The following is a 57,671-nucleotide window of genomic DNA, read 5'->3' on the forward strand; positions in this document are numbered from 1 at the left end:
CGAACCGGAGGCGATGGGCCGCCCGCCGCGCAGGGACGACCACGGTGGCGAGGTCTACGTGTACCGCAGGGCTGGCCTGCCCTGCCACGTCTGCGGCGGCGAGATCCGTACCGCCGGTCTCGCCGCCCGCAACCTCTTCTGGTGCCCTACCTGCCAGCAGGCATAGCGCCGCCGGGGTGGCTCAAGGGCCACCCCGGCGGCTCAACCACCTCAGGACCGGCTCAGTCGAACGGGTCGAGCGAGATCGTCGCGTCCTTCGGGGCGCCGTCGTGCACCAGCGACTCGTGGTTGCCGACGTCGTCGAACGCGAAGGCGTACGCCTGCCCGTCCTGCATCTGCTCGTGGACCAGCCGGGCGTAGTGGTTGGTGACGCCGTCCCGGTAGAAGCCGGACGCGTCGGCGTCGGGCTGCTGGGGGTTGCTGAGCAGGGTCGACCGGTTGTACGCGGCGCACAGGGTGCGCGAGATGGGGCCGCGGACCTGGTCGTTGGGGGCGTCCAGCTTGTTGTAGCAGCCGAAGACGGAGTCGGAGTCGGGCTTGTCGAAGGACGTCACGACGGCACCGGTGCCGTCGGTGAACTCCATCCTGCCGCCGTTGACCCGGCCCTCGAACTTCTTGTCGGGCTGGTCCTTGAACGGGGTCACCGTCAGGGTCTCGGTGGCGTACTTCGCCCAGACCCGGTCGATGTAGTCGTCCATCACCCCGGCCGGGATCGCGCCCGCGGAGATGCCGTGCCCGGGGGCCAGTACGCGCAGCGGCGTTCCGTCGCCGCGGGACTCGACCAGTCCTTCCCAGCCGCCGCCCTGCTCCTTGAGGCCGTTGACGACGGCCTGGTAGCCGCCCGGCTTCAGCTTGCCGGTCTCCTTGACGGAGCCGTCACCGGCGGTGAGGCCCACGGAGTAGGGCGCGGAGAACATGTCCACCTGGGTGGAGTTCAGCCACAGACCGGAGTCGTTGAGGGTGTACTCGGTCCAGTTGAACAGGGTGTCGTGGTTGGGGTCGGAGGCGTTCTGCACGGCGGGCTGCACGAGCCCGCCGTCGGCGAGCCGGAAGTCCAGCTTCTCGCCGTACGAGAAGTAGACGCGGCCGGAGAACTTCGGCAGCCGGACGGTCTTGGACGCGCCGTCGGCGGGACCGGCGAACGAGGCGTCGGGGGCCGGGACCGGCGGGGCACCACCGGCCGGCCAGGCGTGGAAGACGCCGTTCTCGTCGGCGTACCCCTGCTTGCCGGAGGCGAGTTCGGTGCCGATGACGTACACGTACACCTGCTCGCCGCTGCCCGAGGCGTTCTTCAGGGTGAGCGGGATGGTGTCCGCCACGGCCGTGGCCCGTTCGGCGGGCCCGACGACGACGGCGGCGGCGCCCAGCGCGGCCGCGACGGCCAGGGACACCGTCAGCTTGCGTGGGGAGAGCATGGTTCTCCTTGGTGCGTGGGGGGAGAAAGGGAGAGAGGCAGGGGGGCGGGGCCTGGAAGAGGCGCGGGGCGGACGCCGCCCGGGGGCCGGGCTCAGCAGCCGAGGTTGCCGCCGGGTTCGACGCCGAGCAGCCGGGTGAAGCGCTGGTAGTTGTCGATCCGGCTCTGGACCTGGCCCGGGTTGCCGCCGTCGCACTCCAGGCTGCCGTTGATGGAGCGGATGGTCTCGCCGAAGCCGGCGCCGTTCACCATGGCGTCGTGCGGCGTCATGGTGCCGGGCCCGCTCTGGGTGTTCCAGTACCACAGGCCCGTCTTCCAGGCCACGGCCGCGTCGTTCTGCACGAGGTCGGGGTTGTTGAGCAGGTCGATGCCGAGCGCGTCGCCCGCGGCCTTGTAGTTGAAGTTCCAGCTGAGCTGGACCGGGCCGCGGCCGTAGTACTTGTCGTTGCCGGCCGGGCAGCCGTAGGGCTGCGTGGTGTCGCAGTAGTGCGGGTAGTTGGCGGTGTTCTGCTCCACCACGTGCTGCAGGCCGCCGGTCTCGTGGCTCACGTTGGCGAGGAAGGCGGCGGCCTCCTGCTTCTTCACCGTGTCGCCGCCGGTGTCGCCGAAGCCGGGGTAGGCGTCGAGCGCGGCGGTGAGACCGCTGTAGGTGTAGAACGGGTTCCGGCTCGGGAACATCTCGTCGAACTGGCTCTCGCTGACGACGAACGCCGCCGCGGCGGTGTCCTCGCCGGCCTTCTGGGCGGAGGCCGTCGGGGCGAGCGTGAGCGTGCAGAGGGCGGCGGCCGCGCCGGTGGCGGTCAGCAGCCCGAGTATGCGGCGGTGCACGATGTCGACTCCTGTGGGGGGTGGGGTGTGGGGGACGGCGCGAGGGGGCGGCGGGAGAAGGTGGGGGGCTCACGCCGTAGGTACGCGCCGGGCCGGCGCGAGTACGCGCCGGGTCGAGCCGGGACCGGACCGGGCCGGCCCGGTCCCGGCCGGAATGTTCACCCGGCCGGGACGGCCCGTCAGCCGCCGACGTTGACGTCGATGCAGGCGTAGAAGGCGTTGTCGGTGTCGGCCACGTTCCAGACGGCCAGGACCTTCTGCTGGCCGCTGAGACCGCCGAAGTCGACCTGGTGGTTCACCACCGCGCCCGGCTTGGCGCCGCCGTCGTCGAACACGGCGATCTGCCGGCCGCCGGCGTAGTACTCCCACGTGCTGGTGGAGTGCTGCGCGGTGAGCTTCCACGAGAACGTCGTGTTCTTCGCCACCGGCGTGACGGTCCAGCCCCTGCTGTCGTCGTCCAGTTCGGAGAAGCGGCTGTTGCCACCGCTGCAGCTGGTCAGGCCCTTGGAGCCTTCGACGCTCTGGGGTTCGTAGGCGATGTCCCCGCAGGACACCGTGCCCGCGGCGCACTGCGCCTGACGGCTGGGCGGGTCGGAGACGTAGCCGTGGGCGCTCGCCGAACCGGCGGGGAGGCTCACGGCGACGACGGGGGCGAGCACGGCGCCGACGAGGGCAGCCGTCTTCCTGCTGGCGTGCATGGGAACTCCTTCACATCAGGCCTTCCCTGGAGCGTGCGGCGGTGTGGGGGGCCGCACGCGACGGGACCGGCCTCTCGTGGGTGGGGCCAAGAGGCGCGAAGGTGACGCGCTCCGGCCGTCCGTGCACGGGGGGTTGCTCCCGCGAAGGGCCAACTCACCGGACGGAACGGCGCGTTCTGTTGGCCTAGACCTTACAAGTGGCTCTTCGCGATCTGTCAAGAGCATGACCCGGCGGCGTACGGAGGCGTCCGGTCGTCCGCACCCGGTCGTGCGCGCACCCCGGCGACGGCGTGGCGCGCGGGTGCGGCGGGTGCGCGGCGGGACCGACGGATGAAGGTTTCCGCAGCTGGCGCGCGGTGCCGGTGCCCCGGTATTCCCCTGGCCGCCGGGGCGTACGTCCTGTGCGGCATGAGCCCGGCCCGGCGGGGTACACGGGATCCCACCGGACCGCAGGAGGTCGTACGAAGCCGTGCGAAGCCGCAGGGGGCGCCGTGGGAGACCGCCGCGCGGGAGGTTCACGCCGGCAACAGGGAGGACCGGCTCAGAAGCCGTGCGGCAGCCAGGGGGCCACCACGGAGGCGAAACCGACCGAGGCATCCGCGAGGGCGCCCCGGCGCAGTTCCCGTACCCGTCCCGCCGCGGCGAGGGAGGAGAGGGACACACCGCCGAGACAGGCCGCCCCCAGATCCCGTACGGACAGGGCGATGTCGGCCGCGTCACCGGTCCGCGCGCAGGACGCGCCCTTCGCGTCGCCGGTGAGCCGCCACCGCCCCTCGTTCCAGGGGCAGAAGGCGTCCGCCACCTCGAACACCACGTCCACCGGCGCCTGGTACGTCCGTGCCTCCAGCGCCGCGCCCACGTCCACGAGCCGCACGTGCAGCGAGTCCCGCGGCGCCATGTCGCACCGCCGGTTGTCGGACACGAGGTGCTGCCAGGCGTCGTCGACGGGCCTGTTGTACATCCTCACCCGCGACGTCAGGTCGATGTCGAACAGGTGGCGCCACAGCGCCGCGTAGGCGGCCGGGTCGAGCGCCTCCAGGTCGCGCAGCTCGATCGTGCCCTTCGGCCCGGCCGCGTCCCAGTCCGGTTTGTTGAAGTAGCGCGCGTATCCCACGACCTCGCCGTCCCGCCGCGCCAGCACGCACTGCAGCGGTGAGGTGCCCTTGCGGTCGTCCTCCGCGTCGAGCAGCGGCAGCCGCTCCCAGCCGGGCCGCCGCTCCAGCATCCCGGGCCGCGTCGGCACCAGGCGCGCGTACACCGCCTCGCAGGCGTCGCGCACCTCGGGCGCGTCCGCCTTCACGAGCCGCAGCCGTACGTCGTCCGTGCCCTCCGGCACCGTGAGGCGCACCCGGCTGGTGTCGATCGTGGCACGCAGCTGCTGGGTGGCTATGCCGTAGCCGAACCGGCCGTAGATGGCCGGTTCCGATGCCGTCAGCACCGCGAGCGGCTCGCCCCAGGACCGTATGTCGTCCAGTTGACGCCGCATCATCGCGGTCAGCACCCCGCGCCTGCGGTGGGTCGGGGCGACGCTCACCATCGTGACGCCCGCGGCCTGCACGGCGGCCCCGCCCGGGACCGTGACCCGGAAGGTGAAGGCCCCGGCCGTGCCCACGCACTCGTCGCCGTCCCAGGCTCCGAGGGAACGGTCGTGCTCCGTGAGGTCCCTCCACAGGGCCCGTTCCTCCGGGGACTCCGGGACCCCGCCGAACGCCAGCTCCAGTCTCCCGTACCACTCGTCCCAGTCGGCCGGACGCAGCACGCGCAAGTCTGTCGTCATGTCCCCATGCCTACCAGGGCGATCCGCGATCAGCGACCGGATTTCCCCCGGCTCTGCGGTGCCGGGTACCCATCCGGCCTTACGCTCTGCGAGGGCCGGACTTCCCTGTGACTTCCGTCCCCGGACGGGGGACAAGTGGGACCTCCCGTGCCAAGCACCTGGTCCGATGGATAGGGTCCCGAACTAATGGCAGCAGGACGAGAGCGGCGCGCGGCGGCCGATACGTTCACGGCCCGGTTGAAGAAGCAGGTACACCGGGTCCGCACCGGGCTGCGCAGATCCGCCGTGGACTACTTCCGCGGCGACGGATCCGACTGGGTCGCCCTCGCCGGCCTCCTGCTGACCATTCCCGTGATCGCCTGCGTGACACTCGTGAACTCCGTCTGGTGCTCGCCCGCGATGCTCGTCCTGCCCATCGTCGCGGGCGGGCTGCTGCTGCGGCCCTCCAGCCTGCTCGGGCTGTACGCCGCCGCGGCCACCGCGCTGATCGTGGAGTCCGTGAAGCTCGGCCCCTACACCGAGGGCCCCTCCCGGGTGACACCGGGGATCGTGCTGGTCGTCGCCGCGTGCGGGTTCTTCGGGCTGCTGATCGCGCAGTTCCGCAGCCGGGTCGGGGTGCCGTGGCGGCGGGGCGGCACGATGCTGTTCGACCTGCGCGAGCGGATCCGGGTGCAGAGCAAGCTGCCGAAGCTGCCCGCGGGCTGGCACCGGGAGATGGCCCTGCGGCCGGCCGGCGGGCAGTCGTTCTCCGGCGACTTCGTCGTCGCGGCCCGCACGAACGGCGGCCGCACGCTCGAAGTGGTCCTCACCGACGTCTCCGGCAAGGGAATGGACGCGGGCTCGCGGGCCCTGCTCCTGTCCGGCGCGTTCGGGGGCCTGCTCGGGTCCCTGCCGCCGCACGCCTTCCTGCCCGCGGCGAACGGGTACCTGCTGCGCCAGGACTGGGAGGAGGGGTTCGCCACCTCGACCCACCTCGTCCTGGACCTGGACTCGGGGGACTACGAGCTCTTCACCGCGGGGCATCCGCCGGGGCTGCAGCTCAGCGCGGGGAACGGGCGCTGGGAGGAGAAGGCCGCGGAGGGGCCGCTGCTCGGGGTGTACGACGGCGCGCAGTTCGACCCGGTGAAGGGGTCGCTGCGTCCCGGGGACGTGCTGATGCTGTTCACGGACGGGCTGGTGGAGACGGCCGACCGCGACATCGTCGAAGGCATCGACCGGCTGACCGGGGAGGCCGACCGGTATGTGGCGGGCGGGTTCCACGGGGCGGCCTGGCATCTGATCGAGGCGGTGGCGAAGGACGTGAACGACGACCGGGCGCTGCTGCTGATCTGCCGTGAGGGGGCTACGACGGGGCCGGCGACGCTCTGAGCTCGGCTGCGGCTGCGGCTGTGGTCGGGTGCGGACCGGTGGGGGCTGATCGCGCAGTTCCCCGCGCCCCCGGGAAGCAGGGCTGTGCCCCTGCTTCCCGGGTCGCGGGGAGGGGCCTCAGCCGATCCGGGCCGGTTCCCGTGCTTCCGGTTCCGTTCGTTCCTTGCCGCCGGGCAGCAAGCGGGCCAGCCAGTCCGATCGGACCGCGGCCAGCGGCCCCAGAACGGCCAGCAGCAGGACGTATCCCGCGATGAACGGCGACAGCCGCTCGTCGAGCCCCGCGGCCGCGGCCATCGTGGCGAGGATGAGCGCGAACTCGCCCCGGGCGAGCAGGGTGGTCGAGATGTTCGCCGCGGGCCCGGCGCCGAACCCGTAGACGCGCGCCGCTCCGAGGCCCGCCAGCACGTTCATGACGAGCGTCACCGCCACCGCGGCGAGCACCGGCCACAGCACCGTGGGCAGATCACCCGGGTCGATGGACAGTCCGAAGGCGAAGAAGAACATCGCGCCGAAGGCGTCCCGCAGGGGATGGACGAGCTTGAGGATGCGTCCGCCGGACGTCGTGCTGCCGAGCATCAGACCGACCATGAACGCCCCGATCGCGTCCGCGACCCCGAACCACTCCGAGACCCCCGCCATGAAGACGGCCGCGCCGAGGAAGGAGATGACGAGCAACTCGTCGTCCCTGGTGGCGAAGAGGCGCCCCACGACCCGCGTGCCGAAGCGGGCGGCGAGCGCCAGCAGCAGGAGGAAGGCGAATGCCTTGCCGCCGTCGAGGACCGCCGAGCCGAGGGAGTCCGCGCCGGACAGGATCGGCTGGAGGGCCGCCAGGTAGAGCGCGAGGAACACGTCCTCCACGACGATGATGCCGAGGATCGGCTTGGTCTCGGGGTTGCCCAGCCGCCCCGTGTCGACCAGCACCTTCGTGACGATCGCCGACGAGGAGATGCCGAGCACACCGGCGAGCACCAGCGCCTCGGACGTGCCCCAGCCGAGGGCGAAGCCGAAGCCCAGTCCCGCGCCGACGTTCAGGGCGAGGTAGGTCCCTCCGGCGAGGGCCATCCGGCGCCCGCCCGCCTTGAGGTCGTCCATGTGGAACTCGAGGCCGAGATAGAAGAGGAGCAGCACCAGACCGAGCGCGGAGAGCATCTCCATCTCGTGCGGGTCGGAGACGAGCACGAAGCCTGGCGTGTGGGGGCCGAGCAGAATCCCGGCCAGGATGAAGAGGGGGATCGTGGGGAGCCCGATCCGGGCACCCGCGCGGGCGAGGACGGCGGCGGCCAGAAAGGCGCCGCCCATGGCGATCAGAAGCTCTGCGTGTCCGATGGGCCCGTTCCTTCCGAGTGGTCAGTAGGTCAAGGGAGTGTCAAGAAATCGTCAGTAATTAGTTTACCAAACGATCGGGAAGGGGTGATCGGGCAAGGTTGTCCGCTTCTTGGGGAAGTCCTTGAGGAAGCCGGACTCGCCGGGCTTCGGCCCGGGGAGTCCGGCAAGGGGGCACACTCGACCCATGACCGACGACGCACACCGTCCGCTGCTGACCTGCGCGGAGGTCGAGGCCCTGGCGCGCGACGCGCACGCCGCGCAGACGGACAAGGCGGGCCGCCCGTACGCCGAGCACCTGCGGGCGGTGGCCGACGGGGTACGGGCCCGGGGCGGCGACGAGGCGCAGATCGCCGCGGCCTGGCTGCACGACGCGGTGGAGGACGACGCGCTCACGGAGGACTGGCTGCGCGCGGCGGCGCTGTCCCCCCGTACGAAGGCCATCGTGCTGGCGGTCACCAAGCGTCCGGCCGAGCCGCCGGAGGACTACGCCGCACGCGTCCTGGCCACTCCGGGAGCCCTGCTGGTCAAGGAGGCGGACCTGGCCCACAACGCGGACCCGGCCCGCCTGGCGGTCCTGGGCGAGCCGACCAGGACCCGCCTGACCCGCAAGTACGCGAAAATGCGAGCGCTCCTGGGCCTGGACCCGGGTCCGGGCCTGGACCCGCGCCCGGACCGGCCCCGCGGCTGAGCGCCCGCCGGCGGTCCTACGGCCGGTTCAGGACCGGCTCCGCCCGCGGGCGACCTCGGCCGCGTCCCGCTTGAACGCCCACTCCATCCTCGGCTCCATCGCGAACCGGAACATCCGCTGCACGGGCGGAGTGCACAGCGCGGTGATGACGGCCGCGGCGAAGACGGACACGAAGACCTCGCCGACCGGGTGGCTCAGCCAGGTGTACTGGTCGTACCAGCCCCAGAACCGGGACCCCTTGGCGAGGAACCCGTGCAGCAGGTAGCCGTACAGCGTGCCCGCGCCGAGCACCGTGAACCACATCCTGCGGCGCGGCACCCACGCGAGGAAGCACGACGTGAGCACCATCGAGACGCCGAACAGCGCGAGCGTCACGACGACGCCGACCCACCAGGGCGCCCCCAGTTCCTGGGCGCTGTCGCGGTGGTAGAACCAGGCCGAGTTCACGTGCGGCCCGGTCCAGTACGCGAGGGCGAGGGCGGCCGCGAGGACCGGCGCCGACAGGATCCGCACCTCGCGGCGGCGCATCAGCTGGAAGTGCTCGGGCTTCATGAACAGGCCCACGACGAAGAACGGCAGGAACTGCAGGACGCGCTGGAGGTCCAGGTCGTCACCGATGTCCGGGGAGACGGAGGCGAGGACGGCGATGGCGAGGGCGAGCGGCACGGGCCACCGCACGACCTTCCACAGCGGGACGGTCATCCGCCACACGAACAGGGCGATCAGGAACCAGGTGAGGTACCAGGGGTCCAGCAGGCTGATCGGGTGGCCGGGGTCGTCGTCGGCCCACCGCTTGAAGAGGGAGTACGCGACCTCGAAGAGGACGTACGGCACGGCGATGCCGGTGACCAGCCGCCGCAGCCGGTCGGGGCGCATGTCGAAGCTGCGCGAGAAGTAGCCGGAGATGAGGACGAAGGCCGGCATGTGGAAGGTGTAGACGACCATGTAGAGCGCCTCGGCGGCGCGGCTGTGGTCGGTCAGCGGTTCCCAGGCGTGGCCCATCGCGACGAACACGATCGCCAGGTACTTGGCGTTGTCGAAGAACGCGTCGCGCTGCTTGGCGGGCTTCGCGTCCGGCCTGGCTGTGGCGCCGTCCGTCCGGAGTGCTGCGGGCGGACGCGGACCGGGCACCCCCGGCGCCGGGGGCCGGGTCGGCGGGAGGGGGGCCCTCTGTTGGCCGTGCGGACGGAGCGAGTTCGTCACGGACCCTCCCACCAGGAACCGGGGGAGACGGTCCGCGACCTCGCTGCACATACGGGGGACGAGGCAGCGTAGGACATCTGAGGCACCCTAGCGTTGTCCGTGGGATTCCGTGAAACCCCTGAGGCGGTTCCTGATTGTCCTTCTGCGGATACCCGGTATTCAGAAAAGTTGATATGGGGACCACTGTGGCGATCACCACACCGCTTCCGGCCGTTACGTACGGGTTTGTTGCGACTAAACATCGCATAAAGCCCACGGGTGACTCCGGTGATATGTCCGTTCGGGTGGGATTTGGTGATCTGTCGGTGCCCTGCTCCAGGACCCGCCGATGTGCCCGTGCCGACAATTCGAATTACCTGCGAACAGGCTGTGCGTGGGGATGGATGGGCATGGAAAAGATCATTCTGGATTCATGGGCGGGAGATCGCTCGAATTGCCGTACGGCGTCCGGTCGTTCGCTTCCGTGACCTACCGATGCCCCACCCGCCGCATACGGGGGGCCAGTTGGTGGCACGATGGTTCTGGCGGGGGTGTGCGGGGCTGCACCTCCGGGCCGGGAGAGCGGACCGACCGTAAGGTGTGATCAGTTGTGGCCATTTCGCTGTCAGTGGTGCTGCTGTTGGGGATCGTCCTGGTGGTGTTGATACGGGGTGGATCGCTCAAGGGGGGCCCGGCGGTGGTCGCCGTCCTCTTCGGGTTCTTCCTCGCCTCCACCGGCATGGCGGACGACATCCAACGGTTCCTGAACTCCGTGGCGGAGACCATCAACTCGATCCAGTTCTGAGCGGGTTCGCGCATCCGGCGCGGAAGGGCGCCGGTGCCGGTGACAGCCGGCCCCGCCGGCCCGGGGCCCCGGCACGTGGACGCCCCTCATGCGTGCGCCTGCTACGCCCGTCAGCCCTCTGTGCCCGTTGACGGACGATCCGGATCTCTCCGAACCCTTCGCCCTTTCCCCTTCCCCTCTCGTCCCCCCGTCCCCTCCCCGTCCCCTCCCGTCCCGTCTCCCGAAGAAGCCGGCGGCGTGGACCCGGGGATCGTCCGGTGGCCGCGCGAGACCTGTGGACCCGGAGAGCCCGACCGCCGAGGGGTATCGGGCCAATGTCCGGAACATGCCAGACCGCGGCGCCCCGGCCGCGTACGACGTCAGGGCCGTGTCGGCCCGGTGGCCCTCCCGACGGATGAGACCGGACGGGTGGCGTTCCGCCGCCGGATCGCCCGGGCGGGCGGACGCCACCTGGGGAGCGCGTCAACGCATCAGGGCCAGGTCGGAGGAATCGTCCTCCGACCTGGCCCTGAGCCGTCGAGAGCGGGCGACGGGAATCGAACCCGCGTAGCTAGTTTGGAAGACTAGGGCTCTACCATTGAGCTACGCCCGCACAGCGTGCGCCGCAGGTCGGCGACGCGCGGCACTGGAGTATCGTAGCGGGTCGCGGTACCTCGCCGCACACCCGGTGCGCACTCGTCCCGGCGGGCGGGGACGCCATGGGAAATGCGGGCGTCGCGCGGTCCGCGGGCATGTACCCTTCGTGTCGCACCAGACGGGGTGTGGCGCAGCTTGGTAGCGCGTCCGCTTTGGGAGCGGAAGGCCGTGGGTTCAAATCCCGCCACCCCGACCACCCCGCCGGACCACCGGCGAGAGATCACCTTTTGGGGCGTGTACCGGCTGCGGCTAGTATGCAAACTGCGCGCCCGTGTGTCTGCATTGTTACGTCCCTCAAGGGCCGCCGATCCGCTGAGGCTCCGCCGTGTCCGGTGGGGAATGTCAGCAGAACCCCTAAGAAGTCAGCCCCCAAGGAGACCGAACCGTGAAGAGCGCCGTGGAGACCCTGAACCCGACCCGGGTTCGGCTCAGCATCGAGGTGCCCTTCGAGGAGCTCAAGGACAGCCTCGACGCGGCGTACAAGAAGATCAACCAGCAGGTCACGGTGAAGGGGTTCCGGAAGGGCAAGATTCCGGCGCGCGTCATCGACCAGCGGTTCGGCCGCGGTGCGGTTCTGGAGGAAGCGGTCAACGACGCGCTCCCGAAGTTCTACACCGACGCGGTCAACGAGGCCGAGCTGAACGTCCTCGGCCAGCCCGAGGTCGACATCACGGAGCTGAAGGACGGCGAGACGCTGAACTTCACCGCCGAGGTCGACGTCCGCCCGACCATCGAGATCCCGGACTACTCCGGCATCGAGGTCGAGGTCGACGCCGTCGAGGTCGGTGAGGAGGACGTCGACAAGGCCGTCGAGGAGCTGCGCGAGCGCTTCGCGTCGACCGCGCCCGTCGAGCGTGCCGCCGAGGAGGGCGACGTCGTCACCCTCGACCTGGAGGCCAAGGTCGACGGCGAGGTCCTGGAGGACGGTGTCGCGAGCGGCGTCTCCTACACCATCGGCTCCGGCGAGCTGCTGGACGGCATCGACGACGCCGTGAAGGGCCTGGAGGCCGGTGGCGAGGCCACCTTCGCCTCCGAGCTCAAGGGCGGCTCGGCGGCCGGCAAGGAGGCCGAGGTCACCGTCAAGGTCACCCAGGTCGCCAAGCGCGAGCTGCCCGAGCTGGACGACGACTTCGCGCAGCTCGCGTCGGAGTTCGACACCCTCGAGGAGCTCCGCGCCGACAGCCGCAAGCGCCTCGAGAACATGAAGCAGTTCGACCAGGCCACGCAGGCCCAGGAGCGAGTCCTGGAGAAGCTGCTGGAGCTCGTCGAGGTGCCCGTCCCCGAGAAGCTCCTCGAGGAAGAGATCAACACCCGCAAGCACAACCTGGAGCACCACCAGCTCGGCCAGATGGGTCTCGACCTCGAGAAGTACCTGGAGATCCAGGGCAAGACGGCCGAGGAGTTCGACACCGAGACCAAGGAAGCCGCGGTCAAGGGCATCAAGACGCAGTTCGTCCTGGACGAGCTCGTCAACAGGGAGAAGCTGAACGTCAACCAGGAGGAGCTCACCGAGCACCTCATGCGGCGGGCCGCCTCCTCCGGCATGTCCCCCGACCAGTTCGCCCAGGCGGTCGTCGAGGGCGGCCAGGTCCCGATGCTGGTCGGCGAGGTCGCCCGCGGCAAGGCCCTTGCCGCGGTCGTCGAGGCCGCCACCGTCAAGGACACGAACGGCGAGGTCGTGGACCTCGACGACGACGAGGACGAGACCGGGGCCGAGACCTCCACCGAGGCCGCCGCCTCCGAGGAGGAGACCCCCGAGGCCGAGACTCCCAAGGCCGAGGCCGCCGCCTCCGAGGAGAAGAACGAGGCCTGACCGCCTCGCGAGCAGCAGCAGGCCTGCGGGCCCCCGGGACACGTCCCGGGGGCCCGCAGGGCCTTCCAGGGGCGCGGGGAACCGCGCGAGCGACCCACGACGGGCCGCACCCGCCGACGAACAGCGCGCGGCAGACGCGTCCGCGGCCCGCTGGGGGCGGGCCGCGCGGTTCCCCGCGCCCCTTACGGAGCACCCCTTAATCCCTGCTCATCCGGCGGAGCGCATGCGCTCACAGCGAACAGTTCCGTCTCCGGGATTCCCCGGAGGGACCCGCGCGTTAGGGTCCATGAGTACGAGGGCAGGGGAGTCCCCGGAGCCGTCCGACACGGCAAGCACACGGGGTCCCACGCCCCCAGCAGAAGACGTGTAGACGGCCCGGCGCCGTCGTAAGACGAGCAGGTGGATACGTGACGAATCTGATGCCCACAGCCGCCGGCGACCCCATCGGTGGTGGCCTCGGCGACCAGGTCTACAACCGGCTGCTCGGCGAGCGGATCATCTTCCTCGGCCAGGCGGTCGACGACGACATCGCCAACAAGATCACCGCACAGCTGCTGCTCCTTGCCTCCGACCCGGACAAGGACATCTACCTCTACATCAACAGCCCCGGCGGCTCGATCACCGCCGGCATGGCGATCTACGACACCATGCAGTACATCAAGAACGACGTGGTGACGATCGCGATGGGCATGGCGGCCTCCATGGGCCAGTTCCTGCTGAGCGCGGGCACTCCCGGCAAGCGCTTCGCGCTGCCGAACGCCGAGATCCTGATCCACCAGCCCTCGGCCGGCCTCGCCGGCTCCGCGTCGGACATCAAGATCCACGCCGAGCGCCTGCTGCACACCAAGAAGCGGATGGCGGAGCTGACCGCCTTCCACACCGGCCAGACGGTGGAGCAGGTCACCCGCGACTCCGACCGTGACCGCTGGTTCGACCCGGTCGAGGCCAAGGAGTACGGCCTCATCGACGACATCATGCCCACCGCTGCCGGAATGCCGGGCGGCGGCGGCACCGGGGCGGCCTAGGGCGGCCCAGCGCCACCCGGGCGTCGGCACAGGCCGACGCCGGCCCCTCCGAGCCCCCAGCCGACCGCCTCAGCCCTTACCAGGCTCTTCAGGAGACACAGTGAACGACTTCCCCGGCAGCGGACTGTACGCCCGCGCGCAGGCCGAGTACACGGGTCCTCGCGCGGAGTCCCGCTACGTCATCCCGCGCTTCGTCGAGCGCACCTCGCAGGGCGTCCGTGAGTACGACCCGTACGCGAAGCTGTTCGAGGAGCGGGTGATCTTCCTCGGCGTGCAGATCGACGACGCCTCCGCCAACGACGTCATGGCGCAGCTGCTGTGCCTGGAGTCGATGGACCCCGACCGTGACATCTCGGTCTACATCAACAGCCCCGGCGGCTCCTTCACGGCCCTCACCGCGATCTACGACACGATGCAGTTCGTGAAGCCGGACGTTCAGACTGTTTGCATGGGTCAGGCCGCCTCGGCCGCCGCGATCCTCCTGGCGGCCGGCACGCCGGGCAAGCGCATGGCGCTCCCGAACGCCCGCGTGCTGATCCACCAGCCCTACAGCGAGACCGGCCGCGGCCAGGTCTCGGACCTGGAGATCGCCGCCAACGAGATCCTGCGGATGCGCGGTCAGCTGGAAGACATGCTGGCCAAGCACTCGACGACGCCGATCGAGAAGATCCGCGAGGACATCGAGCGCGACAAGATCCTCACGGCCGAGGACGCCCTCTCGTACGGCCTGATCGACCAGATCATCTCGACCCGGAAGATGAACAACGCCGCGGTCGCGTGACGCATCGCTGTATCGTCTGCCGCTCCTTGACGCGGTTCACGACAAAGTGAACCGCGCCAAGGGGGGCCCGAACGAGGGGCCCGGCAAGGTACCGTCGGACATAAGGCAGCACCAGGAGCCGCTGTACCCAGGCGACTCCCAGGCGAAGGGGAAGCACACCGTGGCACGCATCGGTGACGGCGGCGATCTGCTCAAGTGCTCGTTCTGTGGCAAGAGCCAGAAGCAGGTCAAGAAGCTCATCGCAGGCCCTGGTGTGTACATCTGCGACGAGTGCATCGACCTCTGCAACGAGATCATCGAGGAGGAGCTCGCGGAGACGAGCGAGGTGCGCTGGGAGGAACTGCCCAAGCCCCGCGAGATCTACGAGTTCCTCGAGGGGTACGTCGTGGGCCAGGAGTCCGCCAAGAAGGCCCTCTCGGTCGCGGTGTACAACCACTACAAGCGGGTCCAGGCCGGTGAGAACAGCACGGGCCAGAACCGCGAGGACGCCATCGAGCTGGCGAAGTCCAACATCCTCCTGCTCGGTCCCACGGGTTCGGGCAAGACGCTGCTGGCCCAGACCCTGGCCCGCATGCTGAACGTCCCGTTCGCCATCGCCGACGCGACCGCGCTCACGGAGGCGGGGTACGTGGGCGAGGACGTCGAGAACATCCTGCTGAAGCTGATCCAGGCGGCGGACTACGACGTCAAGAAGGCCGAGACCGGCATCATCTACATCGACGAGATCGACAAGGTCGCCCGCAAGAGCGAGAACCCGTCGATCACGCGCGACGTGTCGGGCGAGGGCGTCCAGCAGGCCCTGCTGAAGATCCTGGAGGGCACCACGGCCTCCGTGCCCCCGCAGGGCGGACGCAAGCACCCGCACCAGGAGTTCATCCAGATCGACACGACGAACGTCCTGTTCATCGTGGGCGGTGCCTTCGCGGGCCTGGAGAAGCTCGTCGAGTCCCGCGCGGGTGCCAAGGGCATCGGCTTCGGCGCGACGATCCGCTCCAAGAAGGAGCTGGAGGCGAAGGACCGCTTCGAGGACGTCATGCCCGAGGACCTGGTGAAGTTCGGCATGATCCCCGAGTTCATCGGCCGCCTCCCCGTCATCACGTCGGTCCACAACCTCGACCGCGAGGCCCTCCTCCAGATCCTGGTGGAGCCGCGCAACGCCCTGGTGAAGCAGTACCAGCGCCTCTTCGAACTGGACGGCGTGGAGCTGGACTTCGAGCGCGAGGCCCTGGAGGCCATCGCCGACCAGGCCATCCTCCGCCAGACCGGCGCGCGGGGTCTGCGCGCCATCATGGAGGAGGTCCTCCAGGCGGTGATGTACGAGGTCCCGTCCCGCAAGGACGTGGCCCGCGTGGTCATCACCTCCGAGGTGGTCCGCTCGAACGTGAACCCGACACTGATCCCGCGCGACGCGCGGGGCCGGGGCCCGGGGGAGCAGAAGACCGCGTAGGCGGCAGACCGTGCAGGCGGCGCGTGCGCAGGTGGTGCACGCGAATCCGCCCACACCCGGAAGCGAGTACGGCGAAGGGCCCCGGTCGACCGACCGGGGCCCTTCGCCGTCGTGCGCGTTCGCCGTCGCGCGCGACGGTCAGAGCTTGACGCGGACCTCCTTGCGGACCTTGGCCGTCAGGTCCGCCGCCGCCGTCAGGTCGGCGCCCTTGCCCGCCATGGCGTCGGCCATGTCGATGTTGATGATGACGCCGAGCGTGCTGTGGTCGCCCCAGATGCACACCGGCATGCTGATCGAGGACGGGCCCGCGGCCGTGCCGCCCGCGGCGTCCTCGTTCGTGATCTTGGTTTCCTGGCACTTCAGGACAGCGCCGTCGAGGCCGCCCGGCGAGTAGCTCTTGGGGGAGCCGACGAGCTCGCCCTCCCCCTTGTCCTTCTCGGCGCCCTCCTTGAGGTCGCCGAACATGCCGTCGACGACCTTCTCCGGGTCCTCGATCTCGCCGTAGACGCCCATGAACTGGATCATCCGCTGGGCCAGCGGGTTGTCCTTGTCCCCGGACTGGTATCCCGCGTTGACGTCCTTGGCGTCCTTGACGCCGTGCTTCTCGGCCTTCTTGACGTCGTTCGCGTCGAAACCGCCGCTGCCGGCGCTCTCGCTCTTCTTGTACTCGGTGAGCAGCGTCGCCGGCGTCGTCAGCTTGTGGGGGCCGTCGTCCGCGACGTCCGAGGAGCCGCCTTCGCTGCTCCCGAGGACGAAGTACGCGCCGACCGCGATCGCGGCCACGACCGCCACCGCGCCGACGACGAGACCCGTCTTCTTCCTGCCCCCGCCGGGAGCCGGCGGCATCGGGGCGCCGTAGGGGGCGCCGGGCGGCTGCTGGCCGTACGGGGGCTGCTGGCCGTAGCCGGGCTGCTGCGGCGGGGTCCCGGGAGGGGTCTGCTGGGGGTACCCGTAGCCGGGCTGCTGCTCGGGAGCCTGCTGGGGGTAGCCGTAACCGGGCTGGGGGGCCTGCGGCTGCTGGCCGTAAGGACCCGGCTGACCGTACGGTCCGGGCTGCTGGGGCTGCCCGCCGTACGGGCCCGGCTGGTTGTAGCTCATTCTGGGTTCCCCTCCAGATGCTTATGTGGCTCGAACATCCTCGCCCAGGGAACGGGCTGCCGGAGCACCGGGGGCCGCACCGTTACCAAGTAATCGAGTTTCGGAGCGGGCCCGTGACACCTCTAAACTGGATCCGTGACCGACAACGCTCAGCAGCAGCCACCAGCCGAAGCCCCCGATCTGCCGACCCAGTACACGCCGGCCGAGGTAGAGGGGAAGCTGTACGAGCGCTGGGTCGAGCGCGGTTACTTCGAGGCCGACGCGAAGAGCGACAAGCCCGCGTACACCGTCGTCATCCCGCCGCCGAACGTCACCGGCTCCCTCCACCTGGGCCACGCCTTCGAGCACACGCTGATCGACGCCCTTACCCGCCGCAAGCGCATGCAGGGCTACGAGACGCTGTGGCAGCCCGGCATGGACCACGCGGGCATCGCCACGCAGAACGTCGTCGAGCGGGAGCTCGCCAAGGAGGGCAAGTCCCGCCACGACGTGGGCCGTGAGGCGTTCGTCGAGCGGGTCTGGCAGTGGAAGGCAGAGTCCGGCGGCCGGATCGCCGGCCAGATGCGGCGCCTGGGCGACGGCGTCGCATGGAGCCGTGACCGCTTCACCATGGACGAGGGCCTGTCCCGTGCCGTCCAGACCGTCTTCAAGAAGATGTACGACGACGGCCTGATCTACCGCGCCGAGCGCATCATCAACTGGTGCCCGCGCTGTCTGACGGCCATCTCGGACATCGAGGTCGACTACCAGGACGACGACGGCGAGCTCGTCTCCATCAAGTACGGCGACGGTGAGGACACCGTCGTGGTCGCGACCACCCGCGCTGAGACGATGCTGGGCGACACCGCCGTCGCCGTCCACCCGGACGACGAGCGGTACGCGCACCTCGTCGGCAGGCGGATCAGCCTGCCGCTGACGGGCCGCACGATCCCCGTCGTCGCCGACACGCACGTCGACCCGGAGTTCGGCACCGGCGCCGTCAAGGTCACGCCCGCCCACGACCCGAACGACTTCGCCATCGGCCGGCGCCACGACCTGGAGTCGATCAGCGTCCTGGACGAGCGCGGTGTCATCACGGCCCACGGGCCCTTCGAGGGGCTCGACCGCTTCGAGGCGCGTTCCGCGATCGTCGGCGCGCTGCGCGCCGAGGGCCGGATCGTCGCGGAGAAGCGGCCGTACGTCCACTCGGTGGGCCACTGCTCGCGCTGCCGGACGACGCTGGAGCCGCGGCTGTCCCTCCAGTGGTGGGTGAAGGTCGAGACGCTCGCGAAGGCCGCGGGGGACGCGGTCCGCGACGGCCGCGTGGACATCCACCCCGCCGACCTGTCCCAGCGGTACTTCGACTGGGTCGACAACCTCAACGACTGGTGCATCTCACGGCAGTTGTGGTGGGGCCACCGCATCCCCGTCTGGCACGGCCCGGACGGGGAGACCGTCTGCGTCGGCCCCGACGAGCAGCCGCCGAGCGGCGAGGGCTGGGAGCAGGACACCGACGTCCTCGACACCTGGTTCTCGTCCGGCCTGTGGCCCTTCTCCACGATGGGCTGGCCGGAGAGGACCGCGGACCTGGCGAAGTTCTATCCGAACTCGGCCATGGTCACCGGGTACGACCTGATGTTCTTCTGGGTCGCCCGGATGATGATGTTCGGCCTGTACGTGATGGACGGCGAGGTCCCCTTCCGCACCATCGCGTTCCACGGCATGGTCCGTGACGAGCACGGCAAGAAGATGTCGAAGTCGTACGGCAACACGGTCGATCCGCTGGACTGGATGGACAAGTACGGCTCCGACGCCCTGCGGTTCACACTCGCGCGGGGCGCCAACCCCGGTACCGACGTGCCGATCGGCGAGGACTGGGTCCAGGCGTCCCGGAACTTCGCCAACAAGCTCTGGAACGCGACGCGGTTCGCGCTGATGAACGGCGCCACGACCGAGGGGGAGCTGCCCCCGGCGGAGCGGCTGTCGGCCACCGACCGCTGGATCCTGTCCCGGCTGAACACCGTCGTGGCCGAGGCGGACGCGTACTACGACGACTACCAGTTCGCGAAGCTCGCCGACACCCTGTACCACTTCGCGTGGGACGAGGTCTTCGACTGGTACGTCGAGCTGTCCAAGACGACGTTCATGGCGGGCGGCGCCGCGGCCGACGTCTCGGCACGTGTCCTGGGCGAGGTCCTGGACGTGACGCTGCGCCTGCTGCACCCCGTCGTCCCGTTCGTCACGGAGACCCTGTGGACCACGCTCACCGGCCGTGAGTCCGTCGTGATCGCCGACTGGCCGGCGGACAGCGGGTTCCGCGACACCGCCGCCGAGGCGGAGATCGGGAGCCTCCAGCAGGTGATCACCGAGGTCCGCCGCTTCCGCTCGGACCAAGGGCTGCAGCCCGGTCAGAAGGTCCCGGCCCGCCTGGACCTGTCGGGTACGGGGCTCGCGGCCCACGAGGCGGCCGTCCGCCAGCTGCTGCGGCTTCAGCCGGAGGGCGAGGACTTCAGCGCCACGGCGACGCTCCCGGTCGCCGGTGCCACGGTCGCGCTCGACCTGTCCGGCACGATCGACGTCGCGGCCGAGCGGAAGCGGCTGGCCAAGGATCTTGCCGCCGCCGAGAAGGAGAAGGCCCAGGCGGAGGCGAAGCTCGGCAACGAGGCGTTCCTCGCCAAGGCGCCGGACCAGGTCGTGGACAAGATCCGGGGGCGGCTGGCGAAGGCGGAGGAGGACATCGCGCGGCTGGGGGCGCAGCTGGAGGGGTTGCCGCAGGCGTAGGTTTTTCGGAGGCCCCCGGAACCGTCACGGTTCCGGGGGGCCTCCTGCGTGTGCCTCCGGGGTGTCTTGCCGGGTGCGGGCCGGTGGGGGCCGGTCGCGCCCCGCGGCGGAGCCGCAGATCGATACGGCCCCGCGCCCCGCGGGAGGGCTGTGCCCTCCCGCGGGGCGTTCCTCCGGCTCCGTAGAATGGGGGTGTGAGTGAGCTTCCGCAGGACAGTCGTGGGTCCGATCCGTTCGACGAGATCGTCGAGGCCGAGACGGAGCGCGACCCCGATCTCGCCGTGATCGAGGCCGGCAGCCGCACCCTGCGCACGCAGGGCGGGCCGCCGCAGTCCGACATCCCCGCGCGCCCGGACGACCCCGAGACCGACAAGGCGCTGCGCGAGGTCGAGACCGAGCTCGCCTCGCGGTGGGGCGAGACCAAGCTGGAGCCCTCCGTCGCCCGGATCGCCGCGCTCATGGACGTGCTGGGCGAGCCGCAGCGTGCGTACCCCTCGATCCACATCACGGGGACCAACGGCAAGACGTCGACGGCCCGCATGATCGAGGCCCTGCTCGGCGCCTTCGACCTGCGCACCGGGCGGTACACCTCACCGCACGTCCAGTCGGTCACCGAGCGGATCAGCCTGGACGGGGCGGCGATCCCCGCCGAGCGGTTCGTGGAGACGTACCGGGACATCCAGCCGTACGTCGAGATGGTCGACGCGCGGCAGGAGTACCGCCTCTCCTTCTTCGAGGTGCTCACCGGCATGGCGTACGCGGCCTTCGCGGACGCCCCCGTCGACGTGGCCGTCGTGGAGGTCGGGATGGGCGGCAGCTGGGACGCCACGAACGTCATCGACGGGGACGTCGCCGTGGTGACCCCCATCGACCTGGACCACACGGACCGGCTCGGCGGGACCCCGGGGGAGATCGCCAAGGAGAAGGCCGGGATCGTCAAGCGGGGCGCGACGGTGGTCCTGGCCCAGCAGCCCGTGGACGCCGCCCAGGTGCTGCTCAAGAAGGCCGCCGAGGCCGACGCCACGGTGGCCCGCGAAGGGCTGGAGTTCGGCGTGGTGGGCCGACGGGTCGCCGTCGGCGGACAGCTGCTGACGCTGCGCGGCCTCGGCGGGGAGTACGAGGAGGTGTACATCCCGCTGCACGGGGCGTACCAGGCGCACAACGCCGCGGTGGCGCTCGCCGCCGTGGAGGCGTTCTTCGGCGTCGGGACCCAGCGGCCGGAGCCGCTCGACGCCGACACCGTCCGCAAGGCCTTCGCGTCGGTGGCCTCGCCGGGCCGTCTGGAGGTCGTGCGCCGGTCGCCGACCGTCGTGCTGGACGCCGCGCACAACCCGGCGGGCGCGCGGGCCACCGCCGAGGCGGTCCGCGAGGTCTTCGACTTCAGCCGGCTGATCGGTGTCGTCGGGGCGAGCGGGGACAAGAACGTACGGGGCCTCCTTGAGGCATTCGAGCCGATCTTCACCGAGGTCGTGGTCACCCGGAACTCCAGCCACCGGGCGATGGACGCGGACGCGCTGGCCGCGATCGCCGTCGAGGTGTTCGGGGACGACCGCGTGCAGGTCGAGCCCCGGCTGGACGACGCGCTGGAGGCCGCGATCACGCTGGCCGAGGAAGAGGCCGAGTACGCGGGCGGCGGCGTCCTCGTGACCGGTTCCGTCATCACGGTCGGCGAGGCCCGGCTGCTGCTGGGAAGGGGCTGATCGTGCGTACGCTCTGTGCTTCGACGCTGATCGGTGAGTTCTTCGTCATCGGGTTCGCCGGACTCGTGGCGATGAAGGACCCCGACCTGTCCATGGCCACGGTCTGGACGGTGTGCGGGATCGCGATGGCGCTGTGTCTGCTCCTGTGCGGGGCGATCACCCGCCCGGGAGGTGTCCAGCTGGGCTGGGCCCTGCAGATCGCGCTGATCGCGAGCGGGTTCGTGGTGCCGGTGATGTTCTTCCTGGGCGCGGTCTTCGCCGCGCTGTGGTGGGCCTCGGTCCACTACGGGCGCAAGGTGGAGGAGGCGAGGGCGCGGTTCGCCGCGCAGGCCGGGGCGGGGGGCGGGGCGGCTTAGCCGGGGCTTCGCCGCCCCGGCCCGCGAGGGACCGCCGCCCCGGATGCCGTCCGCGGGTCCGGATGCCGTCCGCGGGCCCGGCGAGGGCTGGTCGCGCGGTTCCCCGCGTCCCTGGAGGGCCCCTGCCCCGCCCCCGGCCGGCGTTCATAGCACCTGACACTGCGTAACGCATGCCGGAACACGCCCTGTAGCCTCGTCATCCGCACATCCGTGACCCGAAGGAGCCACCACCGTGAGCCAGCGCACCCTCGTCCTCCTCAAGCCCGACGCGGTCCGTCGCGGCCTGACCGGCGAGATCATCAGCCGTATCGAGCGCAAGGCCGGCTGGCAGATCACCGCGCTGGAACTGCGCACCCTGGACCAGGACACGCTGGAGCAGCACTACGGCGAGCACAAGGGCAAGCCCTTCTACGAGCCGCTGGTCGACTTCATGGCCTCCGGCCCGGTCGTGGCGCTGGTCGTCGAGGGGGAGCGCGTCATCGAGGGCGTACGGGCGCTCGCGGGCCCGACCGACCCGATCGCCGCCGCCCCCGGTTCCATCCGCGGTGACTTCGGTGTGATCGTCCGCGAGAACCTGATCCACGCCTCGGACTCCGAGGAGTCCGCCGAGCGCGAGATGAAGATCTTCTTCCCCGGCCTCGCCTGACCGGCTCGGCTGCGCGACCCGCCCGCGCGGGGGTCCCGTGGCCAAGCCGCGGTGAAAATCTTCTGAAGCCTTGTCAGACAAGTAGGTGTCCGGCCCACGGTCCCGCAGAATGGTGGATGTTCACCGGCGCACGCGTGCCGATCGGGGGAACGGATTCCCCCGATCGCCCGTCTCCAGGAGCGGGGCCGCGCGTCGTACGGTGACAATGGCGGAGACCCTCGCGCAGTGTTCGTGCAGGCGAGACTACGATGGAGTCTTCACGTCACAGCGCTCACCCTCGCCGTCCTGAAAAGCCATAAAAAGCTCCACTTGGGAAGGCCAGACGAATCCTGATGGGGAACTCAATGTCGTTCATCGGCCGTGACATGGCTGTCGACCTCGGGACCGCCAACACGCTGGTGTACGTCAGGGGTCGCGGGATCGTACTCAACGAACCGTCCGTCGTCGCGATCAACACCAACACCGGTGGCATCCTCGCGGTCGGCGCGGAAGCGAAGAAGATGATCGGACGGACGCCGGGCAACATCGTCGCCGTGCGCCCGCTGAAGGACGGCGTCATCGCCGACTTCGAGATCACCGAGCGCATGCTCCGCTACTTCATCCTGAAGATCCACAAGCGGCGCTACCTCGCCCGTCCCCGCGTCGTCGTCTGCGTGCCCTCCGGCATCACGGGCGTCGAGCGCCGCGCCGTCATCGAGGCGTCGTCCCAGGCCGGCGCCCGCCAGGTGCACATCATCGAGGAGCCGATGGCCGCGGCCATCGGCTCCGGCCTGCCGGTCCACGAGGCCACGGGCAACATGGTGGTGGACATCGGCGGCGGCACCACCGAGGTCGCGGTCATCTCGCTCGGCGGGATCGTCACCGCACAGTCCATCCGCGTGGCCGGCGACGAGCTGGACAACGCGATCATCCAGCACATCAAGAAGGAGTACTCGCTCCTCCTCGGTGAGCGGACGGCCGAGCAGATCAAGATCACCATCGGTTCCGCGTACGACCTCGACACCGACGAGCACACCGAGATCCGCGGCCGGGACCTGGTCTCCGGCCTCCCGAAGACCGTCGTCATCTCGGCGGCCGAGGTCCGCAAGGCGATCGAGGAACCGGTCAACGCGATCGTCGACGCCGTCAAGACCACCCTCGACAAGTGCCCGCCGGAGCTGTCCGGCGACGTCATGGACCGCGGGATCGTCCTGACCGGCGGCGGCGCCCTGCTGCGCGGCCTCGACGAGCGGCTGCGCCGCGAGACGGGCATGCCGATCCACATCGCCGAGGACCCGCTGGACAGCGTGGCGCTCGGCTCCGGCAAGTGCGTCGAGGAGTTTGAGGCGCTCCAGCAGGTGCTGGACGCGCAGCCACGCAGATGACGTAACTCTTCGATTCCGCCGTACGAGATGATCTCCTCTCGTACGGCGGATCGTTGATATCGAGGCATAAGCTCCCCCTACCACCCGCGGGCCACGCCCTCCGGGCGCTCCGGGGTTCTTCGGGACCCAGGTGGGTGGGTCATACATGAATTCCGACGAGGAAGGCACGGCCGTCGCACGTGAGGGACACACGAGAGAGCCGGCTGCTCCTGGTGCTGCTGATCGCCATCGCGTTCGCCTTGATCACGGTGGACATCCGCGGGGGTGAGGACTCCCCGGTCGACGGCGCCCGCCGCGGCGCCGCCACGGTCTTCGGCCCGATCGAGGACGGGGTGGCCACCGCCGTCGACCCCGTCGGCAACGCGATCCAGGCCGTGCGGGACTCCGGTGACCGCCACGACCGCCTCACCCGACTGGAGCGCGACAACGCCGAGTTGAAGGCGAAGCTGGGCAGCGACGAGCGCAACCGCAGCCGTGGCGCGCAGCTCGACAAGATGCTCAAGACGGCGGGCGCCGGGCGGTACGGCATCAAGGGCGCCGAAGTCATCGCCATAGGCGCGGCCCAGGGCTTCTCCTGGACCGTCACCATCGACGCCGGCGCGAACGACGGCATCGAGCGCGACATGACCGTCCTCAACGGAGACGGACTGGTCGGCCGCGTCACCACCGTGGGGCCCAACACCGCCACCGTGCTGCTCGCCAACGACCCCGACTTCACGGTCGGTACGCGCATGGAGTCCACCGACGAACTCGGCTTCGCCTCCGGCCAGGGCGACCGCCCGCTGCGCGTGGAACTGCTCAACGGCAAGGCCAAGATCAAGAAGGGCGACCGGCTGGTCACCTTCGGCTCCCAGGCCGACAAGCCGTTCGTGCCCGGCGTCCCCGTCGGCACGGTCTCCCGCGTCGACCCCTCCGGCGGCGACCTGACCCGCACGATCCACGTCACACCGTTCGTGGCCTTCTCCAAGCTCGACGTCGTCGGCGTCGTCGTCCAGGCCCCGCGCAAGGACCCGCGCGACACGGTGCTGCCGGCCGCGCCCAAGCCCACACCCAGGCCGACCGTGACCGTGACGGTCACGCCCTCGGCGGGCGCGCCCGCCGACGGCCTGCAGCAAGAGCAGTAGGAGCTGATCCCCCATGCGCTTCAACCGAATGCTGCTCTCCACGGCCCTGGTGGTCGTCGCCCTGGTGGTCCAGGTCAGCGTCCTCGCCCGCCTGCACCTGCCGGGCGCCGTACCGGACCTCCTGCTGCTCACCGTCCTCGGCCTCGCCCTGGTCTACGGCCACGTCGGCGGCGCCCTCGTCGGCTTCGGCGCCGGTCTGCTCGCCGACCTGGCCCCGCCCGCCGACCACGCCGCCGGGCGCTACGCCCTCGTGCTGTGCGTCATCGGCTACCTCGCCGGACTCGCCAAGCCCGACAACGGCCAGCTCAAGTCCGCGACCGGCCCCATGGCCGTGGTGGTGGCCGCCGCGGTCGGCTCCACCCTCCTGTACGCGGGGGTGGGCGCCCTCGTCGGGGACACCGCCGCCCGCCATGTCGGCCTGGGCAACCTGCTGTTCACCGCGGCCCTGTACGACCTGCTGCTCGCCCCGTTCGTGGTCCCCGGGATCATGGCGCTGGCCCGGCGCGCGGAGAACGACCCGCTCGCCGACACCGGCGGCTCCGCGAAGTCGGCCGACGTCGCCCCGGGCCTGCTGTCCTCCGGCACGGGCCTGAGCGTCGGCGGCCGGCGCGGCGGACTGAAGGCGAAGGCCGCCAAGGCCCGGATGGCCCGCGCGGGACGCATCAAGGGGGTCAAGCGGCTGTGACGACCGCGCCCACCGCACCGGCCCACCGGACGGGCCGCACGACGGCGGCCCACCGGACGGGCCGCACCGCACCGGCACACCGAACGAGCTGAGGGAGGGAAGCAGTGACCAACATCCCCGAGACCGGCCGGACCCCGCGGGTCCAGATCCGGCTCGTCGTCATCCAGATCCTCGTACTGTCCCTCCTCGGCACCCTCGGCGGACGCCTCTGGTACCTCCAGATCCGCAACGGCGACGAGTACGCCAAGGAGGCATCCGGCAACCACGTCCAGCAGGTCGTCAGCCCCGCCGTGCGCGGCTCGATCCTGGACGCCCGCGGGGTGCCGATCGCCGACAACGAGACCCGCCTCGTGGTCTCCGCGTCCCGGACCGACCTGATGAAGATGAAGGACGACGGCGACGCCGTCCTCACCAAGCTCGCGGCCGTCCTCGGCATGAAGACCTCGGACGTGCTGGACAAGGTCCGGCTGTGCGACTCCAAGACACCGCAGCCCTGCTGGAACGGCTCGCCCTACCAGCCCATCCCCATCACCGACGAGGCCACGCCCAAGCAGGCCCTGCAGATCCGCGAGCGCGCCGAGGACTTCCCCGGCATCACCGCCGAGCCGCAGGCCGTCCGCCGCTACGCCGCCCCCGGCGGGGCCAACACGGCCCAGGTCCTCGGCTACCTCTCGCCCGTCACCGACGAGGAGATCACCAAGGCCGAGCACACCGACTCGCCGTACCTGCGCTCCGACCAGGTGGGCCGCTCGGGCCTGGAGCGCCAGTACGACAAGGAACTGCGCGGCAAGGCGGGCGTCACCCGCTACGAGGTCGACAACCTCGGCCGCGTCATCGGCCAGGCCGAGAGCGACAAGGCCCAGCCCGGCGCGAACGTCGTCACCAGCATCGACTCCCGCGTCCAGCGCGTCGCCGAGTACGAGCTGAACGAGGCCATGAAGGACGCCCGCAAGGAGCACGACAGGAACACCGGGGTGAACTACAAGGCCGACTCCGGCGCCGTGGTCGTCATGGAGAACGCGACCGGCCGCGTCGTGTCGATGGCCTCCAACCCGTCGTACGACCCGAACGCCTGGGTCGGCGGCATCTCCGGCAAGGACTACACCCGGCTCACCGGCAAGGAGTCCAACTACCCGCTCCTGAACCGCGCCATCCAGGGCCAGTCGGCCCCCGGCTCGGTCTTCAAGGTCATCTCGACGGCCGCCGCCATAAAGGCCGGCTACTCCTTCAACGGGCCCTACCAGTGCGGCGCCTCGTACTCCATCGGCGGCCAGGTCTTCAAGAACTTCGAGTCCAAGGGGTACGGCCCGATCAGCCTCGGCCGCGCCCTGGAGGTCTCCTGCGACACCGTCTTCTACAGCCTCGCCCACGAGCAGTGGAAGAAGGACGGCGGCATCAAGCCGAAGAAGGACGCCAAGGACTGGTTCTACCGGACCGCCCACCAGTTCGGCCTCGGCAAGGAGACCGGCATCGACCTGCCCAACGAGGTCACCGGCCGCGTCCCCGACCGCCGGTGGAAGCAGGACTACTGGAAGGCCAACAAGGACGCCTGGTGCAAGTACGGCAAGAAGGGCGGCTCGTACGCCCAGCAGATCGCGTACGAGAACTGCCTCGAAGGCAACAGGATGCGCGCCGGTGACTCCGTCAACTACTCGATCGGCCAGGGCGACACCCTCGTCACCCCGATCCAGATGGCGACGATCTACGGGGCCATCGCCAACGGCGGCACGCTCTACGACCCGACCGTCGGCAAGGCGATCATCAGCGCGGACGGCAGGAACGTCCAGGAGATCAAGCCGAGGTCGCACGGCAGGCTGCCGATGTCGAAGCAGACCCGCGACGAGATAGACGGTGCCCTGGAAGGGGTCGCGACCCGGGGATCGGCCGCCTGGAGGTTCGGCGGCTGGCCGCAGGACGAGATCCCGATGCACGCCAAGACGGGTACGGCCGAGGTCTACGGCAAGCAGACCACCTCGTGGTTCACCACGTACACCAAGGAGTACACGGTCGTCATGACCATCTCCCAGGGTGGTACCGGTTCCGGCGCCTCGGCCCCCGCCGTGCGCAAGATCTACAACGCGCTGTACGGCGTCTCCGAGGACGGCGAGATCGACAGGAGGAAGGCGCTGCTGCCCACGCCGCAGAAGAGCCTGCCGAAGATCGGGAAGGACGGGTCGATCGACGCCCCGAAGGTCGGGGTCTACCCGCCGAAGGACGAGGAGCAGGCCACCGGGGAAGTGCAGCAGCAGGTGGCGTACGAAGGCCCGGCCGCCACCGTGCCCGCCTCCGGCACCGCCACCGACCGGGCCGCCCGCAGGCGCTCGGCGCGCCCCGGGAACCCGAAGAACCCCAAAAAGGGGCGGAGGTCGCTCGTATGACCGGCGCGCACGGCTTCTCCGTCTCCGGGTACGGTCCCGAACGCGCCGGCTGGACCCGGCTGTTCGCCCGCGACTCCCTGGCCCGCAGACTCGACTGGCCGATACTGTTCTCGGCCCTCGCGCTCTCCTTCATCGGCGCGGCCCTCGTCTACTCGGCGACCCGCAACCGCACCGAGCTCAACCAGGGCGACCCGTACTACTTCCTGTTCCGGCACCTGCTCAACACCGGCATCGGCTTCGCCCTGATGATCGGCACGGTCTGGCTGGGCCACCGCACCCTGCGCACGGCCGTACCGATCCTGTACGGCATCTCCGTGCTGCTGGTCCTGCTGGTGCTGACCCCGCTCGGCGCGACCATCAACGGCGCGCACGCGTGGATCGTCATCGGCGGCGGCTTCTCGCTCCAGCCCTCCGAGTTCGTGAAGATCACGATCATCCTGGGCATGGCGATGCTGCTCGCGGCCCGGGTCGACGCGGGCGACAAACCGCACCCCGACCACCGCACGGTCCTGCAGGCGCTGGGCCTGGCCGTCGTACCGATACTGGTCGTCCTGCTCATGCCCGACCTCGGCTCGGTCATGGTCATGGTGATCATCGTGCTGGGGGTGCTGCTCGCCTCCGGCGCCTCCAACCGCTGGATCTTCGGCCTGATCGGGACGGGCGCGCTCGGGGCGGTCGCGGTCTGGCAACTCAAGATCCTCGACGAGTACCAGATCAACCGCTTCGCCGCGTTCGCCAACCCCGAGCTCGACCCGGCCGGCGTCGGCTACAACACCAACCAGGCGCGGATCGCGATCGGCTCCGGCGGCCTGTTCGGCACCGGCCTCGGCAAGGGCTCGCAGACCACCGGCCAGTTCGTGCCCGAGCAGCAGACGGACTTCGTCTTCACCGTCGCGGGCGAGGAACTCGGCTTCGTCGGCGCCGGGCTCATCCTGGTCCTGCTCGGCGTCGTCCTGTGGCGGGCCTGCCGCATCGCCCGCGAGACGACCGAGCTGTACGGCACGATCGTCGCCGCCGGGATCATCGCCTGGTTCGCCTTCCAGTCCTTCGAGAACGTCGGGATGACCCTCGGCATCATGCCGGTCGCGGGCCTGCCCCTGCCCTTCGTCTCGTACGGAGGTTCGTCGATGTTCGCGGTGTGGGTGGCGGTGGGGCTGCTGCAGTCGATCAGGGTGCAGCGACCCATGTCGGCGTGAGCGTTCCACCGGGTTCCCGCGCCCCCTGCGGGGCGCCCCGCAGGGGGCGCGGTTTCCCCCACCGCTCCCGGGGCCTAGATTCAGGTCATGGTGGACACGAAGCGGGAGATTGAGCGCAAGTACGAAGCCGGCGCCGACACGGGACTGTCGAACCTGTCGGATCTGCCGGACCTGACCCGGGTCCGGGGCGTCTCGGCCGTCGTCGACCGGGGCGCCGTCGAACTCGACGCGACCTACTACGACACGACGGACCAGCGCCTCGCCGCCGCGTCCCTCACCCTGCGCCGCCGCACCGGCGGCCACGACGCCGGCTGGCACCTGAAACTCCCCGTCTCCGACGGAGTGCGGGACGAGATCCACGCCCCGCTGTCCGACACCGTGCCGCCCGCCCTCACCGGCCTCGTCCGCTCCCGTACGCGCGACGCCGAACTGGTCCCCGTCGTCCGGCTGCGCTCGGCCCGCGACGTCCGCCACCTCGTCGACGAGTCCGGCGGCCTGCTCGCCGAGATCAGCCTCGACCACGTACGCGCCGAACGGCTCAGCGGCGGCGACGGCACCACCGCGTGGACCGAGATCGAGGTCGAGCTGGCGGACGACGGCGACCCCGCCCTCCTCGACAAGGTCGACAAGAGACTCCGCAAGGCCGGTGTCTCCCGCTCGGCGTCCTCGTCCAAGCTGGCCAGGGCGCTGAGCGAGACGGGCCGCAGGCCGCGCAAGGAGGCCGTCGTGGCGGCGGCGCCGGTCACCGCGGGCGACCACGTCCTCGCGTACGTCCGGGCCCAGCGCGACGCGATCGTCGCGCTCGACCCGGCCGTCCGGCGCGACGTCCACGACGCCGTGCACAGCATGCGCGTCGCCACCCGCCGGCTGCGCAGCACCTTCCGCTCGTACGGCGCCGTCCTGGACCGGACCGTCACCGACCCGGTCCGCGACGAACTGAAGTGGCTGGCGGGGGAGCTGGGCGCCGACCGCGACCGCGAGGTCCTGACCGAGCGGCTCACGGCCGCCCTCGACGGCCTGCCGCGCCCCCTGTTCGCCGGACCCGTCCGCGACCGCCTGCGCACCTGGGCCCAGGCCAGCAGGTCCGGCTCCCGGCACCGTCTCGTCGCGGTCCTCGACGGCGGGCGCTACCTGGACCTCCTCACCACCCTCGACGCGCTGCTCGCCACCCCGCCGCTGCGGAACGCCGCCGCGGACACCACCGGGAAGACGCTCACGAGGACCGTCCGCAAGGACTTCGCACAGCTCTCCGGCCTGGTCGGCGGAGCCGTCGGCCTGCCGCCCGGGGAGACCCGCGACCTCGCGATCCACGAGGCCCGCAAGAAGGCCAAGCGCACCCGCTACGCCGCCGAACTCGCCGCCCCCGTCCTCGGCGAACCCGCGAAGGAACTGGTGCGCGACATGAAGGCCCTCCAGAGCCTGCTCGGCGAGCACCAGGACAGCGTGATGGCCAGGCGGGCACTGCGCGACCTGGCCGACCGGGCACACGCGGCGGGAGAGAGCGCCTTCACCTACGGCGTCCTGTACGGGCGCGAGGAGCACAGGGCCGCGACCGCCGAGGCCGCACTGCCGGAGACATGGGAGTCGATCCACGGCGAGAGCGCCTTCTAGGCGGAGCCGCGCCCTCCAAGGGGCGCGGGGGACCGCGCGCTCGGCCACGACGGACCCGCGGCCGCACGACGACCGGTGTCCGGCGGGTCCCGGGCGGCCGGGGCCCGGCAGGCGGACGAAGGGCACCCCCGGGCACGTTACGCTTGACAGTCACCCCTTGTCAGCTCACGAAGGTTCGCGACATGCCTGCCGAAGCCGCTGCGTCGGTGTTCCCACAGCTCGAAGCCCTGCTCCCGCATGTGCAGAAGCCGATCCAGTACGTCGGCGGAGAGCTCAACTCCACCGTCAAGCCCTGGGAGGCCTGCGACGTCCGCTGGGCGCTGATGTACCCGGACGCGTACGAGGTCGGACTGCCCAACCAGGGCGTCATGATCCTCTACGAGGTCCTCAACGAGCGCGAGGGCGTGCTGGCCGAGCGCACGTACAGCGTCTGGCCGGACCTGGAGGAGCTGATGCGCGAGCACGGCGTCCCGCAGTTCACGGTGGACGCCCACCGCCCGGTGAAGGCGTTCGACGTGTTCGGCCTGTCCTTCTCCACGGAGCTGGGCTACACGAACATGCTGACCGCCCTCGACCTGGCCGGCATCCCGCTGGAGTCGAAGGACCGCGGCCTCGACGACCCGATCGTCCTGGCCGGCGGCCACGCCGCCTTCAACCCGGAGCCGATCGCCGACTTCATCGACGCGGCGATCATCGGCGACGGCGAGCAGGCCGTGCTCGACATGACGGACATCATCCGCGCCTGGAAGGCGGAGGGCCGCCCCGGCGGACGCGAGGAGGTCCTCCTCCGCCTCGCGAGGACGGGCTCGGTCTACATCCCCGCCTTCTACGACGTGGAGTACCTCGCCGACGGCCGTATCGCCCGGGTGGTCCCCAACAGGTCCGGTGTCCCGTGGCGCGTGTCCAAGCACACCGTCATGGACCTGGACGAGTGGCCCTACCCGAAGCAGCCCCTCGTGCCGCTCGCGGAGACCGTCCACGAACGCATGTCGGTGGAGATCTTCCGCGGCTGCACCCGCGGCTGCCGCTTCTGCCAGGCGGGCATGATCACCCGCCCGGTCCGCGAGCGCTCCATCACGGGAATCGGCGAGATGGTCGAGAAGGGCCTGAAGGCGACCGGCTTCGAGGAGGTCGGCCTGCTCTCCCTCTCCTCGGCGGACCACTCCGAGATCGGCGACATCGCCAAGGGCCTGGCCGACCGGTACGAGGAGGACAAGGTCGGACTCTCCCTCCCCTCCACCCGCGTCGACGCCTTCAACGTGGACCTGGCGAACGAGCTGACCCGCAACGGCCGCCGCTCCGGTCTGACCTTCGCCCCCGAGGGCGGCTCCGAGCGCATGCGCAAGGTCATCAACAAGATGGTCTCGGAGGAGGACCTCATCCGGACCGTCTCGACGGCGTACGGCAACGGCTGGCGTCAGGTCAAGCTGTACTTCATGTGCGGCCTGCCCACCGAGACGGACGAGGACGTCCTGCAGATCGCGGACATGGCGATGAACGTGATCGCCGAGGGCCGCAAGGTCTCCGGCCAGAACGACATCCGCTGCACGGTCTCCATCGGCGGCTTCGTCCCCAAGCCCCACACGCCGTTCCAGTGGGCCCCGCAGCTCTCCGCCGAGGAGACGGACGCCCGCCTCACGAAGCTCCGCGACAAGATCCGCGGCGACAAGAAGTACGGCCGCTCCATCGGCTTCCGCTACCACGACGGCAAGCCCGGCATCGTGGAGGGCCTGCTCTCCCGCGGCGACCGCCGCATCGGCTCCGTCATCCGCGCCGTCTACGAGGACGGCGGCCGCTTCGACGGCTGGCGCGAGCACTTCTCGTACGACCGCTGGATGCGCTGCGCCGACAAGACGCTCCCCGCGTTCGGCGTGGACGTCGACTGGTACACCACCCGCGAGCGCACCTACGAGGAGGTCCTGCCCTGGGACCACCTCGACTCCGGCCTGGACAAGGACTGGCTCTGGGAGGACTGGCAGGACGCACTCGACGAGACGGAGGTCGACGACTGCCGGTGGACCCCTTGTTTCGATTGTGGCGTATGTCCTGCCATGTCCACGGAAATTCAGGTGGGCCCGACGGGCAAGAAGCTGCTGCCGCTGACGGTGAAGCAGCCGGTGGCCGGCGGGCACGTCCACTGAGCGGCTCCCGCGTCACGGTCACGCGTCACGGAGGGGTGAGCCGGCGGCGGCACGTTCGAGGACGGACGCAGCGGGAAACCGCGGTGGTGGGTCCGCACGGACCGCCGGCCGGCCCGCTCCCGGCGGGAACCGCCCGCGGCCGGGACACGTACTCTAGGTAGGAGTACGACCGCACTCACGAAGGACTGAGCGACACTGGGCAAGCGACAGCCCGAAGGCCCGCCGCCCGCACCCGCGGTGCAGCGCATCCGACTGCGTTACACCAAGCGCGGCCGCCTCCGGTTCACCAGCCACCGTGACTTCCAGCGTGCCTTCGAGCGGGCGCTGCGCCGGGCCGAGGTGCCCATGGCGTACTCGGCGGGGTTCACGCCGCATCCGAAGGTGTCGTACGCCAATGCCGCACCCACCGGCACGGGCAGTGAGGCGGAGTACCTGGAGATCGCGCTCACCGAGGCGCGCGATCCCGAGACCCTGCGCGCGCTCCTCGACGAGTCGATGCCCGTCGGGCTCGACATCGTCGACGCCGTGGAGGCCCGCACGCCGGGTCTCGCCGACCGCCTCACCGCGTCCGTGTGGGAGCTGCGCCTCGACGGCGTGTCCCCGGCGGACGCGGAGCGCGCGGTCGACGCCTTCACGGCGGCCGGGACCGTCGAGGTGCAGCGCAAGGCGAAGAACGGCATCCGCACCTTCGACGCCCGCGGCCCCGTCGCGGGTCTGGAGGCGCACAGCGCACCGTCGGCGGCACACGGCCCACAGGCTGATAGGCCGACCGGCCAGGCCTGTGCGATACTGCGGCTGGTTGTTCGGCACGTGACGCCTGCCGTTCGACCTGACGACGTCCTGTCCGGTCTCCGAGCTGTGGCCGACCTGGCGCCGCCGGTCCCCGCAGCGGTGACCAGGCTGGCGCAGGGGCTGTTCGATGAAGAGACCGGCACGGTGACCGACCCGCTCGCGCCCGACCGCGAGGCAGCAGCACCCTCCCCGGTCCTTTCCGGGGACACCGCAGTTGCCGCCGCGAAGGCGTCGGTGTAAGGAAGGTCCCGCGTAGGGACGTACGTCGAAGCGCCGCCCTGGTATCCGGGAGCCACCTGGTTCGGGCAGCGCACCGACCACAAGACTTTCGCCAGGCCGTACGCACACAGGGCGTACGGAACCGGCGAGACAGGACACAGAGAGCTCCCGTGCGGCGCCCGCGCCCCGGACGGCGGCACCGCGCAACGCGCGAGCCGCGGACGTCACCGGATCCGCGGCGCCCGGGAGCCTGACGGGAGATCCACCCGCATGCTCGAGCCCACCGAACCGACTGAGCCCAACGAGCCCACTGAGCCCAACGAGCCCACTGAGCCTCTCAGCGGGTCCGACCACGACACTCCCAGCGACACGCTGCCGCCGCGCCGTCGCCGTCGCGCCGCCTCCCGGCCCGCGGGACCGCCCTCGGCCAACGCCGAAGGCGCCGCCGCGGCAGGGACCACGGCACCGGCCGTACCGGGCGGCGACTCCGCCGACCGCACGGCGGAAGCGGCACCGGAGACCGACGGGACGACGGACACCGCAGCGGAGATCGAGGCGGCGGAGGCGGCGATGACCGCCGAGACCGCCACCGCCGATCCCGCCACCCCGGGTCCCGACGAGACGTCCGTGGAGGCGCCGGCCGCCGAGGCCGCGTCCGCCCCGCGTGCGCGTCGCCGTGCCACGCGCCGGGCGTCCGCCCCCGCGGGCGCACCGCAGGCCACCGAGCCGGCGGACGCCGCCGCGGCGGCGGGTGACCAGGCCGCCGAGGCCCCCGCACCCGTTGAGGCCGCTGCGCCGGTCGAGGCGGAGGCCGCGCCTGCTCCGCGTGCGCGTCGCCGTGCGACGCGCCGTGCCACCGCGCCCACCGGTGCGCCCCAGACCGCTGATGCCGCTGATGCCGCTGGTGCCGACGCCGGTGCCGCTCCGGTGGCCGACGAGGCATCCGCGCCTGCCGAGGTCGCTGCCGTACCGGTTGTGGAGGTGCGGTCCGAGACGGCTGACGCGCCGGTCGAGGCGGAGGCCGCGCCCGCTCCGCGTGCGCGTCGCCGTGCCACGCGCCGTGCCACCGCGCCCACCGGTGCGCCCCAGACCGCTGATGCCGCTGGTGCCGACGCCGGTGCCGCTCCGGTGGCCGACGAGGCATCCGCGCCTGCCGAGGTCGCTGCCGTACCGGTTGTGGAGGTGCGGTCCGAGACGGCTGACGCGCCGGTCGAGGCGGAGGCCGCGCCTGCTCCGCGTGCGCGTCGCCGTGCGACGCGCCGTGCCACCGCGCCCACCGGTGCGCCCCAGACCGCTGATGCCGCTGATGCCGCTGGTGCCGACGCCGGTGCCGCTCCGGTGGCCGACGAGGCATCCGCGCCTGCCGAGGTCGCTGCCGTACCGGTTGTGGAGGTGCGGTCCGAGACGGCTGACGCGCCGGTCGAGGCGGAGGCCGCGCCTGCTCCGCGTGCGCGTCGCCGTGCGACGCGCCGTGCCACCGCGCCCACCGGTGCGCCCCAGACCGCTGATGCCGCTGATGCCGCTGGTGCCGACGCCGGTGCCGCTCCGGTGGCCGACGAGGCATCCGCGCCTGCCGAGGTCGCTGCCGTACCGGTTGTGGAGGTGCGGTCCGAGACGGCTGACGCGCCGGTCGAGGCGGAGGCCGCGCCTGCTCCGCGTGCGCGTCGCCGTGCGACGCGCCGTGCCACCGCGCCCACCGGTGCGCCCCAGACCGCTGATGCCGCTGATGCCGCTGGTGCCGACGCCGGTGCCGCTCCGGTGGCCGACGAGGCATCCGCGCCTGCCGAGGTCGCTGCCGTACCGGTTGTGGAGGTGCGGTCCGAGACGGCTGACGCGCCGGTCGAGGCGGAGGCCGCGCCCGCTCCGCGTGCGCGTCGCCGTGCCACACGCCGCGCCACCGCGCCCACCGGTACGCCCCGGACGGAGGCAGAGACGGGAACGGAGGCGGGAACGGAAGCGGAAGCCGTGAGCCCGCAGGAGCAGGAGGCGTCCGCCCAGCCGGCTCGCCGTGCCACCCGGTCGAGGGCCGCTCGTGCCCAGGACCCCTCCGCGGCCGAGCCCGCCGGGGCAGAGGTCCGCGACGAGCGCGGAGAGGCCCCCGCGGCCCCCGCGGCCCTTACCGGGAACGACCGGTCCGCCGAGGCCGGGGCACCCGCCGACGCCGAGGACGCCGCCCCGCGCCGCGCCCGCCGCCGGGCCACCCGCAAGGCCGCCGGAGGCTTCTCCGCGCCCGCGCCGCGCAGGACCGCCGGGGAGGAGTCGGCCCGGCGCCCCGCACGCCCCGCCGTCGCCGTCTTCCAGGCGCCGGTCTTCACCGAGCCGATGTTCCAGACCCCGGAGCGCGCAGCGGCCGCCGCCGCTGCCGAGGAGATCGAGCAGATCGAGGAGATCGACGAGGTCGCGGAGCCGGTCCAGGAGGCCGCCCCCGTGGTCGTCGAGGAGGAGACCGGCGGTTCGCGCCGTCGCCGCCGCAGGAAGGCCGAGGAGCCCGCCGCACCGGCGGAGCGGACCCCCGTGGAGCGTGCCCCCGAGGTGGCGGTGCCCGCCGACGAGGAACTGCCCGAGGAGGAGCCGGCGGAGTCCGCCGAGGACGCCGCCGACGGTGACGACGGCGAGGAGACCGGTTCGCGCCGCCGTCGCCGCCGTGGTGGCCGTCGCCGCCGCCGGGGCGAGTCCGCCGACGACGAGTTCGCCACGGAGCAGACGGACCCCGCCGAGCAGGCCGCCGTGCCCGCCGTGCCTGCCGAGGACACGGTGGACGCGACGGACGCCGAGGACACCGCCGAGCAGTCCGGGCGGACCGAGGAGGACGCCGCGGACGCGGACGACGAGCACGAGGAGGCCGGCGGCTCCAGCAGCAGCCGTCGCCGCCGTCGCCGTCGCCGTCGCGCCGGTGACTCCTCCGGCGAGGCCGAGACCGGGACCGGCGAGAGCGACCCCGAGCGCACGGTCGTCAAGGTCCGCGAGCCCCGCAAGAAGGACGAGCGGCCGTACGACAGCTCGGACGAGGTGCAGTCCATCAAGGGCTCGACCCGTCTGGAGGCCAAGAAGCAGCGCCGCCGTGAAGGCCGCGAGCAGGGCCGCCGCCGTGTCCCGATCATCACCGAGGCCGAGTTCCTGGCCCGCCGTGAGGCCGTCGAGCGGGTGATGGTCGTCCGCCAGAGCGGCGAGCGTACGCAGATCGGTGTCCTGGAGGACGACGTGCTCGTGGAGCACTACGTCAACAAGGAGCAGGCGACCTCGTACGTCGGCAACGTCTACCTGGGCAAGGTCCAGAACGTGCTGCCGTCGATGGAGGCCGCCTTCATCGACATCGGCAAGGGCCGCAACGCCGTGCTGTACGCCGGTGAGGTCAACTTCGAGGCGCTGGGCATGGCCAACGGCCCCCGGCGCATCGAGAGCGCCCTGAAGTCCGGCCAGTCGGTCCTCGTCCAGGTGACGAAGGACCCGATCGGCCACAAGGGCGCCCGTCTGACGAGCCAGGTCTCGCTGCCCGGCCGCTACCTGGTCTACGTGCCCGAGGGCTCGATGACCGGCATCAGCCGCAAGCTGCCCGACACCGAGCGGGCGCGTCTGAAGACCATCCTCAAGAAGATCGTCCCCGAGGACGCGGGCGTCATCGTGCGCACCGCCGCCGAGGGCGCGAGCGAGGACGAGCTGCGCCGTGACGTCGAGCGGCTCCAGGCGCAGTGGGAGGACATCCAGAAGAAGGCGAAGAGCGGCGGCAGCTCGAACGCGCCGACGCTGCTGTACGGCGAGCCGGACATGACCGTCCGTGTCGTGCGCGACATCTTCAACGAGGACTTCTCCAAGGTCATCGTCAGCGGCGACGAGGCGTGGGACACCATCCACGGGTACGTCTCGTACGTCGCGCCCGACCTGGCGAACCGGCTGTCGAGGTGGACCTCCGAGGTCGACGTCTTCGCCTCGTACCGGATCGACGAGCAGCTCGCCAAGGCGCTGGACCGCAAGGTCTGGCTGCCGAGCGGCGGTTCGCTGGTCATCGACAAGACCGAAGCGATGATCGTGGTCGACGTCAACACCGGCAAGTTCACCGGCCAGGGCGGCAACCTGGAGGAGACGGTCACCAGGAACAACCTGGAGGCGGCCGAGGAGATCGTGCGCCAGCTGCGGCTGCGCGACCTCGGCGGGATCGTCGTCATCGACTTCATCGACATGGTCCTGGAGTCCAACCGGGACCTGGTGCTGCGGCGCCTCCTGGAGTGCCTGGGTCGCGACCGTACGAAGCACCAGGTGGCCGAGGTCACCTCGCTGGGCCTCGTCCAGATGACCCGCAAGCGGGTCGGCCAGGGCCTGCTGGAGTCGTTCTCGGAGACCTGCGTCCACTGCAACGGCCGCGGTGTGATCGTGCACATGGAGCAGCCGGCCTCCGCGGGAGGCGGCGGCAAGCGCAAGAAGCGCGGTCGCGGCGGTGCCGAGCAGACCCACGAGCACGACCACACGCACGAGCACGAGCAGGAGCCGGAGACGGAGACGGCCGCGACGGGCGAGCCGGTCGAGACGGCCGCCGAGCCGGTCGCGTTGCCCGAGCCGCCCGTGGCGGAGTCGCGCACGGACGCCTTCGTGCCGGACGAGGAGCTCTACAGCAGCGCCGCCGAGGCGGAGGCCGCGGCCACGCGTGGCGGTCGTTCGCGCCGCCGGGCGAGCCGGCGCGCGTCCGCTCCGGCGGGTGCGCCGCGGTCCGAGTCCCGCAGGTCCGAGCGCCGGAACGAGGTTCCGACCGCGCAGTCCGTGACTCCGGAGGAGGAGGCCGCGCGTCCCGTGCGGCAGGAGCAGGCCGAGGCCGCCCAGGCCGTGCCCGCCGCGGCCGAGGACCCGGTGGTCGAGGCTCCGGCCGCCACCGAGGCTCCGGCCGCCACGGACGCTCCGGCCGCCACTGAAGCACCGGCGGTCACCGAGGCATCGACGGCAACGGAAGCCCCCGCCGTGGACGACGCCGCCCCCAAGGGACGTACGCGCCGTCGGGCGACCCGCAAGGTGTCCGCGCCCGCCGGTTCGCCCAAGGCGGCCGAGGACGCCGTGGTGACGGTCACCGAGCCGGTCGCCGCGCCTGCCGCATCCGTCGAGCCCACGGCGGAGCCGGTCGCCGAGGCCGCCCCCGCGGCGGAGCAGCCGGTCGCCGACAGCGCGGCCCCGGCCCGTCCGAGGCGTCGGGCGGTCCGCAAGGCCACCGCGCCGACCTCGTCCGCGGACACCGCCGTCGTGGTCGTCCCGTCCTCGTCCCCGGGGGCCCCGTCCCCGGTCGCCGAGGCACCGGCCGAGACCCCCGCGGTATCGGAGCCGACACCGGAGGCACCGGAGGCATCGGAGGCACCGGAGCCTTCCGGTGAGGGCGAGGAGGCCCCCGCCAAGAAGACGGCGGCCCGCAAGACGGCGAAGAAGGCGACCGCCAAGACGGCGACCGCGAAGAAGACGACGGCGAAGAAGACCGCCGCGAAGAAGACGACGACGGCGGCCAAGAAGACGGCCGCCAAGAAGACCACGGCCAAGAAGACGGCGAAGACCGCCAAGACGGCCGCGAAGTCGACGTCGAAGAAGACCGCGGCGGCGGAACAGCAGACGCCGTCCGGCGTCACGGCCTCCACCGAGGAGGACTGAGGGCTCCGCGGGCCTCGCTCCCGACGCCCCCTGACCGGCTGGATGACAGCCGGTCAGGGGGCGTCGTCGTCACCCGTACGGCTGAAGCAGTTGTTGGAACTGCTGTTCAGTGGATCTGTTCTGACATATTTTCACCCGTTTTAACGGGTGTCACGAACCCCGCCTCCCCCTTCTGCCTCTTGGAGCACGTTCACTTACCTGTAAAACTCATGCGGTCATCGGTATGCACACACAGTGAGCGTCGGGGAGACGCTCGCACGTGGCGTACGTGTCACACGTGGCATACGTGTCACACGTGTCAGGGGAGGGATCGCATGACGTGCGTGCGCCTGACGGGCACCGGGCGGCACCGTGCCGTGAAGCCGGTCAAGGGCGGGCGCCAGGCCGTCGCGCTGGCGGCGGTGCTGTCCGCGGCGGGCGTCCAGACCGTCACGTCGGCGGGTGCGGCGGAGGCCGCCGGCGATCCGACGTGGATCGAAGGCCCGATCTTCAACGATCCGCTCGGCACCGCCGACCGGCAGACCGCGATCCGTACGCGGCTGATCGGGCTGACGAACTCCGCGCTCCCCGGCTCCACGATCAAGGTCGCGGTCTACCACCTCTGGGAGACCGGCGTCGTCAACGCCCTCGTCGCCGCCAAGGACCGCGGGGTGGACGTGCAGGTGCTGCTCGACGAGTCCAGTGTCAGCGACCGCCCGGCCAACGCCGCGTACGGGATGCTCTCCTCGGGCCTCGGCACGGACCGCACGCGGGGCTCGTACGTCGCGACCTGTCCGGCGAACAGGTCGTGCCTCGGCGACCCGAAGTTCGGGCAGTCGATCATGCACAACAAGTTCTGGCTGTTCTCCGCGGTCCAGGGCGCCACGAACGTGGTCGTCGAGACCACCGCGAACTCCACGCCGTCCGCGCACACGCGCTTCTTCAACGACGCGCTGCTGCTGCCGGACAACCCGACGATGTACGACGCGTACGCGGACTACTTCGACACGATGGTCGCGCGGGACCGGGAGTCCTGGAGCTACCGCTCGGTGAGCAACGGCCTCCACAAGGCGTACTTCTTCCCGCGGGCGGGCACCTCGCGGGCCACCGACACGGTGTACTCGATCCTCGACAACGTCACCTGCACGTACGAGGACACCGAGGGCGTCACCCGGTCGACCGAGGTCAGGGTGGCGATCTTCAAGATCACGCGGCTGGTCATCGCGGAGAAGCTGGTCGACCTGAAGAAGGCGGGCTGCTCGGTGAGCATCGTCTACGCCGAGTCGGACAGTGCCAGGAGCAGCGGCGGCACCAAGGGCACCTGGGAGAAGATGCACACTCCTGGAGGCCCGGCCGTACGCTGCTACAACGACGACCGGGACCCGCTGAACCCCGGCCGGAAACTGGCGACGCCGTACATCGTCCACTCCAAGTACATCCTCGTCGACGGCATGTACGGCGGTGTGAGGAACAAGGTCGGCTTCACCGGCTCCGGCAACTACACGGGCCCCGCGCTGCGCGAGAACGACGAGTCGATCGTGAAGGTCGACGACGACGCCGTGCACGACATGTACCGGGTCCACTTCGACCGGATGACCAAGGTCGCCCACCCGGGCACCGAGGACGCCACCGACCTGTGCACGGGCGTGAAGCCGCTGCCCGCGGACGGTGAGCCGACCTAGCCCGTACGGCCCGTAGAGCCAGGACGGCGCTCAGGGCCTGGTTTGACCCCCACGTCGGGGCCCCGTAGCCTTGACCCTCGGCGTGTTCGCTGAACATGCCACATTCCCGTAAACCTCTTCCTCCCGGTGGCTCGCACCCCGGGAGAGGCCGTCTGCTTCCTCCGGCGGCTGGACTGCGGGGATTCCATTTCGAGCGAGAGAGAGACCCGCGTGTACGCCATCGTGCGCAGCGGTGGTCGCCAGCACAAGGTTGCTGTCGGCGACATCGTTGAGGTTGACAAGATTTCCACTGCCAAGGTCGGCGACACGGTCGAGCTCTCGACCCTGCTCGTTGTCGACGGCGACGCCGTGACCAGCGACCCCTGGGTGCTGGACGGCATCAAGGTCCAGGCCGAGGTCGTGGACCACCACAAGGGCGTCAAGATCGACATCCTTCGCTACAAGAACAAGACCGGCTACCGCCGTCGTCAGGGCCACCGCCAGCAGTACACGGCGATCAAGGTCACTGAGATCCCCGCGGCTGCGAAGTAAGGGACTGAGGAGAGATGGCACACAAGAAGGGCGCATCGTCCACCCGGAACGGTCGCGACTCCAATGCTCAGCGGCTCGGCGTGAAGCGCTTCGGCGGTCAGGTCGTCAACGCCGGTGAGATCCTGGTCCGCCAGCGTGGCACCCACTTCCACCCCGGCGCGAGCGTCGGCCGTGGCAAGGACGACACGCTGTTCGCGCTGGCCGCCGGCGCGGTCGAGTTCGGCACGCACCGCGGCCGCAAGGTCGTGAACATCGTTCCGGTCGCCTGACCGGATCCTTCGCGAGGCGGACCTCACTTCCCGTTCGGGAAGCGGGTCCGCCTTTCGCGTGTTTCACCTCAAGCGTGATCCTTTGAGTGTGATCTTTGAGCGTGATGTTTTCCCCGAGTAGTGACCGCCGGGCGGCGCCGACCGCGCGCACGGTGATCATCGATGAGAGTCTTTCCGTACGTAACTGGAGGCACATTCCATGACCACCTTCGTGGACCGCGTCGAGCTGCACGTCGCCGCGGGTAGCGGAGGTCACGGCTGTGCCTCCGTCCACCGGGAGAAGTTCAAGCCCCTCGGTGGCCCGGACGGCGGCAACGGCGGCCGTGGCGGTGACGTGATCCTGGTCGTCGACCAGTCCGTCACCACGCTCCTCGACTACCACCACTCCCCGCACCGCAAGGCCACCAGCGGCCGGCCCGGCGAGGGCGGCAACCGCTCCGGCAAGGACGGCCAGGACCTGGTCCTGCCCGTGCCGGACGGCACGGTCGTCCTGGACAAGGCCGGGAACGTGCTCGCGGACCTCGTGGGCCAGGGCACGACGTACGTGGCCGCGGAGGGCGGCCGGGGCGGCCTCGGCAACGCGGCGCTGGCGTCCGCGCGCCGCAAGGCGCCCGGCTTCGCGCTCCTGGGTGTCCCCGGTGGCGCCCAGGACATCGTCCTGGAGCTCAAGACCGTCGCGGACGTGGCGCTGGTCGGCTATCCCAGCGCGGGCAAGTCCTCGCTGATCTCGGTCCTGTCGGCCGCGAAGCCGAAGATCGCCGACTACCCCTTCACCACGCTCGTCCCCAACCTCGGCGTGGTGACGGCCGGCTCGACCGTCTACACCATCGCCGACGTGCCCGGACTGATTCCGGGGGCCAGCCAGGGCAAGGGCCTGGGACTGGAGTTCCTGCGGCACGTGGAGCGCTGCGAGGTGCTGGTCCACGTCCTCGACACCGCGACCCTGGAGTCGGACCGCGACCCCGTCTCCGACCTCGATGTCATCGAGGAGGAGCTGAGGAGCTACGGCGGCGGCCTCGACCGCCGGCCGCGGCTGGTCGTGCTGAACAAGACCGACGTACCCGACGGCAAGGACCTGGCCGAGATGGTCCGCCCCGACCTGGAGGCACGCGGCTACCAGGTCTTCGCGATCTCGGCGGTGGCCCACATCGGGCTCAAGGAGCTCTCCTTCGCACTGGCCGACCTGGTCGCCAAGGCGCGTGCGGCGAAGCCGAAGGAGGAGGCGACGCGGATCGTCATCCGGCCGAAGGCCGTCGACGACGCCGGCTTCACGGTGGAGCGGGAGGAGGACGGCCTCTACCGCGTGCGCGGTGAGAAGCCGGAGCGCTGGGTGCGCCAGACCGACTTCAGCAACGACGAGGCCGTCGGCTACCTCGCCGACCGGCTGGCCCGTCTCGGGGTCGAGGACTCGCTGATGAAGGCGGGGGCGCGGTCGGGCGACGGGGTCGCGATCGGACCCGAGGAGAACGCGGTCGTCTTCGACTGGGAGCCGACGGTGATGGCGGGGGCGGAGATGCTCGGGCGCCGTGGTGAGGACCACCGCTTCGAGGCACCGCGCCCGGCGGCGCAGCGGCGCCGCGACCGGCAGGCGGAGCGGGACGAGGCGGACCAGGAGTTCGACGACTTCAACCCGTTCTAGCCGGGCCCACCCCTGAAGGGTGCCCCTTCAGGGCCGCGGGGAACTGCGCGACCTGGGGGCACCTCCCGGCCGAAGGCCGGGAGACCATGACACACCCGCGGCGACACACCCGCAGCCGCGCACGCACCGGCGGTACTGCGGTACCGCAGTACCGCAGTACTTCAAGGGTGAGGGGCCCGGAGTCACAGACTCCGGGCCCCTCACCCTCTTCGGGCCACCGCGGTGGCGGCTACGCGCTGACCGCGTCCTCCGCCTCGTTCGGGTCCTGCGCCGTCTCCTCCGCCGCGTCCTCCTTCGCGGACCGCTGCAGGGGAATCTCCGCGGCCAGCCGCGACTCCATCCGCCCCCGCCGCTCGTCGGCCTTCGCGCACAGCGCGTCGACCGCCGCGTTGAAGCGGACCATCGACGGCGGGTCGGACGGACCCAGCAGGTGCTCCTTCAGCGCGGCACGGGCCGCCGTGAAGGTGTCCTTCTCAGGACGGCGCACCGACTCCAGGAGCGCCGGAACACCCTCCGCCCCGGGGGTGAGGACGACCCCGGCGGACACGGTCGGGAACCCGGTGCGGAACGCCGCCTCGGTCATCCCCGACGTGTTGGCCACCGCGTACGGCTTCTCGCTCGACAGCCAGTCGGAGACGACCGACGAGACATCGCTGATCAGCAGGTCCGCCTGGTTGAAGCAGGCGAAGATGGCCGGCCGCGCCTCCGTGACGATCTGGTGCTCCCACTCGGGGAAGGACGCCCAGTACGCCTTCTCCCAGGCCAGCGTGGCCTCGGTGATGGCGGCCTCGCGGTCGCCCCGGGGCGTGCCCTGGAGCAGCATCCGCTCCAGCTCGTCGGCGCTCTTGCGGAAGGCCGTGGAGGTGAGCCTGTCCAGCTCGGCCGTGCGGCGCGCGAGTTCCGCGGCGGCAGCGGCGTCGGGGCGGGCGCCCGACCGCCCGGTGTTGGCCTCGCGGATCATCGCCTTGATGCGTTCGTCCGCGGCGCCCGCACGCGGGTCGACGGAACCGGTCATCGGGTGCGGCTTGTAGAGGAGCCGCACACCGTCGTCGGCCAGCAGCCGCCGCACGATGTTCTCACCGGCCAGCACCACCGACGTGTTGCCGGGGTTGCCGTCCCAGCCCTCCCAGGTGGGGGCGTACAGCACGGTCGTGAACGCGCCCGTCGGCGCTCCCGAGTAGGGGCGGATCGGCGCGAGCTGGGGCCGGCCGACCTCGACGACGTCCTTGTCCTCGACGCCGACCTCGGCGAGCGCGTACCGCTCGCGCGCCGCGGGACCGGCCACCCACACCTCGTCGTACGCCTTCGCGTACGGGTTGCAGGAGGAGAGCTTGTCGCTCTCGCCGTGGTTGATGAAGGCGTGCTTGACGGTGGGGATGCGCAGCACCTGCGAGGTCTTCGCGGCGTTGGCCGGGTGCAGCATCATCTTCAGCGTCGAGTTCTCCAGCGAGAACATCGTCGACACCTTGGGGAAGCAGATCACCGGCACGTCGGTGGCGTCGATCTTCTGCACCATGAAGCGCTCGCGCAGCACGATCAGCGGTTTCGCGTCGACCGCGGAGAGGGTGGAGAGCCACATGTTCGCCTGGTAGGCGGAGGTCGTGCCGCCGGAGAAGTACATGGCCACGGTCGGGCGGTAGTCGGCCAGCCACGCGTCGAGCCACTCCATGACCTTCTGCTCGCCCAGGGCGCGCTTCCCCGGCAGCAGCCAGGTGGCGAGGTACACCGTGCCGCCGCAGATCAGGGCGAGGGAGATCCCGAGGCCGACGGCACCGGACAGGACGTCCTCGGTGGCCGCGGTGGCCAGCAGACCGGCCGTGGCCGGGACGGAGAAGGTGAGCAGCCGGTGGTTGGGACGGCGGGCCAGGATGCGCGGCGGCGCGGCGGACAGGCGCAGCGCGGACGCGTCGATGTTCCGGGTGACGACCGGCAGCGTACGGCTGCGGCGGACCATGATCGCGGCGCCCTGGCAGGCGAAGTGCAGGGCGTAGAAGAGGCACAGCCCGATCAGCAGCGGGGCCTGCTCGCGCGTCGGGCTGATGCCGTCGATCCGCAGGAGGCCCACCAGGACCAGCATGTCGCGCAGCAGCTGCCGGACCGTGGCGTCGAAGCGGACCTTGCCGAGCAACGAGAGCAGCCCTGGGTCCCGGTACTGCAGGTACACGTCGAGGGCGAGGCCCGCAGCGGTCGCGGCGATGAACACCGGGACGTTCGGCAGCAGAGCGGAGACGATCTGGGCCGTGAAGAGCGCGAACATCGCGAGCAGTGCGGACAGCAGCGCGACGCGGCGGGTGGCGGGTCCGGCGGAGGGCACGGAATGGGCTCCTGCGAGGGGTGCGGCGGATGGGGGAAGCGCGGGGGTCGGACCTCGCCGTACCTCCCTGGGGCTCGTACGGGAGAGGCCGATCCCTGACCGTATGACCTCTGCGGGTCGCCTAGCAATCTTGGGTGAGAACTATCACCGGATATGGGTTTAAAACCACGAAGCCCGGTGGGACTTGACCTCCGCCGTCCTCCGGCCCGTCATGCCACCCGCGTGCCACCGTCACGCCACCCGTGCGCCACGTCCACGCCATGTCCACGCCGCATCCGCCACCCGTGACGCGCGGACGTCCGCCACTCGGAATGCGGAGGCGTCCGGCGTCCGCCGTCCCGTAGATTGCCCGGACCGGGCAGGTCGGAACATAGGGGTACAGCGTGTCAGCGGTCAGGCAGGCGGCAAACAGGCAGGACGTGGTGGAAGCCCGCAGGATCGTCGTCAAGGTGGGCTCCTCGTCCCTGACCACCGCGTCCGGGGGCCTGGACGCCGACCGCGTGGACGCCCTCGTCGACGTCCTGGCCACGTGCCGCGACGGCGGGCGGCGGGAGGTCGTCCTCGTCTCGTCCGGTGCCATCGCCGCGGGCCTCGCCCCGCTGGGCCTGCGCCGCCGTCCCAAGGACCTCGCCCGCCAGCAGGCCGCCGCCAGCGTCGGCCAGGGCCTCCTGGTCGCCCGCTACACCGCCTCCTTCGCCCGCTACGCCATCCGCGTCGGCCAGGTGCTGCTCACCTCGGACGACATGAGCCGGCGCGCCCACCACCGCAACGCCTCCCGCACCCTCGACAAGCTCCTCGCGATGGGCGCCCTGCCGGTCGTCAACGAGAACGACACCGTCGCCACGGACGAGATCCGCTTCGGTGACAACGACCGCCTCGCCGCGCTCGTCGCCCACCTCGTCCGGGCGGACCTGCTGGTCCTGCTCTCCGACGTGGACGGCGTGTACGACGGAGACCCCAGCAGGCCCGGTACGTCGCGGATAGCGCAGGTACGCACTCCGGCCGACCTCGCCCACGTCGACATCGGCAGCGCGGGCAAGGCGGGCGTCGGCACCGGGGGCATGGTCACCAAGGTCGAGGCGGCCCGGATCGCGGCCGCGGCCGGCATCCCGGTGGTGCTGACGAGCGCGGTCCACGCCGCGGACGCCCTCGCGGGACGGGACACCGGCACCTACTTCCACGCCACCGGCCGCCGCTCCGCCGACCGGCTGCTCTGGCTCCAGCACGCGTCGACCCCGCAGGGCGCCCTGGTCCTGGACGACGGGGCGGTACGCGCGGTCGTCGAGCGGCGCACCTCGCTGCTGCCCGCCGGGATCGCCGCCGTCGAGGGCGACTTCGCCGCGGGCGACCCCGTCGAACTGCGGGACGGCACGGGGCGGGCGGTCGCCCGCGGACTGGTCAACTTCGACGCCAAGGAGATCCCGCAGCTGATCGGGCGCTCCACGCACGAGCTGGCCCGCGAACTGGGCCCCGGGTACGAGCGGGAGGTCGTCCACCGCGACGACCTGGCGCTGCTGCACCCCTGACGGCCGCGGACCCCCGCCGAAAACAGGGCGGAACACCGGACAAAGGCGCTGTCCGGAGGTGGACCTTCGGTAAAAGCGCCACGCGGCGCCTCCCCACCTGCTCAACTTTGTCTCGGGGAGACCCCCTGCAGTCCGACAGTCCGAGCGGACCCATTGCGTAAAGGAGGCCGTCGTGAGACGAGTGCGCCCTGGGGCGGCTGTGTCCCGCGGTGTCGCCGGCCCCCGCGCGGCCGGCGAGGAGCGGGCGCTCACCAGCGTCGCGGCCGGCGACACGTACGAGGCCGAGGAGCCGCAGGACCTGCCGCGGCTGTGGCACGTCACGCTGAGCGTCTCGGGCGGCGAAGCCCCGCTGGAGGAGGTCAGGCGCGGACTGGAGCAACTCGCCCACGACCACCCCTTCCTGCTGACCAGCCGGTACGCCGACGACCACGCGGAGATCCGCTACTGGGAGGAGGCCCGCGACCTGCACGACGCGGCCGCGGTCGCACTGCGGCTGTGGGGCGAGCACCGCCAGACGGCGAAACTGCCGCCCTGGGAGATCGTCGGCCTGGAGGTCATCGACCGCGGGACCTACCACCAGCGGATCGCGGAGGGGTACGGGCCACTGCCCGCCACCCCCGTGGGCGTACACCCGTTCTAGCCGTTGACCGGTCCGCGGCCGGTCCTCGGGCGCTTCGCGGCCGGTCATCAGCCGGTCGTCGGGCGATCCGCAGCCGGTCCTCGGGCGGTCCCGGGATCCGTGGGGCGCACGCTTTCTGCGGCGATGTCAGGACCTGTCTCGCGGTGTGGGACAACGGCTGAACACCTTTCGCGGGCGCACTACCCTGCGGGTTATGACCACGCTCTCGCCGTACGACTCGATGTCCCCGGTCACCCGGGCCGCCTACCGCGCCAAGGGCGCCGCCGCCGACCTCGCTCCGCTGCCGCGGGCGCAGAAGGACGACGCGCTGCTCGCGATCGCGGACGCGCTCGAGGTCCGTACGAGCGACATCGTCGAGGCCAACGCCGAGGACGTCGCACGCGCCCGCGAGGCGGGCACCGGGGAGACCGTCGTCGACCGGCTCACCCTCACCCCCGAGCGGATCCGCGCGATCGCCTCCGACGTGCGCGACGTGGTGGCGCTGCCCGACCCGGTCGGCGAGGTCGTCCGCGGCTCGACCCTGCCGAACGGCATCGACCTGCGCCAGGTCCGCGTCCCGCTCGGCGTCGTCGGCATCATCTACGAGGCCCGCCCGAACGTGACGGTCGACGCGGCCGCCCTGTGCCTGAAGTCCGGGAACGCGGTACTGCTGCGCGGCTCGTCCTCGGCGTACGCGTCCAACACCGCCCTCGTCCGCGTCCTGCGCGACGCCGTCGGCGGCTCGGGCCTGCCCGCCGACGCCGTCCAGCTCGTGCCGGGCGACAGCCGCGAGTCCGTACGGGAGCTGATGCGCGCCCGGGGCCTCGTGGACGTGCTCATCCCGCGCGGCGGCGCCTCGCTGATCCGCACGGTCGTCCAGGAGTCCACCGTCCCGGTCATCGAGACCGGCACCGGGAACTGCCACGTGTACGTCGACGCGCACGCCGACCTCGACATGGCGATCGACATCCTGGTCAACTCCAAGGCGCAGCGGCCCAGCGTCTGCAACGCCGCCGAGACGCTCCTCGTCCACCAGGAGATCGCCCCCGCGTTCCTGCCGCGCGCCCTCGACGCCCTCGCGGAGGCCGGTGTCACCGTGCACGGAGACGAGCGCGTCCTCGCGTACGCGAAGGACTCCAAGGCCACCGTCGTGGAGGCGACGACCGAGGACTGGGAGACCGAGTACCTGTCGTACGACATCGCCGCGGCCGTCGTCGACTCGCTGGACCGGGCCGTCGACCACATCCGGCTGTGGACCTCCGGGCACACCGAGGCGATCGTCACCACCTCCCAGCAGGCGGCCCGCCGCTTCACCCAGCTGGTGGACTCGACGACGGTGGCCGTGAACGCCTCCACGCGCTTCACGGACGGCGGCCAGTTCGGCTTCGGCGCCGAGATCGGCATCTCCACGCAGAAGCTGCACGCGCGGGGACCGATGGGGCTGCCCGAGCTGACGAGCACCAAGTACATCGTCACGGGCGACGGGCACATCCGCCGCTGACACCGGCCCGGGAGGCGTCTCGCCGGGCGGGAGAATTTCCGCACGGTCTGCCCAAATCGACCACCCCGGTCTACTCTGGGTCCGTGCCGGAGGACGTGGGGGGCATGCCGTTCCCTGACGGCTGGGAGCCCGACGACGACCGCGACCGCGGGGGTGCGGACGAAGAGTTCGCCCCCGTGGTCTTCGACGAGGCATTCGTGCGGGCCGCGACCGTCCACGAGCCGACCGCCGTGGAGCGCCTCGTGGCCGCCGCACAGGCGAGGGCGGAAGCCTCCGAGGCCGAGGCGCACTGGACGCACACCCGGGGCGCACGCGGGGACGACGAGCTCCACGAGGACGGGTCCGGTCCCGGCGGCCGAGGCGGTTTCGGCCTCGATCCGGAGCTGGCCGACCTGGACGAGCGGGACGCCCTGTACGGCGGCTGCAACAGCCCCGGCGTCTACGGCAAGCAGACCCGCTGGCACCGTCCCGTGGCCTGGATGCTCGCTCTCGTGATGGGGGTCGGCATGGTGGCGCTGGCGTTCGCCGCGGTCTACCGGGGTGCCTCCTCCGGCAGCCGGGACCAGGTGCCGCCGCCCGCCTCCACCGGTCTCGAACAGGGTGCGGGGACGGGTCCCTCGGCCTCCGCCGACCACTCCCGGCCGGCTGTGTCCGCGGTGCCCCGCACTCCGTGAGGGACCTGGTGAGAACCTGTCAGAACTTGTCGTGCGACAGGGCGTTTACCTGAGGTCCAGGAGACCTACTCTGAAAGTATGGGCGGTTCTGGAGACCCACCTGAGGGGACGTCAGAAGGTGCTCCCGGCGGTGGCGAGGAGGAGTACGGGTCCGTCGTCTTCGACGAATCGTTCGTGCAGGCTGCCCGCCTCCAGGAGTTCTCGGCGCAGGAGCGCATCGGCGACCACACCCCGGCCGTCCGCCGCCGCCCTCCGATGCGCCGCGGTCTGTCCCGGCAGGCACTGGTCCTCGTCGTCCTGATCGCCGTGGCGTTCGGCACGGCGATCTACATGGGCGTACGCCATCCGTACCAGACCCCCGTCGCGAAGCATCCCGAACCGCTGCGGATGACGGTGATCCCGCTCGCGCCGCAGAGCCGCGTGCCCGGTTCGGCCGACGTGGACGCCCTCTTCGCGAGCAGTCCCGCCGACCAGTTCCGCGTCGGCGCCGAGGGCATCACCCTGCCCGCCTCCCGGCGCACCGCGCACTTCTCCGACAGTCAGGTCGTCACCGCGCTGACCACCGCGAAGGACTACCTCGTCGAGTCCTCGCTCGATCCGGCCGTCCTCACCGGCGGGGTCAGCCGGTCCGTACGGATCCTGCTCGATCCGCAACAGCTCGACCAGTTCGACCAGAGTTTCCGGAGCCCCACCGCGGACGGACGGCACGCCCCTACCGGCTGGCTGGTCCGCTTCGACCCGGCGCGGGCCGAGCTGGCCGACTCCAAGGTCCGGGTGCGGGGCACACTGACCGCCGCCGAGGCCGACTCCGACACCCTCGAAGTCAGCTCCGACCACACCTTCGTCTACGCGCTGCGGCGGGCCGGCGCGGACGAGGAGGCCGCGGCCTCGCTGTTCACCGTGCGGCGCGAGCTGCACTTCCGGTTCGACCGCGACGACCTGCGCATGCACCAGGCCGAGCTCCTCGTCTCCTACGTCCAGGCCGGACCGCTGGCCTGCGCCGAGGACGCGACGAACCATCTGCGCCCGCTCCTCGCGGGGGAGACGGCCAGAGCGGGCGGCCCGGCCGGCACCGACCCCTTCGCCACGGGCAGTACCACGGCGCTGTGCGGATCACTGGCGACCAGCTCCCAGCCCAAGCTCTAGCCGAGCCGAGCCGGTCTCGTCGGTCCAGCCGGTTCCGCCGACCGGGCCGCCTGCCGACCGGCGACCGGGTCGTCCCCCGGCCGGTCTGTCCCCGGCAGACGCGCCCGCCGACCGGTCCGTTCCCGGCCGGTCCGGCCCCCGGCCACCCCGGGTGTGGTCAGGCGGATCCGTTCGGGCTGCCGTCGTCCGGGTGGTCGGTGCGCGGCCGGTCCTTGGTGGCGCTGCCGGCGCCACCGCCACCGCCCCCGGCGCCGCTCGCGAAGCCGCCGAAGCCGCGCCGCACCCGGCCCCCGAGGTCGCCCGCCCCGCCCGCTATGTCGCTGACCAGCTTCATCAACGGGTCCTTGGAGTTCTTGACGTCCGTGGCGTAGCTGGCCGCCGACTGGCGGAAGGAGTCGGTGACCGACGTGTCGCCGTCCTCGTCGCGGCGCGGGTAGTGACCGTCCATGATCCGCTGGTGGTCGCGGGACTCCGCCCACCTCTTCAGCTCGGCCGCCCGGACCGTGGTGAACGGGTGGGAGCGGGGCATCACGTTCAGGATCTTGAGCACGGAGTCGCGGAGATCGCCGCCGGCCTCGTACTCCTCGGCCTGAGCGAGGAACGCGTCCACGTTCATCTCGTGCAGGTGGTTGCCGCCCGCGATCTTCATCAGACCACGCATCGAGGCCCGCAGGTCCTGGCCGACCAGCAGGCCCGCCCGGTCCGCGGACAGCTCGGACTTGCGGAACCACTCACGCAGGGCGGTCACGATCGCCATGATCGCGAGGTTGCCGAGCGGGATCCACGCCACGCGCAGGGCGAGGCCGGTGAGGAAGAGCAGGATCGTGCGGTAGACGGAGTGGCCCGACAGCGCGTGGCCCACCTCGTGACCGATGACCGCCCGCATCTCCTCCTCGTCGAGCAGCTCGACGAGCCCGGTGGTGACCACGATGATCGGCTCGTCGAGGCCGATGCACATCGCGTTCGGCTGCGGGTCCTGGTTGACGTACATCGGCGGGACCTTCTCCAGGTCCAGGATGTAGCAGGCGTCGCGCAGCATCACGTTCAGGTGGGAGAACTGCATGTCGGAGACGCGCACCGAGTCCGACAGGAACAGCAGCCGCAGACTCCGCTCCGGGAGCAGGCCGCTGAGCGCCTTGAAGACCGTGTCGAAACCGCTGAGTTTGCGCAGGGCGACCAGGGCCGAGCGGTCCGCGGGGTGCTCGTACGCCCGGGAGGAGATCCCCTCGAAGCGCCTGCGCTGCCTGCTCGGTACGTTCTCGTGGCTGTCTTCCGGCATGTGGTCCCCCATGCGTCTGGTTGCCTGCTGTCCCCCTGAGGCGGGGTCCAGCCTAGGCGGAGTTACCGTGGACGGGCAGTACAGCGAAGGAGTAGGACGTCATGGAGCACATCCGAGGACACGGCCCCTGGATCGCCGGGGCCGCGACCGCCGCCCAGGAGCAGGGGGCGGGCAATCTCCTCCGCGTCGTGCTGATCGTGATGGTCGTCGGCTGCGTGCTGGCGGCCTGGTTCCTGTTGCGCGGTTACAAACGGGACGACTGAGACCCCGCGGAAGGTTCCCGGCCCGGCGGGTCCGACCGAAGGGTCCGGCCGACGGGTCGGGCCGACGGGCACCGGGCCGTCCCGATGGCGGAGCCGTCCCAACGGCGGAGTCGAAGTGATGGGGGAGAGGGCGCCCGCTTACGATGTGCGGAAGTCCGCATCCCGCCTACACCGGATAGGTCCTGCCGAAGATGAGCTTCCCCAGCACCGCTGCCCAGTTGGTCACACTTGCCGCCGAGGGTGAGCACAGCGGCAACCACGAGAGCCTCAACCCCCTGCTGGTCGGCGGTGGAGCCTTCCTCGCCCTCATGCTGCTCCTGTGGATCACCACCCGCTTCAACCGGGACCGCTGACGCCCGCGGGACAGAGCCCGCCGTCCGGGCCGGTAGGGTCTGCACGCATGGGAGAGCAGGACATGCCTACCGGTCCGGCGGGCGCCGCGGAGCACGGCGTACGGCGTGGCACCGGAAAGGGCCCGTCGAACCCGGGCAAGCGCCGCCTCGGCGTCATGGGCGGAACGTTCGACCCGATCCACCACGGGCACCTCGTGGCCGCCAGCGAGGTCGCCGCGCAGTTCCACCTCGACGAGGTGGTGTTCGTACCGACCGGCCAGCCGTGGCAGAAGTCCGACCGCAAGGTCTCGGCGGCCGAGGACCGCTATCTGATGACGGTCATCGCGACGGCCGAGAACCCGCAGTTCTCCGTGAGCCGCATCGACATCGACCGCGGCGGCCCCACCTACACCACGGACACGCTGCGCGACCTGCGCGTGCTCAACCCGGAGACCGACCTCTTCTTCATCACCGGCGCCGACGCGCTCGGCCAGATCCTCACCTGGCGCGACGCCGACGAGCTGTTCTCCCTCGCGCACTTCATCGGGGTCACCCGCCCCGGCCACATACTGACCGACACCGGCCTGCCGGAGGGCGGTGTCTCGCTCGTGGAGGTCCCCGCGCTGGCCATCTCCTCCACGGACTGCCGCATCAGGGTCGCGAAGGGCGATCCGGTCTGGTACCTGGTGCCGGACGGTGTGGTGCGCTACATCGACAAGCGTGAGTTGTACCGCGGCGAGTGAGCCGAGAGGGGCACCGGTGAACGACCGATACGACGCGGGGTACGGGGACGCCCCGTACGAGCTGGTCGGCTACGACGAGTTCGGGCAGCCTGTGTACCGGCAGGTGCCGCAACCGGGGCACTCCCCGCAGCACACCCCGCACACCGGACAGCAGGACGGGTACGGCACGTACGACCCCTACGGCGGGCAGGCACAGGGACACGGCGGCCAGGGGCAGGGGTACGGGCCGGACCACGGCGGGCAGTACGACCAGGGATACGCGCAGGGCTACGGGCAGGGCTACGGCTACGACCCGTACGCGACGGGACCGGCAGGCCCGGCGGGCACGGCAGGCCCGGCGGGACCGGAACAGCAGGCGTCGCCGTCCGCGGTGCCGTCGTACGGCACCGGCCAGCCGCCCCCCGCGGCCGGGCAGACCGCCTACATCCCCCAGCAGGCGGGCCCTCCGGAGGTTCCGGCGTCGGCACCGCCCGCCCAGGCGTCGGCCCAGGCACCCGCCCAGGCGCCGACGCAGACGCAGACGCCGGGGCAGGACGAGCAGCGGGACGCACCCGACTACCGCACCGAGCAGTTCGCGTTCGTCGAGGAGCAGCCCGAGAACTCCGAAGACGTCATCGACTGGCTGAAGTTCACCGAGAACCGCACTGAGCGGCGCGAGGAGGCCAAGCGCAGGGCGCGCGGCCGGATCATCGCCCTCGCCGTCGTCCTCGCGCTGGTCGCGGTCGGCGGAGCCGGCTACCTCTGGTCCGCCGGGAAGCTCCCCGGGTCCTCGCCGGACTCGAAGCAGGGCGCGACCACCGCCGCCGGCGCCCAGAAACGCGACGTGATCGTCGTCCACCTGCACAACACCAAGGGCGGCGACACCTCGACGGCCCTGCTCGTCGACAACACCACCACCAAGCAGGGCACCACGGTCCTGCTGCCCAACTCCCTCGCCCTCACCGACGACGACGGCACCGCGACCACCCTCTCCAAGTCGGTGGACGACGACGGTTCCTCGGGGACGCGCGACGAGCTCGACACCGTGCTCGGGACGGACATCGAGGGCACCTGGCGCCTCGACACGCCGTACCTCAACAACCTGGTCGAACTCGTCGGCAACATCGAGATCGACACCGACACCGACGTGCCGGACCCCGACGCGAAGAAGAAGGGCGAGGCCCCGCTCGTCAACGAGGGCGAGGACCAGACGCTCAGCGGCAAGATGGCCGTCGCGTACGCCACGTACCGTGCCGCGGGGGAGTCGCAGAACGCGCAGCTGCAGCGGTTCGGGCAGGTCGTGCAGGGCGTGCTGCGCAAGCTGTCGTCCGACCCGCAGGCCGCGACGACCACCGTGCAGACGCTCGCGCAGATCCTCGACCCCTCGCTGACCGACGGCGACCTGGGCACGTTCCTCGCCAAGCTCGCGGACCGCGCCAAGGGAGGGGACTACAAGACGGCGCTGCTGCCGGTGCAGACGGACGGCAGACTCAGTGCCGGGGCCGGCGACAGCGTGGTCGAGGCCGTGCTCGGCGGCACCGCCAGGAGCCCCGAGAAGGGCGCGGCCGTCGAAGTCGGCATCCGCAACGCCACGGCCGACGAGGACGCCACCGAGAAGGCCCGGGTCGTCCTGCTCAACGGCGGCTACACCTTCGTCGACGGCGGTACGGCCGACGCCGCGCAGGCGGTGTCCGAGATCACCTACGCCGACGCCGCGAGGAAGCAGGATGCGGTGGAGGTCGCCAAGACACTGGGCCTGCCCACGAGCGCGGTGAAGAAGGGCGAGGTCGTCTCGAACGCGGAGGTGTCGGTGGTCCTGGGCCAGGACTACGAGGTGGGCGGGTAGGCCGTCCCGGGACGGACCGGGACGGACCGGGACGAGCGGAACCGCGCCGCGACCGCGCCCGGGAGGCCCGGGGACGCGCCCGGGACCGGGAACTCCGGGGTCGCGGCCGGCGGATCCGGGTGATCCATTTATCGCGTGGGGGCCGTCGACGGTCCGTGAGACCCTTGGGGTACGACCCCCCGGGGTTTCCTGACCGTCTACGGAAAGCCTTGTAGTGACCGCCACTGACCGCTCCACCGAGCTCATCAACACCGCCGCGCAGGCGGCCGCCGACAAGCTCGCGCACGACATCATCGCGTACGACGTCAGCGACGTGCTGTCGATCACGGACGCCTTCCTGCTGGCCTCCGCGCCCAACGACCGCCAGGTCAAGTCGATCGTCGACGAGATCGAGGAGCGGCTGAACAAGGAACTCGGCGCGAAGCCCGTGCGCCGCGAGGGCGACCGCGACGCCCGCTGGATCCTGCTGGACTACGTCGACATCGTGGTGCACGTCCAGCACAGCGAGGAGCGCGTGTTCTACGCGCTGGAGCGGCTCTGGAAGGACTGCCCCGAGCTCGACCTGCCCGAGGACGCCAAGGCCACCCGCGGCAAGGCCGCCGAGCACGCCGAGCTCCAGGACGCGGAGGACGCCGCCGAGCTGCGCGGAGAACTTCGATGACCGTCGGCACGGACCGTCCGGCGCCGGACGGCAGGCCGCTGTCCGAGGCCGGGAGGAGGGCGGGGCGCGGACGCCGCGTCATCCTGTGGCGCCACGGCCAGACACTGTGGAACGTGGAACGCCGCTTCCAGGGCACCACGGACGTCGAGCTGACCGAGACCGGCGTGGCCCAGGCCCGCCGCGCCGCCCGGCTGCTCGCCTCCCTGAAGCCCGACGCGATCGTCGCCTCGGACCTGAAGCGCGCGGCCCACACCGCGAACGAGCTGTCCGTGCTCACCGGTCTCGACGTGACCCACGACGAGGGACTGCGGGAGACCTACGCGGGCGTCTGGCAGGGCCTGACGCACGAGGAGATCATCGAGCGGTACGGCGACCAGTACGCGGCGTGGAAGCGCGGCGAGCCCGTCCGGCGGGGCGGCGGCGAACTGGAGACCGAGGTGGCCGACCGTGCGGCCCCCGTGGTGCTCCGGCACGCCGAGAAGCTCCCCGACGACGGCACGCTCGTGGTCGTCAGCCACGGCGGCACCATCCGCACCACCATCGGCCGCCTCCTCGGTCTGGACTCGCCGCACTGGGAGAGCCTCGGCGGCCTCTCCAACTGCTGCTGGTCGGTCCTCGGCGAGGGCGCGCGCGGCTGGCGGCTCCTGGAGCACAACGCGGGCACCCTGCCGGAGCCGGTGCTGGGCGACGACGACTAGGGCCTCCGGCCGGGACAGGCGGACGCACACCCGTACGCCAGCACGCCTGTGCGTACGTACACCGGCCGGAGCGCCCTGGCCCGCCCCGGTGCCCCGCCGCCCCGGTGCCCCGTCGGTCTGTCGGCCGTCCGTCCGCCGGAGGGAAGGGCGCCGGGCACCCGCCCCCCGGCACCGGATTTCACTTTCCGGCTGGTCGCAGGCTAAAGTTCTTCTTGTCCGGCCGCCGAGAAAGCGACCGGCACACCGCAAGGGGCTATAGCTCAGTTGGTAGAGCGCCTGCATGGCATGCAGGAGGTCAGGAGTTCAATTCTCCTTAGCTCCACAGTCCGAGGATCCCGTCCCCTCCAGGGGGCGGGATTTTTCGTTCCCCCACCAGGGGGCGACCCGCGCTCGCCCGCCTTCGCCGCACTCTTCTCGATCCGGCTCGAGTGACTCTTGAGTGACTTGGGCCTCCGGGGCGTATACCTCTTCGGACACGCGACTGGTCTGCGTATCCGTGCCGGCCGCGACCGC

At 71.2% G+C, this 57,671-nt stretch carries 45 protein-coding genes and 3 tRNA genes (1 of these 48 only partly in view); 38 read left to right on the forward strand and 10 right to left on the reverse strand.

All coding sequences use genetic code 11. From position 1 onward, the window contains the following. On the forward strand, positions 1-166 hold the end of the coding sequence (locus KM933_RS15470) for an Fpg/Nei family DNA glycosylase (RefSeq protein ID WP_221352470.1). The gene continues 644 nt to the left of window position 1, outside the view; the window shows 166 of its 810 coding nt (coding positions 645-810); its start codon lies beyond the left edge, outside the window; its stop codon occupies positions 164-166. A gap of 55 nt (positions 167-221) precedes the next feature. On the opposite strand, the gene KM933_RS15475 is transcribed toward KM933_RS15470, so the two are convergent. The 4 genes from KM933_RS15475 to KM933_RS15490 all read right to left on the reverse strand — a co-directional run bounded on the left by KM933_RS15475 (position 222) and on the right by KM933_RS15490 (position 4,717). Further along, the gene (locus tag KM933_RS15475) at positions 222-1,415 is read right to left on the reverse strand and encodes a glycoside hydrolase family 64 protein (protein WP_221352472.1); all 1,194 of its coding nucleotides are present in this window, start codon (positions 1,413-1,415) and stop codon (positions 222-224) included. A gap of 92 nt (positions 1,416-1,507) precedes the next feature. Then, positions 1,508-2,242: a chitinase gene (locus tag KM933_RS15480; RefSeq protein WP_221352474.1), complete on the reverse strand. Its 735-nt coding sequence runs from the start codon at positions 2,240-2,242 to the stop codon at positions 1,508-1,510. Between the two features lie 179 nt (positions 2,243-2,421). Beyond that, entirely contained in the window at positions 2,422-2,940 is a 519-nt protein-coding gene (locus KM933_RS15485) for a lytic polysaccharide monooxygenase auxiliary activity family 9 protein (RefSeq protein ID WP_221352476.1), read from the reverse strand. A 541-nt stretch (positions 2,941-3,481) separates the two neighbouring features. Beyond that, a complete protein-coding gene (locus tag KM933_RS15490) occupies positions 3,482-4,717 on the reverse strand; it encodes a GNAT family N-acetyltransferase (RefSeq protein ID WP_221352478.1) in 1,236 nt (411 codons plus the stop codon). Between the two features lie 186 nt (positions 4,718-4,903). Here KM933_RS15490 and KM933_RS15495 point away from each other — a divergent pair, with 186 nt between their 5' ends. Further along, entirely contained in the window at positions 4,904-6,085 is a 1,182-nt protein-coding gene (locus KM933_RS15495; RefSeq protein ID WP_221352480.1) for a PP2C family protein-serine/threonine phosphatase, read from the forward strand. A 117-nt stretch (positions 6,086-6,202) separates the two neighbouring features. On the opposite strand, the gene KM933_RS15500 is transcribed toward KM933_RS15495, so the two are convergent. After that, positions 6,203-7,384, reverse strand: coding sequence for a cation:proton antiporter (locus KM933_RS15500; RefSeq protein ID WP_221352483.1), 1,182 nt, complete (start codon positions 7,382-7,384; stop codon positions 6,203-6,205). A 211-nt stretch (positions 7,385-7,595) separates the two neighbouring features. Between KM933_RS15500 and KM933_RS15505 the strand changes: the two genes are divergently transcribed. Next, on the forward strand, positions 7,596-8,099 hold the full coding sequence (locus tag KM933_RS15505) for an HD domain-containing protein (protein WP_221352485.1): 504 nt from the start codon (positions 7,596-7,598) through the stop codon (positions 8,097-8,099). 27 nt (positions 8,100-8,126) lie between these two features. Here KM933_RS15505 and KM933_RS15510 read toward each other — a convergent pair whose 3' ends face one another. After that, entirely contained in the window at positions 8,127-9,302 is a 1,176-nt protein-coding gene (locus KM933_RS15510; RefSeq protein ID WP_221352488.1) for an acyltransferase family protein, read from the reverse strand. 589 nt (positions 9,303-9,891) lie between these two features. Between KM933_RS15510 and KM933_RS15515 the strand changes: the two genes are divergently transcribed. Further along, the gene (locus KM933_RS15515; RefSeq protein ID WP_221352490.1) at positions 9,892-10,086 is read left to right on the forward strand and encodes a hypothetical protein; all 195 of its coding nucleotides are present in this window, start codon (positions 9,892-9,894) and stop codon (positions 10,084-10,086) included. 521 nt (positions 10,087-10,607) lie between these two features. Here the strand turns inward: KM933_RS15515 and KM933_RS15520 are convergent. After that, positions 10,608-10,678 (reverse strand) — tRNA-Gly (locus tag KM933_RS15520). Between the two features lie 163 nt (positions 10,679-10,841). Here KM933_RS15520 and KM933_RS15525 point away from each other — a divergent pair. The 5 genes from KM933_RS15525 to clpX all read left to right on the forward strand — a co-directional run bounded on the left by KM933_RS15525 (position 10,842) and on the right by clpX (position 15,788). Further along, positions 10,842-10,918: transfer RNA gene (locus KM933_RS15525), tRNA-Pro, on the forward strand. 189 nt (positions 10,919-11,107) lie between these two features. Beyond that, positions 11,108-12,535, forward strand: a complete 1,428-nt coding sequence (gene tig, locus KM933_RS15530; RefSeq protein ID WP_221352492.1) for a trigger factor — start codon at positions 11,108-11,110, stop codon at positions 12,533-12,535. Positions 12,536-12,954: 419 nt separating this feature from the next. After that, positions 12,955-13,560: an ATP-dependent Clp protease proteolytic subunit gene (locus KM933_RS15535; protein WP_037645347.1), complete on the forward strand. Its 606-nt coding sequence runs from the start codon at positions 12,955-12,957 to the stop codon at positions 13,558-13,560. Between the two features lie 100 nt (positions 13,561-13,660). After that, positions 13,661-14,341, forward strand: a complete 681-nt coding sequence (locus tag KM933_RS15540; RefSeq protein ID WP_308013415.1) for an ATP-dependent Clp protease proteolytic subunit — start codon at positions 13,661-13,663, stop codon at positions 14,339-14,341. 160 nt (positions 14,342-14,501) lie between these two features. Next, on the forward strand, positions 14,502-15,788 hold the full coding sequence (clpX, locus tag KM933_RS15545; protein ID WP_107016457.1) for an ATP-dependent Clp protease ATP-binding subunit ClpX: 1,287 nt from the start codon (positions 14,502-14,504) through the stop codon (positions 15,786-15,788). Between the two features lie 138 nt (positions 15,789-15,926). On the opposite strand, the gene KM933_RS15550 is transcribed toward clpX, so the two are convergent. Further along, positions 15,927-16,886 carry a hypothetical protein gene (locus tag KM933_RS15550; protein WP_221352493.1) on the reverse strand — a complete coding sequence of 320 codons (960 nt, stop codon included), beginning with the start codon at positions 16,884-16,886 and terminating at the stop codon, positions 15,927-15,929. A gap of 135 nt (positions 16,887-17,021) precedes the next feature. On the opposite strand from KM933_RS15550, the gene KM933_RS15555 reads away from it, so the two are divergent. The 17 genes from KM933_RS15555 (at position 17,022) to obgE (ending at position 43,577) form a co-directional block, all read left to right on the forward strand. Next, on the forward strand, positions 17,022-19,646 hold the full coding sequence (locus KM933_RS15555; RefSeq protein ID WP_221352495.1) for a valine--tRNA ligase: 2,625 nt from the start codon (positions 17,022-17,024) through the stop codon (positions 19,644-19,646). A gap of 194 nt (positions 19,647-19,840) precedes the next feature. Next, positions 19,841-21,346 (forward strand): bifunctional tetrahydrofolate synthase/dihydrofolate synthase, encoded by a 1,506-nt coding sequence (folC, locus tag KM933_RS15560; RefSeq protein ID WP_221352497.1) that lies wholly within the window; start codon positions 19,841-19,843, stop codon positions 21,344-21,346. Positions 21,347-21,348: 2 nt separating this feature from the next. Next, positions 21,349-21,702, forward strand: a complete 354-nt coding sequence (locus KM933_RS15565; protein WP_221352499.1) for a DUF4233 domain-containing protein — start codon at positions 21,349-21,351, stop codon at positions 21,700-21,702. 232 nt (positions 21,703-21,934) lie between these two features. Further along, positions 21,935-22,348: a nucleoside-diphosphate kinase gene (ndk, locus tag KM933_RS15570; protein ID WP_221352501.1), complete on the forward strand. Its 414-nt coding sequence runs from the start codon at positions 21,935-21,937 to the stop codon at positions 22,346-22,348. A 344-nt stretch (positions 22,349-22,692) separates the two neighbouring features. Beyond that, positions 22,693-23,712 carry a rod shape-determining protein gene (locus tag KM933_RS15575; protein WP_081217257.1) on the forward strand — a complete coding sequence of 340 codons (1,020 nt, stop codon included), beginning with the start codon at positions 22,693-22,695 and terminating at the stop codon, positions 23,710-23,712. 179 nt (positions 23,713-23,891) lie between these two features. Next, on the forward strand, positions 23,892-24,836 hold the full coding sequence (gene mreC, locus KM933_RS15580) for a rod shape-determining protein MreC (RefSeq protein ID WP_221352503.1): 945 nt from the start codon (positions 23,892-23,894) through the stop codon (positions 24,834-24,836). Positions 24,837-24,849: 13 nt separating this feature from the next. Beyond that, positions 24,850-25,521 carry a rod shape-determining protein MreD gene (gene mreD, locus KM933_RS15585; RefSeq protein WP_221352505.1) on the forward strand — a complete coding sequence of 224 codons (672 nt, stop codon included), beginning with the start codon at positions 24,850-24,852 and terminating at the stop codon, positions 25,519-25,521. Positions 25,522-25,625: 104 nt separating this feature from the next. Further along, a complete protein-coding gene (mrdA, locus tag KM933_RS15590) occupies positions 25,626-27,899 on the forward strand; it encodes a penicillin-binding protein 2 (RefSeq protein WP_221352507.1) in 2,274 nt (757 codons plus the stop codon). After that, positions 27,896-29,095, forward strand: a complete 1,200-nt coding sequence (gene rodA / locus KM933_RS15595; RefSeq protein ID WP_221352510.1) for a rod shape-determining protein RodA — start codon at positions 27,896-27,898, stop codon at positions 29,093-29,095. The genes mrdA and rodA overlap by 4 nt, the downstream gene beginning before the upstream one ends. Before the next feature lie 87 nt (positions 29,096-29,182). Beyond that, positions 29,183-30,706, forward strand: a complete 1,524-nt coding sequence (locus KM933_RS15600; RefSeq protein WP_221352512.1) for a CYTH and CHAD domain-containing protein — start codon at positions 29,183-29,185, stop codon at positions 30,704-30,706. Between the two features lie 182 nt (positions 30,707-30,888). Continuing rightward, positions 30,889-32,847, forward strand: coding sequence for a TIGR03960 family B12-binding radical SAM protein (locus tag KM933_RS15605; protein ID WP_221352514.1), 1,959 nt, complete (start codon positions 30,889-30,891; stop codon positions 32,845-32,847). 237 nt (positions 32,848-33,084) lie between these two features. After that, positions 33,085-33,879: a TIGR03936 family radical SAM-associated protein gene (locus KM933_RS15610; protein ID WP_221352516.1), complete on the forward strand. Its 795-nt coding sequence runs from the start codon at positions 33,085-33,087 to the stop codon at positions 33,877-33,879. A 249-nt stretch (positions 33,880-34,128) separates the two neighbouring features. Beyond that, positions 34,129-39,477 (forward strand): Rne/Rng family ribonuclease, encoded by a 5,349-nt coding sequence (locus KM933_RS15615; RefSeq protein WP_221352518.1) that lies wholly within the window; start codon positions 34,129-34,131, stop codon positions 39,475-39,477. 314 nt (positions 39,478-39,791) lie between these two features. Next, positions 39,792-41,138: a phospholipase D-like domain-containing protein gene (locus tag KM933_RS15620; protein ID WP_221352520.1), complete on the forward strand. Its 1,347-nt coding sequence runs from the start codon at positions 39,792-39,794 to the stop codon at positions 41,136-41,138. A 210-nt stretch (positions 41,139-41,348) separates the two neighbouring features. Next, on the forward strand, positions 41,349-41,669 hold the full coding sequence (rplU, locus tag KM933_RS15625) for a 50S ribosomal protein L21 (protein WP_149513635.1): 321 nt from the start codon (positions 41,349-41,351) through the stop codon (positions 41,667-41,669). Positions 41,670-41,683: 14 nt separating this feature from the next. Beyond that, a complete protein-coding gene (gene rpmA / locus KM933_RS15630) occupies positions 41,684-41,938 on the forward strand; it encodes a 50S ribosomal protein L27 (RefSeq protein WP_006374707.1) in 255 nt (84 codons plus the stop codon). A 199-nt stretch (positions 41,939-42,137) separates the two neighbouring features. Beyond that, positions 42,138-43,577: a GTPase ObgE gene (gene obgE, locus KM933_RS15635; RefSeq protein WP_221352522.1), complete on the forward strand. Its 1,440-nt coding sequence runs from the start codon at positions 42,138-42,140 to the stop codon at positions 43,575-43,577. Positions 43,578-43,806: 229 nt separating this feature from the next. Here obgE and KM933_RS15640 read toward each other — a convergent pair whose 3' ends face one another. After that, positions 43,807-45,891: a hypothetical protein gene (locus tag KM933_RS15640; RefSeq protein WP_221352524.1), complete on the reverse strand. Its 2,085-nt coding sequence runs from the start codon at positions 45,889-45,891 to the stop codon at positions 43,807-43,809. A 419-nt stretch (positions 45,892-46,310) separates the two neighbouring features. On the opposite strand from KM933_RS15640, the gene proB reads away from it, so the two are divergent. The 5 genes from proB (at position 46,311) to KM933_RS15665 (ending at position 51,357) form a co-directional block, all read left to right on the forward strand. Further along, positions 46,311-47,417, forward strand: a complete 1,107-nt coding sequence (proB, locus tag KM933_RS15645) for a glutamate 5-kinase (RefSeq protein ID WP_221352627.1) — start codon at positions 46,311-46,313, stop codon at positions 47,415-47,417. 181 nt (positions 47,418-47,598) lie between these two features. After that, positions 47,599-48,057 carry a hypothetical protein gene (locus KM933_RS15650; protein WP_221352628.1) on the forward strand — a complete coding sequence of 153 codons (459 nt, stop codon included), beginning with the start codon at positions 47,599-47,601 and terminating at the stop codon, positions 48,055-48,057. Between the two features lie 193 nt (positions 48,058-48,250). Beyond that, on the forward strand, positions 48,251-49,537 hold the full coding sequence (locus tag KM933_RS15655) for a glutamate-5-semialdehyde dehydrogenase (protein ID WP_221352526.1): 1,287 nt from the start codon (positions 48,251-48,253) through the stop codon (positions 49,535-49,537). Positions 49,538-49,620: 83 nt separating this feature from the next. Then, positions 49,621-50,211, forward strand: coding sequence for an SCO2584 family spore wall biosynthesis protein (locus tag KM933_RS15660; RefSeq protein WP_221352527.1), 591 nt, complete (start codon positions 49,621-49,623; stop codon positions 50,209-50,211). Between the two features lie 78 nt (positions 50,212-50,289). Beyond that, the gene (locus KM933_RS15665) at positions 50,290-51,357 is read left to right on the forward strand and encodes an SCO2583 family membrane protein (RefSeq protein WP_221352529.1); all 1,068 of its coding nucleotides are present in this window, start codon (positions 50,290-50,292) and stop codon (positions 51,355-51,357) included. Between the two features lie 157 nt (positions 51,358-51,514). On the opposite strand, the gene KM933_RS15670 is transcribed toward KM933_RS15665, so the two are convergent. After that, a complete protein-coding gene (locus tag KM933_RS15670; RefSeq protein WP_260333593.1) occupies positions 51,515-52,636 on the reverse strand; it encodes a M48 family metallopeptidase in 1,122 nt (373 codons plus the stop codon). Positions 52,637-52,737: 101 nt separating this feature from the next. Between KM933_RS15670 and KM933_RS15675 the strand changes: the two genes are divergently transcribed. The 7 genes from KM933_RS15675 (at position 52,738) to KM933_RS15705 (ending at position 57,480) form a co-directional block, all read left to right on the forward strand. Then, entirely contained in the window at positions 52,738-52,899 is a 162-nt protein-coding gene (locus KM933_RS15675; protein WP_221352534.1) for a hypothetical protein, read from the forward strand. Between the two features lie 191 nt (positions 52,900-53,090). Next, a complete protein-coding gene (locus tag KM933_RS15680) occupies positions 53,091-53,252 on the forward strand; it encodes a hypothetical protein (RefSeq protein ID WP_221352536.1) in 162 nt (53 codons plus the stop codon). Between the two features lie 47 nt (positions 53,253-53,299). After that, entirely contained in the window at positions 53,300-53,974 is a 675-nt protein-coding gene (gene nadD / locus KM933_RS15685) for a nicotinate-nucleotide adenylyltransferase (protein ID WP_221352538.1), read from the forward strand. 16 nt (positions 53,975-53,990) lie between these two features. After that, positions 53,991-55,799: an LCP family protein gene (locus KM933_RS15690; protein ID WP_221352540.1), complete on the forward strand. Its 1,809-nt coding sequence runs from the start codon at positions 53,991-53,993 to the stop codon at positions 55,797-55,799. 214 nt (positions 55,800-56,013) lie between these two features. Then, a complete protein-coding gene (rsfS, locus tag KM933_RS15695; RefSeq protein ID WP_173894632.1) occupies positions 56,014-56,460 on the forward strand; it encodes a ribosome silencing factor in 447 nt (148 codons plus the stop codon). Further along, on the forward strand, positions 56,457-57,158 hold the full coding sequence (locus tag KM933_RS15700) for a histidine phosphatase family protein (protein ID WP_260333594.1): 702 nt from the start codon (positions 56,457-56,459) through the stop codon (positions 57,156-57,158). Before rsfS ends, KM933_RS15700 begins: the two co-directional genes overlap by 4 nt. Before the next feature lie 249 nt (positions 57,159-57,407). Beyond that, positions 57,408-57,480, forward strand: a tRNA-Ala gene (locus KM933_RS15705). Positions 57,481-57,671: the final 191 nt, after the last annotated feature.

Origin of the sequence: Streptomyces beigongshangae (genome assembly GCF_019710745.1) — a bacterium.
GTDB lineage: Bacteria > Actinomycetota > Actinomycetes > Streptomycetales > Streptomycetaceae > Streptomyces > Streptomyces beigongshangae.

Bases quoted from the DNA above. Each gene is read 5' to 3' on its own strand.
- KM933_RS15655 (WP_221352526.1), top strand. From the start codon at position 48,251: ATGACCACGCTCTCGCCGTACGACTCGATGTCCCCGGTCACCCGGGCC.
- obgE (WP_221352522.1), top strand. From the start codon at position 42,138: ATGACCACCTTCGTGGACCGCGTCGAGCTGCACGTCGCCGCGGGTAGC.
- mreD (WP_221352505.1), top strand. From the start codon at position 24,850: ATGCGCTTCAACCGAATGCTGCTCTCCACGGCCCTGGTGGTCGTCGCC.
- KM933_RS15700 (WP_260333594.1), top strand. From the start codon at position 56,457: ATGACCGTCGGCACGGACCGTCCGGCGCCGGACGGCAGGCCGCTGTCC.
- KM933_RS15665 (WP_221352529.1), top strand. From the start codon at position 50,290: ATGGGCGGTTCTGGAGACCCACCTGAGGGGACGTCAGAAGGTGCTCCC.
- rpmA (WP_006374707.1), top strand. From the start codon at position 41,684: ATGGCACACAAGAAGGGCGCATCGTCCACCCGGAACGGTCGCGACTCC.
- KM933_RS15475 (WP_221352472.1), bottom strand. From the start codon at position 1,415: ATGCTCTCCCCACGCAAGCTGACGGTGTCCCTGGCCGTCGCGGCCGCG.
- KM933_RS15670 (WP_260333593.1), bottom strand. From the start codon at position 52,636: ATGCCGGAAGACAGCCACGAGAACGTACCGAGCAGGCAGCGCAGGCGC.
- KM933_RS15500 (WP_221352483.1), bottom strand. From the start codon at position 7,384: ATGGGCGGCGCCTTTCTGGCCGCCGCCGTCCTCGCCCGCGCGGGTGCC.
- KM933_RS15575 (WP_081217257.1), top strand. From the start codon at position 22,693: ATGTCGTTCATCGGCCGTGACATGGCTGTCGACCTCGGGACCGCCAAC.
- KM933_RS15495 (WP_221352480.1), top strand. From the start codon at position 4,904: ATGGCAGCAGGACGAGAGCGGCGCGCGGCGGCCGATACGTTCACGGCC.
- rodA (WP_221352510.1), top strand. From the start codon at position 27,896: ATGACCGGCGCGCACGGCTTCTCCGTCTCCGGGTACGGTCCCGAACGC.
- KM933_RS15615 (WP_221352518.1), top strand. From the start codon at position 34,129: ATGCTCGAGCCCACCGAACCGACTGAGCCCAACGAGCCCACTGAGCCC.
- KM933_RS15620 (WP_221352520.1), top strand. From the start codon at position 39,792: ATGACGTGCGTGCGCCTGACGGGCACCGGGCGGCACCGTGCCGTGAAG.
- KM933_RS15550 (WP_221352493.1), bottom strand. From the start codon at position 16,886: ATGAGCTACAACCAGCCGGGCCCGTACGGCGGGCAGCCCCAGCAGCCC.
- nadD (WP_221352538.1), top strand. From the start codon at position 53,300: ATGGGAGAGCAGGACATGCCTACCGGTCCGGCGGGCGCCGCGGAGCAC.
- KM933_RS15675 (WP_221352534.1), top strand. From the start codon at position 52,738: ATGGAGCACATCCGAGGACACGGCCCCTGGATCGCCGGGGCCGCGACC.
- KM933_RS15490 (WP_221352478.1), bottom strand. From the start codon at position 4,717: ATGACGACAGACTTGCGCGTGCTGCGTCCGGCCGACTGGGACGAGTGG.
- KM933_RS15485 (WP_221352476.1), bottom strand. From the start codon at position 2,940: ATGCACGCCAGCAGGAAGACGGCTGCCCTCGTCGGCGCCGTGCTCGCC.
- KM933_RS15600 (WP_221352512.1), top strand. From the start codon at position 29,183: ATGGTGGACACGAAGCGGGAGATTGAGCGCAAGTACGAAGCCGGCGCC.
- KM933_RS15535 (WP_037645347.1), top strand. From the start codon at position 12,955: ATGCCCACAGCCGCCGGCGACCCCATCGGTGGTGGCCTCGGCGACCAG.
- KM933_RS15505 (WP_221352485.1), top strand. From the start codon at position 7,596: ATGACCGACGACGCACACCGTCCGCTGCTGACCTGCGCGGAGGTCGAG.
- KM933_RS15605 (WP_221352514.1), top strand. From the start codon at position 30,889: ATGCCTGCCGAAGCCGCTGCGTCGGTGTTCCCACAGCTCGAAGCCCTG.
- KM933_RS15680 (WP_221352536.1), top strand. From the start codon at position 53,091: ATGAGCTTCCCCAGCACCGCTGCCCAGTTGGTCACACTTGCCGCCGAG.